The sequence below is a fragment of the Klebsiella sp. SWET4 genome (assembly GCF_024296565.1).
In the GTDB taxonomy this organism is placed as follows: domain Bacteria; phylum Pseudomonadota; class Gammaproteobacteria; order Enterobacterales; family Enterobacteriaceae; genus Klebsiella; species Klebsiella variicola.
Genome location: NZ_JANCOB010000018.1, coordinates 1 through 56,621 on the forward strand (window position 1 = coordinate 1; position 56,621 = coordinate 56,621).

Annotated in this window: 59 protein-coding genes, 7 pseudogenes and 1 riboswitch (1 of these 67 running past the window's edge); of the genes and pseudogenes, 24 read left to right on the forward strand and 42 right to left on the reverse strand. The window is 48.5% G+C overall.

Going from position 1 to position 56,621, the window contains the following annotated elements; all coding sequences use genetic code 11:
* Positions 1-289: 289 nt before the first annotated feature.
* Both NKJ21_RS25475 and sopA read right to left on the reverse strand, forming a co-directional pair.
* Positions 290-1,255, reverse strand: coding sequence for a ParB/RepB/Spo0J family plasmid partition protein (locus NKJ21_RS25475; RefSeq protein ID WP_254733275.1), 966 nt, complete (start codon positions 1,253-1,255; stop codon positions 290-292).
* Positions 1,255-2,421 carry a plasmid-partitioning protein SopA gene (gene sopA, locus NKJ21_RS25480; protein ID WP_000523813.1) on the reverse strand — a complete coding sequence of 389 codons (1,167 nt, stop codon included), beginning with the start codon at positions 2,419-2,421 and terminating at the stop codon, positions 1,255-1,257. The genes NKJ21_RS25475 and sopA overlap by 1 nt, the downstream gene beginning before the upstream one ends.
* 740 nt (positions 2,422-3,161) lie before the next feature.
* Here sopA and NKJ21_RS25485 point away from each other — a divergent pair.
* On the forward strand, positions 3,162-4,172 hold the full coding sequence (locus tag NKJ21_RS25485; RefSeq protein WP_032740675.1) for a RepB family plasmid replication initiator protein: 1,011 nt from the start codon (positions 3,162-3,164) through the stop codon (positions 4,170-4,172).
* Between the two features lie 771 nt (positions 4,173-4,943).
* On the opposite strand, the gene NKJ21_RS25490 is transcribed toward NKJ21_RS25485, so the two are convergent.
* The gene (locus NKJ21_RS25490) at positions 4,944-5,684 is read right to left on the reverse strand and encodes a tyrosine-type recombinase/integrase (RefSeq protein WP_032740674.1); all 741 of its coding nucleotides are present in this window, start codon (positions 5,682-5,684) and stop codon (positions 4,944-4,946) included.
* A gap of 732 nt (positions 5,685-6,416) precedes the next feature.
* On the opposite strand from NKJ21_RS25490, the gene NKJ21_RS25495 reads away from it, so the two are divergent.
* Positions 6,417-7,114 (forward strand): IS1 family transposase gene (locus NKJ21_RS25495; protein WP_254733276.1). Its coding sequence is split into 2 segments (ribosomal slippage): positions 6,417-6,666 and positions 6,666-7,114, totalling 699 coding nucleotides; the frame shifts between segments, so codons are not numbered across the junction.
* 132 nt (positions 7,115-7,246) lie between these two features.
* Here NKJ21_RS25495 and NKJ21_RS25500 read toward each other — a convergent pair.
* Together NKJ21_RS25500 and NKJ21_RS25505 are read right to left on the reverse strand one after the other, a co-directional pair.
* A complete protein-coding gene (locus NKJ21_RS25500) occupies positions 7,247-7,918 on the reverse strand; it encodes a DUF2290 domain-containing protein (RefSeq protein WP_254733278.1) in 672 nt (223 codons plus the stop codon).
* A complete protein-coding gene (locus tag NKJ21_RS25505; RefSeq protein ID WP_254733280.1) occupies positions 7,915-10,137 on the reverse strand; it encodes a DEAD/DEAH box helicase in 2,223 nt (740 codons plus the stop codon). Before NKJ21_RS25505 ends, NKJ21_RS25500 begins: the two co-directional genes overlap by 4 nt.
* A gap of 684 nt (positions 10,138-10,821) precedes the next feature.
* Between NKJ21_RS25505 and NKJ21_RS25510 the strand changes: the two genes are divergently transcribed.
* Entirely contained in the window at positions 10,822-11,544 is a 723-nt protein-coding gene (locus NKJ21_RS25510; protein WP_254733282.1) for a class I SAM-dependent methyltransferase, read from the forward strand.
* 175 nt (positions 11,545-11,719) lie between these two features.
* Here NKJ21_RS25510 and NKJ21_RS25515 read toward each other — a convergent pair whose 3' ends face one another.
* From NKJ21_RS25515 to NKJ21_RS25525, 3 genes and pseudogenes are all read right to left on the reverse strand, one after another.
* On the reverse strand, positions 11,720-12,091 hold the full coding sequence (locus tag NKJ21_RS25515) for a DUF1878 family protein (RefSeq protein ID WP_254733284.1): 372 nt from the start codon (positions 12,089-12,091) through the stop codon (positions 11,720-11,722).
* Entirely contained in the window at positions 12,088-12,555 is a 468-nt protein-coding gene (locus NKJ21_RS25520) for a hypothetical protein (RefSeq protein WP_254733286.1), read from the reverse strand. The genes NKJ21_RS25515 and NKJ21_RS25520 overlap by 4 nt, the downstream gene beginning before the upstream one ends.
* 195 nt (positions 12,556-12,750) lie before the next feature.
* Positions 12,751-13,348: pseudogene (locus NKJ21_RS25525) on the reverse strand (recombinase family protein).
* 194 nt (positions 13,349-13,542) lie between these two features.
* On the opposite strand from NKJ21_RS25525, the gene NKJ21_RS25530 reads away from it, so the two are divergent.
* Complete coding sequence (locus tag NKJ21_RS25530; protein ID WP_254733288.1) at positions 13,543-14,295, forward strand: alpha/beta fold hydrolase; 753 nt, start codon at positions 13,543-13,545, stop codon at positions 14,293-14,295.
* A gap of 29 nt (positions 14,296-14,324) precedes the next feature.
* On the opposite strand, the pseudogene NKJ21_RS25535 reads toward NKJ21_RS25530, so the two are convergent.
* Both NKJ21_RS25535 and NKJ21_RS25540 read right to left on the reverse strand, forming a co-directional pair.
* Positions 14,325-14,414: pseudogene (locus NKJ21_RS25535) on the reverse strand (IS1 family transposase); the annotation flags it as partial.
* A 349-nt stretch (positions 14,415-14,763) separates the two neighbouring features.
* Entirely contained in the window at positions 14,764-15,087 is a 324-nt protein-coding gene (locus tag NKJ21_RS25540) for an AAA family ATPase (protein WP_254733290.1), read from the reverse strand.
* Between the two features lie 282 nt (positions 15,088-15,369).
* Here NKJ21_RS25540 and NKJ21_RS25545 point away from each other — a divergent pair, with 282 nt between their 5' ends.
* From NKJ21_RS25545 to NKJ21_RS25605, 14 genes are all read left to right on the forward strand, one after another.
* Positions 15,370-15,633 carry a hypothetical protein gene (locus tag NKJ21_RS25545; RefSeq protein WP_009310051.1) on the forward strand — a complete coding sequence of 88 codons (264 nt, stop codon included), beginning with the start codon at positions 15,370-15,372 and terminating at the stop codon, positions 15,631-15,633.
* Positions 15,630-16,196: a hypothetical protein gene (locus NKJ21_RS25550; RefSeq protein ID WP_130997661.1), complete on the forward strand. Its 567-nt coding sequence runs from the start codon at positions 15,630-15,632 to the stop codon at positions 16,194-16,196. The genes NKJ21_RS25545 and NKJ21_RS25550 overlap by 4 nt, the downstream gene beginning before the upstream one ends.
* Before the next feature lie 30 nt (positions 16,197-16,226).
* Entirely contained in the window at positions 16,227-16,721 is a 495-nt protein-coding gene (locus tag NKJ21_RS25555) for a hypothetical protein (RefSeq protein WP_004213594.1), read from the forward strand.
* A 60-nt stretch (positions 16,722-16,781) separates the two neighbouring features.
* Positions 16,782-16,985 (forward strand): HHA domain-containing protein, encoded by a 204-nt coding sequence (locus NKJ21_RS25560; protein WP_012540085.1) that lies wholly within the window; start codon positions 16,782-16,784, stop codon positions 16,983-16,985.
* A gap of 13 nt (positions 16,986-16,998) precedes the next feature.
* Positions 16,999-17,229: a hypothetical protein gene (locus tag NKJ21_RS25565; RefSeq protein WP_086071052.1), complete on the forward strand. Its 231-nt coding sequence runs from the start codon at positions 16,999-17,001 to the stop codon at positions 17,227-17,229.
* Between the two features lie 63 nt (positions 17,230-17,292).
* Positions 17,293-17,547, forward strand: coding sequence for a hypothetical protein (locus NKJ21_RS25570; RefSeq protein ID WP_086071051.1), 255 nt, complete (start codon positions 17,293-17,295; stop codon positions 17,545-17,547).
* A 216-nt stretch (positions 17,548-17,763) separates the two neighbouring features.
* A complete protein-coding gene (locus NKJ21_RS27715) occupies positions 17,764-17,895 on the forward strand; it encodes a hypothetical protein (protein WP_302931845.1) in 132 nt (43 codons plus the stop codon).
* 77 nt (positions 17,896-17,972) lie between these two features.
* Positions 17,973-18,392, forward strand: a complete 420-nt coding sequence (locus NKJ21_RS25575) for an ASCH domain-containing protein (RefSeq protein ID WP_117046534.1) — start codon at positions 17,973-17,975, stop codon at positions 18,390-18,392.
* Between the two features lie 459 nt (positions 18,393-18,851).
* Positions 18,852-19,442, forward strand: coding sequence for a hypothetical protein (locus NKJ21_RS25580; protein WP_254733292.1), 591 nt, complete (start codon positions 18,852-18,854; stop codon positions 19,440-19,442).
* Positions 19,443-19,482: 40 nt separating this feature from the next.
* Complete coding sequence (locus NKJ21_RS25585; protein WP_191727038.1) at positions 19,483-20,622, forward strand: MFS transporter; 1,140 nt, start codon at positions 19,483-19,485, stop codon at positions 20,620-20,622.
* On the forward strand, positions 20,595-21,824 hold the full coding sequence (locus NKJ21_RS25590; RefSeq protein ID WP_191727036.1) for an aminotransferase class I/II-fold pyridoxal phosphate-dependent enzyme: 1,230 nt from the start codon (positions 20,595-20,597) through the stop codon (positions 21,822-21,824). The genes NKJ21_RS25585 and NKJ21_RS25590 overlap by 28 nt, the downstream gene beginning before the upstream one ends.
* An 89-nt stretch (positions 21,825-21,913) precedes the next feature.
* Entirely contained in the window at positions 21,914-23,074 is a 1,161-nt protein-coding gene (locus NKJ21_RS25595) for an aromatic amino acid transport family protein (protein WP_254733296.1), read from the forward strand.
* A 44-nt stretch (positions 23,075-23,118) separates the two neighbouring features.
* Complete coding sequence (locus tag NKJ21_RS25600; protein WP_254733298.1) at positions 23,119-24,915, forward strand: alpha-glucosidase; 1,797 nt, start codon at positions 23,119-23,121, stop codon at positions 24,913-24,915.
* A gap of 212 nt (positions 24,916-25,127) precedes the next feature.
* A complete protein-coding gene (locus tag NKJ21_RS25605; protein ID WP_254733300.1) occupies positions 25,128-25,382 on the forward strand; it encodes a hypothetical protein in 255 nt (84 codons plus the stop codon).
* A 135-nt stretch (positions 25,383-25,517) separates the two neighbouring features.
* Here the strand turns inward: NKJ21_RS25605 and NKJ21_RS25610 are convergent, their stop codons facing one another.
* From NKJ21_RS25610 to NKJ21_RS25630, 5 genes are all read right to left on the reverse strand, one after another.
* The gene (locus NKJ21_RS25610) at positions 25,518-25,841 is read right to left on the reverse strand and encodes a hypothetical protein (RefSeq protein ID WP_191727027.1); all 324 of its coding nucleotides are present in this window, start codon (positions 25,839-25,841) and stop codon (positions 25,518-25,520) included.
* A gap of 72 nt (positions 25,842-25,913) precedes the next feature.
* Positions 25,914-26,909 (reverse strand): hypothetical protein, encoded by a 996-nt coding sequence (locus NKJ21_RS25615; RefSeq protein WP_254733302.1) that lies wholly within the window; start codon positions 26,907-26,909, stop codon positions 25,914-25,916.
* A gap of 297 nt (positions 26,910-27,206) precedes the next feature.
* Complete coding sequence (locus NKJ21_RS25620; protein ID WP_191727023.1) at positions 27,207-27,878, reverse strand: SOS response-associated peptidase; 672 nt, start codon at positions 27,876-27,878, stop codon at positions 27,207-27,209.
* A gap of 169 nt (positions 27,879-28,047) precedes the next feature.
* On the reverse strand, positions 28,048-28,962 hold the full coding sequence (locus tag NKJ21_RS25625; RefSeq protein WP_254733304.1) for a J domain-containing protein: 915 nt from the start codon (positions 28,960-28,962) through the stop codon (positions 28,048-28,050).
* 622 nt (positions 28,963-29,584) lie between these two features.
* Positions 29,585-30,133 carry a thioredoxin fold domain-containing protein gene (locus NKJ21_RS25630; RefSeq protein WP_254733307.1) on the reverse strand — a complete coding sequence of 183 codons (549 nt, stop codon included), beginning with the start codon at positions 30,131-30,133 and terminating at the stop codon, positions 29,585-29,587.
* A 654-nt stretch (positions 30,134-30,787) separates the two neighbouring features.
* On the opposite strand from NKJ21_RS25630, the gene NKJ21_RS25635 reads away from it, so the two are divergent.
* The 3 genes from NKJ21_RS25635 (at position 30,788) to NKJ21_RS25645 (ending at position 32,539) form a co-directional block, all read left to right on the forward strand.
* On the forward strand, positions 30,788-31,057 hold the full coding sequence (locus tag NKJ21_RS25635; RefSeq protein ID WP_048264996.1) for a DUF1778 domain-containing protein: 270 nt from the start codon (positions 30,788-30,790) through the stop codon (positions 31,055-31,057).
* A 7-nt stretch (positions 31,058-31,064) separates the two neighbouring features.
* On the forward strand, positions 31,065-31,592 hold the full coding sequence (locus NKJ21_RS25640) for a GNAT family N-acetyltransferase (protein WP_254733309.1): 528 nt from the start codon (positions 31,065-31,067) through the stop codon (positions 31,590-31,592).
* An 83-nt stretch (positions 31,593-31,675) separates the two neighbouring features.
* Entirely contained in the window at positions 31,676-32,539 is an 864-nt protein-coding gene (locus tag NKJ21_RS25645; protein ID WP_254733311.1) for a hypothetical protein, read from the forward strand.
* Between the two features lie 107 nt (positions 32,540-32,646).
* Here NKJ21_RS25645 and NKJ21_RS25650 read toward each other — a convergent pair.
* The 6 genes and pseudogenes from NKJ21_RS25650 to NKJ21_RS25675 form a co-directional block, all read right to left on the reverse strand.
* Positions 32,647-32,968 (reverse strand): annotated as a pseudogene (locus NKJ21_RS25650) (transposase); the annotation flags it as partial.
* 396 nt (positions 32,969-33,364) lie between these two features.
* A pseudogene (locus NKJ21_RS25655) lies at positions 33,365-33,499 on the reverse strand (SOS response-associated peptidase); the annotation flags it as partial.
* A gap of 365 nt (positions 33,500-33,864) precedes the next feature.
* Positions 33,865-34,344: a lysis protein gene (locus NKJ21_RS25660; RefSeq protein ID WP_254733313.1), complete on the reverse strand. Its 480-nt coding sequence runs from the start codon at positions 34,342-34,344 to the stop codon at positions 33,865-33,867.
* Positions 34,341-34,757, reverse strand: a complete 417-nt coding sequence (locus tag NKJ21_RS25665) for a structural protein (protein WP_254733315.1) — start codon at positions 34,755-34,757, stop codon at positions 34,341-34,343. Before NKJ21_RS25665 ends, NKJ21_RS25660 begins: the two co-directional genes overlap by 4 nt.
* Before the next feature lie 2 nt (positions 34,758-34,759).
* Positions 34,760-35,113 (reverse strand): phage holin, lambda family, encoded by a 354-nt coding sequence (locus NKJ21_RS25670; protein ID WP_254733316.1) that lies wholly within the window; start codon positions 35,111-35,113, stop codon positions 34,760-34,762.
* Positions 35,114-35,153: 40 nt separating this feature from the next.
* Entirely contained in the window at positions 35,154-36,191 is a 1,038-nt protein-coding gene (locus NKJ21_RS25675) for a glycosyl hydrolase (protein ID WP_254733317.1), read from the reverse strand.
* A gap of 739 nt (positions 36,192-36,930) precedes the next feature.
* On the opposite strand from NKJ21_RS25675, the gene NKJ21_RS25680 reads away from it, so the two are divergent.
* Entirely contained in the window at positions 36,931-37,692 is a 762-nt protein-coding gene (locus NKJ21_RS25680; RefSeq protein WP_254733318.1) for a glycoside hydrolase family protein, read from the forward strand.
* A gap of 30 nt (positions 37,693-37,722) precedes the next feature.
* On the opposite strand, the gene NKJ21_RS25685 is transcribed toward NKJ21_RS25680, so the two are convergent.
* The 20 genes and pseudogenes from NKJ21_RS25685 to NKJ21_RS25785 form a co-directional block, all read right to left on the reverse strand.
* Positions 37,723-38,361, reverse strand: coding sequence for a hypothetical protein (locus tag NKJ21_RS25685; protein WP_254733320.1), 639 nt, complete (start codon positions 38,359-38,361; stop codon positions 37,723-37,725).
* Positions 38,362-38,859: 498 nt separating this feature from the next.
* On the reverse strand, positions 38,860-39,264 hold the full coding sequence (locus NKJ21_RS25690) for a DUF2251 domain-containing protein (RefSeq protein ID WP_254733322.1): 405 nt from the start codon (positions 39,262-39,264) through the stop codon (positions 38,860-38,862).
* A gap of 1,281 nt (positions 39,265-40,545) precedes the next feature.
* Positions 40,546-41,403, reverse strand: coding sequence for an incFII family plasmid replication initiator RepA (gene repA, locus NKJ21_RS25695; protein WP_047665800.1), 858 nt, complete (start codon positions 41,401-41,403; stop codon positions 40,546-40,548).
* Positions 41,396-41,467, reverse strand: coding sequence for a RepA leader peptide Tap (gene tap / locus NKJ21_RS27720; protein WP_071786674.1), 72 nt, complete (start codon positions 41,465-41,467; stop codon positions 41,396-41,398). Before tap ends, repA begins: the two co-directional genes overlap by 8 nt.
* A gap of 231 nt (positions 41,468-41,698) precedes the next feature.
* Positions 41,699-41,959 (reverse strand): replication regulatory protein RepA, encoded by a 261-nt coding sequence (locus tag NKJ21_RS25705; protein ID WP_047665801.1) that lies wholly within the window; start codon positions 41,957-41,959, stop codon positions 41,699-41,701.
* A 149-nt stretch (positions 41,960-42,108) separates the two neighbouring features.
* Positions 42,109-42,645: a phospholipase D family protein gene (locus tag NKJ21_RS25710; RefSeq protein ID WP_047665802.1), complete on the reverse strand. Its 537-nt coding sequence runs from the start codon at positions 42,643-42,645 to the stop codon at positions 42,109-42,111.
* 3 nt (positions 42,646-42,648) lie between these two features.
* Positions 42,649-43,437, reverse strand: coding sequence for a DsbA family protein (locus NKJ21_RS25715; RefSeq protein ID WP_047665803.1), 789 nt, complete (start codon positions 43,435-43,437; stop codon positions 42,649-42,651).
* Positions 43,438-43,557: 120 nt separating this feature from the next.
* Positions 43,558-44,142, reverse strand: a complete 585-nt coding sequence (locus NKJ21_RS25720) for a fertility inhibition protein FinO (RefSeq protein ID WP_254733324.1) — start codon at positions 44,140-44,142, stop codon at positions 43,558-43,560.
* A 99-nt stretch (positions 44,143-44,241) separates the two neighbouring features.
* Positions 44,242-44,964, reverse strand: a complete 723-nt coding sequence (traX, locus tag NKJ21_RS25725; RefSeq protein ID WP_023320111.1) for a type-F conjugative transfer system pilin acetylase TraX — start codon at positions 44,962-44,964, stop codon at positions 44,242-44,244.
* A gap of 79 nt (positions 44,965-45,043) precedes the next feature.
* A pseudogene (locus tag NKJ21_RS25730) lies at positions 45,044-48,283 on the reverse strand (conjugative transfer relaxase/helicase TraI domain-containing protein); the annotation flags it as partial.
* Positions 48,280-48,612: pseudogene (locus NKJ21_RS25735) on the reverse strand (ParB/Srx family N-terminal domain-containing protein); the annotation flags it as partial. The pseudogenes NKJ21_RS25730 and NKJ21_RS25735, both read right to left, overlap by 4 nt.
* Positions 48,613-48,680: 68 nt before the next feature.
* Complete coding sequence (locus NKJ21_RS25740; protein ID WP_042938993.1) at positions 48,681-48,929, reverse strand: DUF905 domain-containing protein; 249 nt, start codon at positions 48,927-48,929, stop codon at positions 48,681-48,683.
* Positions 48,930-48,977: 48 nt separating this feature from the next.
* The gene (gene ssb / locus NKJ21_RS25745) at positions 48,978-49,520 is read right to left on the reverse strand and encodes a single-stranded DNA-binding protein (protein WP_071080836.1); all 543 of its coding nucleotides are present in this window, start codon (positions 49,518-49,520) and stop codon (positions 48,978-48,980) included.
* A 668-nt stretch (positions 49,521-50,188) separates the two neighbouring features.
* Positions 50,189-50,509, reverse strand: coding sequence for a hypothetical protein (locus NKJ21_RS25755; RefSeq protein ID WP_110183757.1), 321 nt, complete (start codon positions 50,507-50,509; stop codon positions 50,189-50,191).
* Positions 50,510-50,543: 34 nt separating this feature from the next.
* Positions 50,544-50,798: a DNA polymerase III subunit theta gene (locus tag NKJ21_RS25760; RefSeq protein ID WP_110183756.1), complete on the reverse strand. Its 255-nt coding sequence runs from the start codon at positions 50,796-50,798 to the stop codon at positions 50,544-50,546.
* Between the two features lie 200 nt (positions 50,799-50,998).
* On the reverse strand, positions 50,999-51,190 hold the full coding sequence (locus tag NKJ21_RS25765; RefSeq protein WP_040107911.1) for a hypothetical protein: 192 nt from the start codon (positions 51,188-51,190) through the stop codon (positions 50,999-51,001).
* Between the two features lie 42 nt (positions 51,191-51,232).
* Positions 51,233-51,739, reverse strand: a complete 507-nt coding sequence (locus NKJ21_RS25770; protein ID WP_046622857.1) for an antirestriction protein ArdA — start codon at positions 51,737-51,739, stop codon at positions 51,233-51,235.
* A 44-nt stretch (positions 51,740-51,783) separates the two neighbouring features.
* Entirely contained in the window at positions 51,784-52,212 is a 429-nt protein-coding gene (locus NKJ21_RS25775) for an antirestriction protein (RefSeq protein WP_032740683.1), read from the reverse strand.
* Between the two features lie 449 nt (positions 52,213-52,661).
* Positions 52,662-52,826: pseudogene (locus tag NKJ21_RS25780) on the reverse strand (hypothetical protein); the annotation flags it as partial.
* A 15-nt stretch (positions 52,827-52,841) separates the two neighbouring features.
* Positions 52,842-54,413 (reverse strand): sensor domain-containing diguanylate cyclase, encoded by a 1,572-nt coding sequence (locus NKJ21_RS25785; RefSeq protein WP_032740682.1) that lies wholly within the window; start codon positions 54,411-54,413, stop codon positions 52,842-52,844.
* Between the two features lie 410 nt (positions 54,414-54,823).
* Here NKJ21_RS25785 and NKJ21_RS25790 point away from each other — a divergent pair, with 410 nt between their 5' ends.
* Positions 54,824-55,120, forward strand: coding sequence for a hypothetical protein (locus NKJ21_RS25790; RefSeq protein ID WP_032740681.1), 297 nt, complete (start codon positions 54,824-54,826; stop codon positions 55,118-55,120).
* 390 nt (positions 55,121-55,510) lie between these two features.
* Here the strand turns inward: NKJ21_RS25790 and NKJ21_RS25795 are convergent, their stop codons facing one another.
* On the reverse strand, positions 55,511-55,741 hold the full coding sequence (locus NKJ21_RS25795; protein WP_032740680.1) for a hypothetical protein: 231 nt from the start codon (positions 55,739-55,741) through the stop codon (positions 55,511-55,513).
* Positions 55,742-56,053: 312 nt separating this feature from the next.
* Positions 56,054-56,122: riboswitch (Fluoride riboswitch) on the forward strand.
* Between the two features lie 77 nt (positions 56,123-56,199).
* Here NKJ21_RS25795 and NKJ21_RS25800 point away from each other — a divergent pair.
* On the forward strand, positions 56,200-56,621 hold the 5' portion of the coding sequence (locus tag NKJ21_RS25800; protein WP_254733326.1) for a DHHA2 domain-containing protein. It continues 481 nt past the right edge of the window; only the first 422 of its 903 coding nucleotides appear in the window; its start codon is at positions 56,200-56,202; its stop codon lies beyond the right edge, outside the window.

The window sequence follows — 56,621 nt, forward strand, 5'->3', positions numbered from 1 at the left end:
TGGTCCCAGGCAGCATTCCGGTACTGACGGTAAAGGTGGGACCGTGGTCCCAGGCAGCATTCCGGCGCTGACCGGGAAGTTGGGACCGTGGTCCCAGGCAGCATTCCGGGGCTGACCGGGAAGTTGGGACCGTGGTCCCAGAGGCAGCATTCCGGCGCTGACGGTAAAGGTGAGACCGTGGTCCCAGACTGACAGGATGAAGGCCAGTTCTGATTTACTGGCCTGAGAAAAAAACTAAAGAGATGGGGTAAAATACAGGAAACAGGCAGAAGGATAAGGCGTGTCCATTTCAGGACTTAGGCTCTTCAAGCGCCTTGAGAATGGCTTCGATCTTCTCAATGCATTCCGCAGGAAGCCGGGACCTGTCAAGGTTCAGGACCACTTTATCGCCTCTGTATAATGCTGTTGCCCCCGGAGCAAACTGATGACGTGAGCTCAGATTCACTCTTGATGCAGGAGACTTTTTTAGTACCGATGTTAAAAGACTTATGACCTCTTCTGCTTCAAAGATTACACCCGCTTTCTTCTGATCGTGGAGAGTTGCGGCCTGCTGCTTCAGTAATTCTTCTTTATCTGCAAAAGCTTTCTGAAGGGCTTCACCTGAGCGGGCAGACAGTTCACCAGGATGAGAGAAAAGGGCAACAACGGATTTCGGGAGTCTGGCCGTATTGATACAGCGAGTAATTATCTTACGAGAGATGTTTTCCGCATCGGCAAGTGCAGAAATATTTCCGGCAAACTCATTCTGGAGACGGTTTGCATAACGCTGACCACGCTCATAAGCACTCGTAGGGCGATAATCGTTGCCCAGTCTGGACAATGCCGACATCTGCTCATCGTCCAGTTCACCGACCAGAATACGATAATCACTTTCTGTCAGGATAGCGGCCTTGCGTCGACGGCTGCCATCTGCAACTTCAATGATATCGGAAACCCGACGGCCAAAAGCCGGAGTCTGCTGACCGGTCAGTAAAAATGAAGGAATGAGATCGTCCAAGGCATCTTCGGTCAGTAGTTCCTGATCGCGCTCGTTACCTGACCATACCCGGGAAGCGGTTTCAACAATATCTCCCCGGAGCACCTCCAGGGTAAACTTCACTTCCCGACCACACACCGGTAACGTAATTGCATTGCCACGAGCCATAGCCCCTACACGAGCAATTAACGAATCCACCATCGGTGCAGCTGGCGCTGACGTGTCTTCAGCTGCCTGAGTATTTGCTGTATGTCTTGGAATGACAGGTGCACGCTTCATTATCTAATCTCCCAGCGTGGTTTAATCAGACGATCAAATATTTCATTACAAACAGGTTCCCAGATTGAAAGGGCATTTCGCCATGCACCGGTCGAAGAACGTTGATCAATAGCCTGTTCGAAAACGGTTCTCATGCGGATCTGGCCTTTACCAACTTCATCGGTTTCACGTACCACATTTTTCAGAACCATGCTTCCCCATGCATCGCGAATTTGTTCTTCCATCCACGGTGACTGCGAACCATTGTTATTACTGTATTTGGTAAGCAGAATACGGACATCCGGCTCAAAGCCTTTAAGATCCACATTCCTGAGCAGATCACGAAGCATATCGAAAAACTGCAGTGCAGAAGTGTAATCGAACAGCTCTGCCGGGGTGGGAACAATCAGCACATCAGCAGCGCATACGACATTGATCGTGCCAATACCGAGGTTCGGTGCGCTGTCGATAACAATCACGTCATAGTCATGAGCAACCGTTTCAATGGCAAGGCGGAGCATCAGGTGCGGGTCAGTGGGCAGTTTTCCTTCATCAAATTTGCCCATTAGCTCAGTTTCAATGCGATGCAATGCCAGGCAGGACGGAATGATATCAAGGCCAGGCCAGCAGGTGGGTTTTATCGCATAACTGGCGTCATCCTTTTCACCAAGATAAAAGGGCAGGAGAGTATCTTCCGCGTGTATATGAAGATCGGGCACCCATCCGTGATACATCGAAGCTGTGCCCTGAGGATCATTACCCTCGACAAGCAGAACGCGTAATCCTTTCAGGGCCAGGTCCTGAGCCAGGTGAACAGAAACGGAGGTTTTGTAAACCCCCCCTTTATGAGCGGCAACCCCGATCACCGGTGGGAAAGCATCTTCTGCACGCCGCAGTCGGGTACCGAACACGTCCCGCATATGATTGATTTGTTCGATAGTATAACCAACACGCTGTTCAACTCTGCCACGGGTTTCCATATCCGGGTGGGGTAACCGGCCGGCTTTCTCTGCATCCCTGATTGCCTGAGAAGAAACGCCAACCAGATCCGCCGCTTCACCTATTCTCCAGCGGCGTGTGATCTTCCTGGCTTCCGGACTGTCGTCATTAAACTGCGCAATGGCAATAGCCTTCGTCATCTCATGTCCAGCAGAAATGCACTGGTTAAGTGTGTCCATCAGTCCCATTCTGAGCATCCTTTAATCATCGCTTTGCATTATTTTATTAAATCTTGGAATTTTTTGCAAAGCAACAATAAAATCGCAAAGTCATCTAAAAATTGCAAAGCTGACGGTAATGAAGGCAGTAAACCAGAGAAAAGGGAGTAAATCACATACCGCAGTCAATATTTCTCACTGCCGCTCGCCGCAGTAAGCGATCTCACGTAGTGAGAACGCGGCGAGGAAGCGGAAAAGTACAGAGGCTGCACAAAGCACGAACGCTACGATGCCGGCGGCTTCTCCGGATCAGTCTCTATTCATGAAATTGACTGTAATATGTAAAAAATTGACTATGGTATGAAGCTAAAAAGCTGAAGGCTGGTTAACAGCAGAAGAAGATTCTACATATCGCAATCAAGATTTAATGTTGAATCAGGGAGCGTTACACATATGGCATTCTGGTTATCCTTGTAGGCCCCTGAAAGTAGTGTGGAAGACAGGCCGGGGATGAGCGTTATTCATTGCTTCGATCCAGTAATTGATCCCAAAGAGATCATATTGAGATCCTAAAGAGATCCCCGGATCGCTGCAGCAGGCGCAGTGACTGGCCTGAACGTCATACTGGATCGACTGTGGAATGTAAAATGTTGACTGATGTATGCAAAATCTAATACTGTGATATGCAACGGTATTTACTGAGGTATGTATATCCGTTGACTGCGATACGTATAACGACATTCTTTTGTGGATAACCGTTGAGGATCAAGATGACGAGCGAAAATAACAGCTTACCTCTCAATCTTCAGGAAGTGGACAAGACAACCGGCGAAGTTGTTAAGCTGGATGTCAACAGTACCAGTACTGTGCAGCCGGTAGCGCTCATGAGGCTCGGTCTCTTCGTTCCAACCCTGAAATCAACCTCCAGGAGTAAGGCAAACCGGAAAAACGTCACAGATGCCACTGAGGAGCTTGTACAGCTGTCCATTGCTAAAAGCGAAGGGTACACCGACGTTAAGATCACCGGTTCGCGTCTTGATATGGACACGGATTTTAAAGTGTGGCTCGGGATCATTCGCTCCATGTCAGAGTATGGGGTAAAAAGTGACACCCTGGAACTGTCGTTCGTTGAATTCGTTAAGATGTGTGGATTTGACTCCCGGCGCTCAAACAAGAAAATGCGCGATCGCATCAGTAATTCCCTGTTTAAACTCGCCTCGGTTACCCTGAAATTCCAGAGCGAGACCAAAGGATGGACCACCCATCTGGTGCAGTCAGCCTATTATGACATCAACGAGGATATCGTGGAGATCAAGGCTGAACCCAAGCTCTTTGAGCTTTACCACATGGACAGGCGGGTACTGCTTCGGCTGAAAGCGATTGACGCCCTGCAGCGGAAGGAATCGGCCCAGGCACTGTATACCTACATCGAGAGCCTTCCCCAGAACCCCGCGCCTATCTCCATGAAACGTATGCGGGACAGGCTGAATCTCACCTCAAATGTCTATACGCAGAACCACACGGTCCGAAAGGCGATGGAGCAGCTGCGGGATATCGGCTATCTGGATTACACCGAGTTTAAACGTGGCCGGGCGACTTACTTCAGTGTGCATTATCGCAATCCCAAACTCATCAGTGGGACGGTGAAGGTACCGCGCAGGGAGGAAGAGGAGCAGGCGCCGGAGCAGAATTATGACGAAGTCATTAAGGCACTGAAGGCTGCAGGCATCGATCCTCAGAAACTTGCTGAAGCGCTCTCGGCGATGAAGCCGGAAAATTGACTGCGATACGCATTACCATGACTGCCGTATGCATAAGCGATTAGTTATTGACTGTGATATGCATCACGCATACCACAGTCAATATTCGCTCTCTTTCCTGCATGTGAATAACGGACAATATTGACTGAAGTATGTTATTTCTGGCCAGAATATGCTGATATTGACTGCGGTATGTAAGTTTGACTGGGATGTTACCCGGCCAGCTGAGTACTCTCCATATGACTGCATCCCACAGTCAATATTTGAGTACATCCCCGGTCCGCACTGAATGAAACTGCTCAGCAAAGCATTGATCCCCGTATTGCCGCTAAAACCAGTCCTCCGAAGTTCGCTAATCCTGTCGTACCCGCGGTCCGCCTGCAATCGTAAAGAGAAAGCCCATGGCTGTCAGAACCGCCCCGGGACGCAGTCACTGACTATATGTTCGTACTGAATAACGACCAGGCTTGCCGGGTTTGAAAGGCCTGTCTCGTAACCTGCCCGCTCACGACTCCTGCTGATATCCGGATCACAGTAAGTTTTATTGTCTGCGGTATGAAGATGTCAGTTGATCACCTGAAGACCGGGCCTGCTTAATGCGGATGATGTCATGGTGCGATATGAAGGTGAGGGGGGACTGGATGCGGTATTAGCCCAGACCCGAACAGAAATGATGTCCGGGTCATACCGGATAAGCGTCACGCTTCTGCGTCCGGCACGTTGAGCCTCACCCGGGAGCGGAGCGAGTCCTTTCACGTAGCGGCAAAAGCTCCGGCCGCCTGCCCGACAATCTCAGCCGGCGGGTGGCAGGGAACGAAGGATCTCCGCGGCATCTCGACCGTCACCGGTAAAGGGAACGGCCAGGGTGGCTGCCATGTCCAGCGCAAATACCCGGGTATAGACTTCCATCGAGCGCGGATCCTTATGCCCGGCCAGTGCCTGGATGACCTTCCTGGGCTGCCGGTGATAAAGCATGTGCATGATATAGCTGTGCCGGAAAGTATGTGGAGTCACGGGGATCGAAAAATGCACGCCGTCAGCTTCAGCCCGCTTCACCGCCTGTTTCAGCCAGTTGCGCATTGTCTCATCCGTGACCGGCCATAACGGCTCCCGCCGGCGGGGGCGGGTGGTGACCATCCAGCTTTCCATCTGACGCACAAAACTGGCATCCGTCAGCGGTACCAGACGCACTTCATCTTTTGGCGGCCGGCCACGACGTGCCCGCACTTTTTCCGACAGCACCCGAACAAAAGGGCGCAGACCATCCAGGTCGAACGATTCCGGGGTGAGCGTCCGGGATTCGCCGATACGGATCCCGGTATTCCACATGGTGGCGAACAGCATATGGTGACGCTGGTCCGGCATGTACCAGAGGAGGGCGCTCACTTCCGGCGCCAGGAGGTAAGCTGGCGTGGCACCTGTTGAGGTGGCCATCCGCCGGAGTGCCACCGCGGTCGCAAAATCAACGCCCGGGGCGATCGGCAGCAGGGAGACGCGTTCTGGTGAATTCTGCAGGGGAATGATGCTGTTCATGAGTTATTTTTCACGTAGCGCACGCACTGTTTATGGATACAGGTATTTTGCACCTGACGGGCCGATCCTGCCATGACAATAAATCGCAGCGCGCGGATCCTTTTGTTGTCTTATTCCGCATTATTGCGGGAAAAACCAAATGCGTAAAGGATCCTTTTTCTGCTCAGATCCTCCATGAAGCCAGTCATGACGCGGGCTGAGGGCTGTTTTACGGTTTTTGGGAGAAATGGGGTAATGCCAAGGCAAACAGCTATGTTGAAAGTGGATAAAATGAGGGCGAGGAATGGCTAACTTCCAGATGCGATCGAGGAATAGCTTTAATAGGTTCCGTCTGTGCTTGAGATTGGTGGATATAGCTTATAGTATAGAAACAATCAGAATATAACCACAAGTTAAATATTAATATTGTAGATTACTATACAGTTAAACGGTCCGGTATCTAAATGAGATAATTAAAATGGAGCAATCTTCAGTAGGATTAATAAAATTAGCAACGCCATTTTTTCAAATAATAGTAACAGTAATACTAATTCCTCTTATAAAAAAAGGATATGAATCGCGGAGAACATTTTTTTCTCTTCCTCTTCAAAAAAAATGGATGCTATAGCCTGTTTAAAAAATCACCGACCGTTAGATAATAAATTGGAAAAGGCTAAACATAAGATCATAATGGGTGTGGTAATGCTGCCAACTTACTGATTTAGTGTATGATCGTGTTTTTGAGGTGCTCCCGTGGCTTCCATCTCCATCAGTTGTCCCTCCTGCTCAGCTACTGAAGGCGTGGTGCGTAACGGTAAAAGTACTGCCGGACATCAGCGCTATCTCTGCTCTCACTGCCGTAAAACATGGCAGCTACAGTTCACTTACACCGCCTCTCAGCCCGGTACACACCAGAAAATTATTGATATGGCCATGAATGGCGTCGGATGTCGCGCCAGTGCACGCATTATGGGCGTTGGCCTCAACACGATTTTACGACACTTAAAAAACTCAGGCCGCAGTCGGTAAAATCACGCATACAACCGGGCAGTGACGTCATTGTTTGCGCGGAAATGGACGAACAGTGGGGTTACGTCGGCGCTAAATCACGCCAGCGCTGGTTGTTTTGCGCGTATGACAGGATACGGAGGACGGTTGTGGCGCACGTATTCGGTGAACGCACTCTGGCCACACTGGAGCGTCTTCTGAACCTGCTGTCGGCCTTTGAGGTCGTGGTATGGATGACGGATGACTGGCCGCTGTATGAATCACGCCTGAAGGGAAAGCTGCACGTTACCAGCAAGCGATATACGCAGCGCATTGAGCGGCATAACCTGAATCTGAGGCAGCATCTGGCAAGGCTGGGCAGGAAGTCACTGTCGTTCTCAAAATCGGTGGAGCTGCATGACAAAGTAATCGGGCATTATCTGAACATAAAACACTATCAGTAAGTTGGAGTCATTACCGTAAAATGCTACAGCTAACTCATTCAGAAATGAGAGTTTAAGAAAACATTACTCGAGAATTAAAATAAAAACATCAAAATTATTCCGGCCCCTTTTAAATAAAAAGGGGCCAGCTTATCACATCGACTTCAAACTTATTATTCGATTGGAAACATTTGATTTTAAGCAATGCTTCTTAGTGAAGCTTACATGTTTTGAGTTAACCTTAGAACATCCATTAATTAGATCTGAAACCATTAAAACAAATGCATATGGTAAAGGAAAGAAATCAGCAGGAAGTCTAAGGTTGTTTAGGCTACTGAATTGCAGATGGGATTTTTCATGCGTAGTAACGCCATTATCATAATCAAACCTGACTTGTGAAGTATTAGCAGGGAAATATTTTTTTATTTCTAAAAGTTCAATCCAATTCTCTAAATGATTGTAAAGATCTTCATTGTACTCAAAAGCAAGTTCGGCTGCCTCATTAAGTTCCTCTAAAGAGTTTTTAGAATCAATTGGAGAAGGATAGAAAGCCAGTTTTGCTTTTTTTAAATCGTTAGTTTTTATATCGAAATCATAGAAAAACTGAAAAAAACTACCATCCTTCAATAATAAGGAGTATTGACTTGCATCAATTACACATTGATATTCAATAGGGTAATAAACCTCATTGTAAATCCCAGGTTTCCTATTCGTCCAGCTTATTACCCTATCTCTTTCCTTTAATTCAATCAATTTTTGTTGAGTAACCGGCCTCAAAAAATCCTCAACATGGTTAAGGCTCTGCAAAACTAGTGAGAAATTCAATTTCGATTCCCCCCATTGCTATTTAACTGCTCTTGTAGCAATCGTCTTAACTCTTCATTATTATTTACTAAATCCAAAACTTTTTGCATCTCATTAATCTCAGAGTCAGACTTGTGCAAATAACTTTTCCGAGCCTTCACATCTTCTGGATCTGGACAGATGAAGTTAAATGTTGGGAAGTCATTTTTAATTCCTGATATTTCATTCACAAGCATTTGCATTTTTTCACCATACCCAACAATATAGCACCATCCTCTTGTTCGAGTGACTGCAACGAAAAACGCATTCCTCATCCTTAATGAGAAGTCATTAACAACTAGTTGTCCATTTAATACAAAAACAATGTTAGCTTCGTTACCTTTAGCCCTGAAAGGAGTTGTAATTGTAACAAATCCCTTTGGTTTGAAAACATCTGCACTTTCCACATACCCTGGAATTACGGAGTGAATGCCATAAGTATTCAAAATAAATTGTATACGGAGCATTTCATTCTTGTTACTTGAGGAGTTTAAATTAATTATAACAATCTCCTCTGGTGAAACATTTTCATCATTAATTAATCGGCTTATATTACTGGCAATATATTCATACTGACTATCTCCATCAACCTCTACCTTTGTCTGGATAAGATTAAGTGCTCTCTTACCCTGTTCCGTCATGATCCCTTCAAGTAAATTTAAACTATTCTCATTAGGTCGTTCTATTTTAACATTATTACCTTTCGCAATAATGTTTGTTTTAGGATCTATAACTTTATAACCAATAGCTTTCCACTCATTATGATTATAAAACATCTCATTAGGCTTGTTAGTATAAAGTCCCAACGCCACGCCGTGAGCTGTCATGAGAGCAGGACGGGGAGTCCTGTAACAATTTGATAAAACGATATCCTTTTTAATATCTCCCGGATAAAGTCCTTCCAATACATCATCACTCATATTTGGCTCACCATTTTTTGCCAAACCAAAAAGTTCAGAAGGCCCTTTAATTTGAGTGTCTTTCAGTGACTGAAATTCATCATAAGCCCAAACAATTCTCTTCTCGTGAGGTTTTCCTTTAGCTAATTTAAAAACAACTTCAAAAAGTTCTTTGGGAAAATCCTGTGCTTCATCTATTAAAATAAGATCATATTCAGGCTTTATATCATTGCCAATTTTTTTTAGGAGATCGGCATAAATGCTGGCTAAAGCATCGTGAGTTCCACGTACATCTCCTAAGGTAAGCGCAGTTAAACCATATTGTTTGCAAATATGTGAGTATAATCCTGGTTTCTGCCTCCCACCCCAAGCATGAAATACATTTAAGTTAGATTCAAAATCTGGTGCTTTTTTTGCTTCTAAAGTATAGTATCTAGCAATAGAGTTCTGAACATTCTGATATAAGCTTTGAGTGTTAAATAAATATAAGATCTTATAGTTTGGGAATTTTTTATGAGTAATAGCTGCTTTCAAAGACAGTACTATTGTTTTACCTGTCCCGGCCAAGCCACGAATCCTTTGAGGACCTGGAGTCAATTGCATTGAAGCAATACGCTGAGAGTGATCTTGATTAAATGTGATATTCAGAGATTTTTGTATATAGTCATTTACGGTATTAAGAGGTGGATCTTCTTCAAGGATTTTTTTATTCTCATAAATGAAAGTACCCTCTAATAATGAGAAAATCCTCCCTAAAGTTTTAGAGTCACAATTAAATCCTTTCTCTAAACTATCTAACCAACCATCAATATCTGCATATTCAATAGGCGTGCTTTCATAGTCAGCATATTCTTGATAGAAAGTATTTATTTCATTATTGGTATTTTTACAAAAAACAACCACGCTAGATATGGGAACTGTACAGGTTTTCTTTCTTCTATTATAGAATATTGCATCATTTTTTAACCTGCTTTTAACCTCTTCCTCATACAATTCGACAATAAAGTTCCTTGCTGCACTTGAATTTCCATTTTCATAGTGCCAAACTTCATTCCCTTGAACCTCACCCGCGCCAGAAACTTTATATTCAATTATATCAATTAAAACAATGCCATGCTCCTTAGTGACAATGATGAAGTCTGGAACATCGGAATCTGACGCTCGCCCTAAGGTTGCAAGCTTATAACCTATATAACCCTCACATTGATTAAATTTATTTTTTATCAGTTCTGCGACTTGTAAATGGAAAGGTTTATTTTCAAGAGCCAAAGAACCTGCTAGAAAATCAAAAGAACCACTCATAGCACCCTCTTATATCAGCATTGATTTTATATTATTATAACATGCAAAAACAACGTTTAAAATTTTTATTTTTTATAATTATTTGAGATGTGAGTTAATTCTCTCTATCACATTGCAAATAATAAATAAATCATGATGGACTTGAATAAGCCAAAGTTTAAAATAACGAAAAAAAATATAAAACCTTCATTGAGTTTTCAGAAATGCACAGCGCCTAGTTTTTAGAGATTTAGCTAACTATTATTCTCCTTTGTACGAAGCCTAATATAGAGATTCAATTTAACACTTAATTCTACAAATTGTGAGATGAGTTGTCGGGTTACTAGTTATAGATAAGTGGTAAAATGATGCATGGTAACAATAGAGTGGTAAAAAGAGCTCATATGCTGCATAATCCCCTATAATATTAAGGTATACCTAATGTTATAGGGGATTATGCAGGCCCGCTTGGAAAACGGAAAACATCTTACGTTAAGCCTGTTTTTGCGCAGGCATGAGGAGCCGCTGTGAGCGAGGAGCAGAAGTTCACAATAACTCTCAGCACTGATGAGAGCTTGACGATCATCACTCTGCATTCTTCGAATAGGTGCATGTCATCATGAAAGTTTGACTAAGTTTATGCGAAATAGAGCCGATAACTAATCTGCAAAAAACATTATCAATTATGTAAGTAGGGAATAATTTATGAATCAGGAAGTACAGAATCAGTATGCTTTGAATTGGACGCAAGAATCTGCTCTGCTTGACGAGCATAATATTTATGAACAACTTGCAAAATCATTGCCGAGTGGGAATGTTTTAGAATTTGGATGTGGGTCAGGTAGGGGAACAGCACAAATGATCAAAGCAGATCATGCTGTGCTTTCTCTTGATAACAACCTCGCTCTAATTGAAGAAGCCAGTCGTTTTTTAAATGAATTAGGGCTCGAAGCTAATATAATAAACTCCGATTTTTTTACGCTTTCGAAGGAAAATCTGGATACGATTAATGAATTTAAGCCAACAATACTGACAGGTTGGTTCATAGGAGCGAGTCCAGATGTAATGGTATCCCGCACTCCGGAACAGCCACTCCTTCTTGAAAAGGGAAAACTTTACAGAGAAAAAATTGAAGATATTCTGGTCTCAAGTGATGTATGCCTTGCTTCCGTTGAGTGTATTCAATTGGTGAATCGTTCATATATGTCCATATCAGCAAAAAGTAAGGACATCTTTCAAAGCCAAAAAGAGGATTACGATACACATGTTTTCAGTTGCGCGGGTTTTGAGGTGGTCACCGTTGAAATTATGGACTGGCCACGTGATGAAAGCGAATTTGCTTATGGTGCTGCCCATAACCCTAATTTTATTGGGGGAGAAGCCAAGCCCGTGATTATTTCAATTACGGCTAAACGTATCGCCAATTAAATTATAATAATGAGTAACGCTCACATCTTGCATCCAGCAGTTCTCGAAGTTGGCAGCTATGAGAAATAAAATAACTTTTTTTTTAAAAAAAATTTTCAGGGATTTTATTTAAAATTCTATTAAAAAAACCAGCCAAACGAAGATTCGTGCGGCTGGATTCTGTAAACTATTCTATTTATCTACGAGTTATAGGATGAAATTCTATCGGTGTAGTAGGCTCGAAACTCATTGCATAACCATAACAAACATCTACCCACTGGTGATTGTTATAAAAAGCTAAAACAATAGATTTTACTGTTTGGTATCCAATGGAGAATTCATCCTCTAAAGCATTCTCAAACTCATACCAGTTTATTTTTTCACCTTTCTCTAACTTTTCGTCGAAAGTTTGAAATATATCATGCGCTTTATTTATTTGTTTACTATCCCAGCCAAGCGACAAGATTAATGATTGAACAGGATAACGGTCATAATCTATGCATTCAGACAATATTGTTATCTGATATTCAAGCTTTTTAATTTTCTCAAAAATCTCTTCAATATTCATGATTTACCTTCCAGTGCAAATATTCGTGAACTAGATTGTGAAATTGCATCTTGTACTAAACTCTGTAGTTCATGGGAATCTTTTGGATCAATTTTTTTATTGAGAAACGCTAGTTCATAACTATTTAGCTTGTTCTGTGCATTCGTAAGTAATGTTCGAATGTCTTTGTCAGGTCCATTATTGTCTATAGCATTTAATGCGAAATCAAACTGGGATCTTATATTATGGATGAGAACGCTAACTCTAAGTCCTCTTTGTATATTTGAGTAATCTGAAGGAAGCATTCTTATATCATCCTGAGATCTTTTTAGACGTTCTGTTGTGCCTGATAAATTAATCTTTCTTATGTCGAATTTTATCTGCTCTTTATAATTTTTTGCTTTCCTCACTTGGGAGATGGTTATTGCTGTTGAAACAATGGTTACTATAGTTCCCACTAAAGTAACAATATTATCTAATGTCAAATTAAGTCTCCGCTAAAAATAATTTAGTTTTCTTTTAACTCAATTTATTCTATTACCCAATAGCAGTCTACAATATTTAATCTTTTTTATATTAAAATTCAACTATTTTTTGATAATTTTATCAGAGCAACTATGAAATCGCTTGATATCGAGGGTCTGCTATTGGCACAAAGCGGACACAGGTAGAAAAGTAACTCATGAACGAGCATCAGCGTCTTCCATTATCGCTTTCACTCTTAGAATGGTCTGCCGAGTGATGTTGAACTCGCGGGCAATCGCGCTGATACTCCCCCCCTTCATTCAAACGCAGTAACACTGCTCTCTTCTGTTCATCAGCCAGGACCGGCGGGCGACCCAAACGCTTACCGGATGCCTTTGCCCGTGCAATGCCAGCATGTGTACGCTCAAGCAGCAGGTCCCGTTCAAATTCAGCGACCGCAGAGATAACCTGCATTGTCATCTTACCTGCCGGGCTGGTTAGGTCTACCCCTCCCAGTGCCAGGCAGTGTACACGTATTTCTGACTCAGAAAGTAGCTCAACGGTTTTTCTTATATCCATGGCGTTACGTCCGAGTCGATCCAGCTTCGTTACGATTAGAACGTCACCATTTTCCATTCTGTCAAGCAAACGCATAAATCCAGGACGCTCAGCTGCAGCAGCAGAACCGCTGATGCACTCTTCTATCAGCCGCTGCGGTCTGATGATAAAACCAGCAACTTCGATCTCCCAACTCTGGTTTTCAGTATTCTGTTCAAGGGTCGATACCCTGCAGTAGGCAAAAACTCGTGACATAGCGTTACTTTTCGTACGAAATGGATGTACTCATTATAAGAGGTGTACGTAACAAAAAAACATTAACTTTCGGACACAGGCTATATGGGGTGTCCGAAAGTGGTCGTTTCCGTACATTATGCTAAAACAGCCCTCAGAAAAATGAAAATATATTTAAGACCGGCTTTTTGCTCGAAAGAATTCCCTATATTCGCATGGGTGATCAAACTGATCCCGTGATCGTGATCAACGGTGGGCAAGGTTTTGTACGCAAACACAGCTTTGACCGGATGCTCCGAGACGCAAAGCGTGTCGCACGTATGTTGCCGCCAACACAGGGCTTCATTCTGATTGGCTACGATCAGCAGCCCGAAGCAAAGGCGACGATTGAAACGATTGTGACAGACTATGAGCGCGCCATCAGAGACATGAAGGTCTCGGCGTTTTCGCTCATAGGGATATCCTATGGCGGATTGCTGGCGACAAAGCTTGCGGCAGCGCGTGAAGGGTGGGTTAAGAAGCTGATTCTGGTGGCGAGCGCTCACAAGTTCAGCGAGAGCGGCGAAAACAGGATAAATCGACAAATCCAGTTCGCCCAACAGGAGCAGTACTACGAGCTGATTAATGACTTTGCGGCAATATTCCGCAATCCCCTGCTGAATTTGTTACTGAAGATAAAGCTCTGGGTAGACTGCAACAAACTTACAGAAAAAATGAACTCCGGTGACGTTATTGTGCGATATCTTCAATTGATAATGCAGGCTGAGCCAGTCGATCTGACCTCGATCACAGCAAGGACATTGATTATCGGAGGGGAACTGGATCAGTTTTTTGGCGACGGCATGATGGAAGCTGCCCGAAATAGTATACCAGACGCCAAGCTACATGTTCTTGAAGGACAAACTCACATGGCTCCGGTTGAATGTAGCCGACAGTTACGGAGATTCCTGACGGAATTTCTCGATTGAGTCTAATCTCGCATGGGTGATGCTTCCAATTAGTAGAACATCTGTTTTTCAATAAACGTCCCGATGACTTTTTCGTGGATCTCTACTGAACGCGAGAAGCAGATTGTTTTACGAGCCAAATACACGTTTCTCACCGGCTCCCATGGTGTGCTCAGTATAGGAGATACCATTTTTGGTAAATTTATAGAATGTGTAGCCCTTTTGGGTAGTACAGACCATCAAATCGGAGTAATTAGCCTCAAGAATCCGACACATAGAATCAAGTATTTTTTGTTTGAGGTGTGCAGGGCCGAAATCATGGCTAACGTACTTTGCATGTCGGGACGCAGCGAGATCATCAGATAAAGTGCCGAGTGTCTGAAGTCCCAAGTATAGGGATTCCTTGACCGGTCGACGTGCATAAACTGGCTGCCAGCGGGCGACTTTAGAATAAAGCTGTGTGAAGGTGTCATCCGGTGCTGGCGTAGGCTAGAACATTATTCTATTTCCCTGATTATTCAGGGTTCCTGCATAAAAATGGGCAGTAAAACCACTGTCACGCCAGTTGTTATCCTCATGAGGAGTAAAAAAATCAGAGAATCGGTTATTTTCTTTCGAAGTAACAGTACGGGGTTTGTAACAGCAGGCAAGGGCGTGGATGATCGTTGACTTCCCAGAGCCATTCATCCCCATAATAGCTGTAACTTTCTTATCTGCAGGAAAGTTGATGGTACAGTTTGATATCCCTTTCAGGCTCTGAATCTGAATTTCCTTCAAGCGTAATTGTGCTGGAATGTTTTGCCTGGCAGCCATTCTGAACGGTTCCTTCATATGTTAAAAGTCGGATTAATCTCAGGTACATTACCTCAATTCAGGCAATAAGTCTGGCATCTAAAACTGATATTTCGACATGGAGGAACTGCCAGATCTGGCTTAGCCAGAAATCGGATCTGCGCGGCGGGAAACGCGCAAAGGATATGATAATCAAACCACATAAATAAGATCATACTGAATGTGATATTTTAATTATTAGTAAGAAATCATACATGATATGATTTTTAATCTAACCGGACATGTTCAGACGGAGCGAGCAGGATGGATGAGAAAGAAGTGAATTTTTCACTCAGCTATGAGCAGCTGACCCGGATAGCGGAAGAGCGTATCCGTGAATGCAATCTGGACAGCCAGGGCGCGATTTACATCAGCGAGTCAGCCAAGGCCGGTGCCGTGCTGAGCTATTGGTATGAACTGGCCATAAATGGCTATGCCTCAGTGAATGCCATAAAGAGACAAGAGCTCATAGACGCCGATCACCTGCGCCTCAGACAACTCATCTGGCCGGAGGCGGACAAGCAATGACTCAGGCGCGCCGACCATCGCCGCTGCAGCGGCGGGTGCTGATTGTGCTGGCCGCCCTCAATGCGAAACGTCCGGGGCCGGTGGCGACGCGGGATATCGAGCGGGTGCTGGAGCAGGGCGGGGATGCCCCGGTGTACGGGCCGAACCTGCGCGCCTCCTGCCGGCGCATGGAAGCCGCGGGCTGGCTGCGCACCCTGCGCGCCCCGAACCTGCAGCTGGCCGTCGAGCTGACGGAGGCCGGTCGCGGCATTGCAGAACCGCTCTTCCAGGCAGAACGCGAGGCTGAAACGGCACGACAACGACTGACAGACGTCCGGCGTCTGCCGTTACGCCAGACGGCTGCCGGTGACGCGGTGGAGCTGCAGCTGGGTGACGGTCATTACTCCCTGCGGGAAGCGGCCTACGTGATCCGTCTGGACGGTACCACCTGCCTGCAGCTGACGGATGCCGGCGGCATACGCCGGATAAAAGAGGGCGATCCCCTTCAGGTGGCCAGCTGGTATCAGACCTGTTTTGATGCAGGCCTGCCGGTCACCGTCCAGGTGAATGAGAGCCGGGACTGATCGCCACCACACAAGGAATATGAGCATAAAATGAAAGTCACTGAACCCGGGCTGAATAAGCTGATCGATAACCTGAACACCCTGATTTGCGAGGACAGCCTGCTCACGCGCCAGGAGCGTGAAACGCTGGTACTGGCCGTCGCCGCTATCGGCGCCATGAAAGCGCGCGTCGGCTTGAAAAAAGGCGATGCGCCGACCGTTGCCAGACGGGAAAAAAGGGAGAAAAAAGACCGCCAGCCTGATCCGCGTTTTCCGCGAGCCGGTCATCCCTGGCAGGAAGACGAAAAAACCTTACTGAGTGATGCGCTCGATTCGGTACCGGACGAAGAGATTGGCAAGCATCTGTTCTGGCTTTCCGAGAAACTGGGCAGAACGCCTTTCAGTGTTGCTTTCCAGATCGCGGCAATCAGGGAGCTGCAGGACGGCTGGGAGGAGCAGTTCAGGGAGATTTCGGATAACATTCGCTTGTCCGGTCTGAGCATCAGTGATTATCTTACACAGAACGGCACGGGCCATAACGCCTGAAAGAAATTTGCGTTATTTGTAAAATTAAATACCAGGGAAGCCTCAGGATATAAAAAACTAATGACGAAACAGGAATGGATTTTACGACTACGGCGCTGTACATCGAAGGAAACCCTGGAAAGGGTTATAGAAAAAAATAAATATTCTCTATCAGATGATGAGCTTGAGCATTTCAATGCCGCGGTTGATCACCGGCTGGCGGAGATGACGATGGGAAAGTTGTATGACCGGGTACCGTCAGGTGTCTGGAAATTTGTGAAATAGAACAGGTGAATTTATGAGTTACGGCTGGCTCTTCGAAAATCCGGATGATGACATTTCGGGTGATAATCATATCAGTCTGGAACACCTCCCTCCGGAGCTAAAACAGGTTGCTATCCAGATAGTACAGAATCAGATTGATCGTGATAGTGCGGAGAAAAAACTGGCAGAATTAATCCAGCAACTCGAGTTTGATATCACCGCAGCCGAACTGTCAGCGTATCTTTTTAAACCGGGCCATGCCTGACGGCTTACCCGGTACCATTAATACAACGTGAATCTGAAACTGATATCTCCGGAGGGGAGCATCATGACGGGAACAGGAATTAACACGGTACGTATCGGCGGTGAAGTGAAGCATATCACCGGGCTCGATGCGCTAACACTCATGCATGAATGGTCCCGGCTGATAAAAGAGAATGCTCACCTGTATGACTATAACCGTCAGGTTAACCGGGGCTGGCGCGGCTTTGTCCTGCGCCTGATGGGTATCCATTTGCCTGATAACGACCGTGTTCGTCTTCAGGGCATTAATGCCAGAAAAGACTCCATCTATCCAGAATGAAGCCACGCCTGCAGCGATAATGAGCTGACTATAGCAGAAGAATAGCGAACATTTTGCATTAAGTATATGATATTTAACATAAAACGCATTAAGCGTAGTTGCGGTGTAGGGGCTCAATGATAATGTCTATTTGTGGCTCATTAGGAATGTCCAGGCTATAGTTCTCTGACCTGTATGCCTAGTCAACAACTCGCTTTTCCTGATGAGGAGTTTTCTGTGGCTATACATGACAGCGGGATGTTCACCGTGAAAGAAATCAACCGCCTCAAAATCCTTCAGGATGTCATCGACCGCAACCTGCGTCCTGGTCAGGCAGCCGAAATGTTCGCGGTAGCGCAACAAAGATGAATATTTGAATCAGATAGTTCATATTAAACGGAAATAGGTTACTTCCTCTAAACGTATCAGAGTAACAAAGGCTGAAAATGGCAAAGCTTGAAGAATTAAAAAACATTTATCCCGGTGCACTGGCATGGAAATTTGGCGACAGCCCAGAACTTGCTGACGAACTCGTACAACTGGTTTTGAGTGGGAGAAAAACAGCGACATGCTCTTCGATAGCATCTTTTCACCATGAACATGAACGAGGCGAAGCTCCCTGCGTTGGAAGTTATAATATCATTCTTAACGGAGCCGGGCAGCCAATGTGCGTGATCAGAACTCTCAGGATGCAAGTTATCCGCTTCAATGAAATGACGAGTGAACTTGCCAGTAAGGAAGGTGAAGGTGATTTAAGTCTGGAGTATTGGAATGAAGGTCATAAGCGTTATTTTGAGCGTGAAGGCACTTATTCTGAAGAAATGGAACTTATATTTGAGGAATTTGAACTTACAGAGATTTTGTAACTGTCAGCTACTGGCACTAAGCGGACTTTTCAACATCAGGACATTTCTAACGAGCCAGTGATTAGACATTTTCACTGAGCTTTGACATACAGTGTAACTGCAAAGTTGTGATGCTCGCACTTCCTCTGGGTTAAGTTAAGATGTGCGTCAGGTAGATTCACCATCAGTGGTGAATACGCCGCCAGGGCGGCGTTTAGTTTTGTAACACTTACATCCTGTCTCATCCACTCCCGGGCGGCTTCCGGTACCAGTACTGAAGTGCCAATGTCTAAAAATTAATCATATTATACGTTTCCGTACAGTAATATTCATGGTGATGAGCTTTGTTTCTGCATCACTGCATTATGACTAATTAACTGATTATAAATATAATTTTAAACTTTATATAAAAATTAGTTGAAACATTAAAAAAATTAACGTTACCATTTAGTACAGTTCGAAGCGATGCAAGGAATTAGCATGCCTTACCTGTTACTAACACCACCGGCCCTGATTTGGCGAAGGAATGATGTCTTCAGCCAGCTTCTTTTTCAGGGTGCGGACCAGGTTCTTATGAAAGAAGCGAGTTGGGCTTCAAATGTGGTAATGCTGTATCAACGGCAGATCTGCAATGTTAAGTCGCCGTTGCTCCGCCAACTGCTGATTTCCTCGCTACAAGTACAGTCCCACTCTGTTGATTTACAGCCGATTTTTGCTCCAGGCAATACAATTTATATGGCTGCGATCTCCCTCATAGTTCTTATTATCAATCGTCTCATCTCCCTTATGCGGCCATCGCTGCGTTACAACCGGGAAATGCAATCACGTACTGTACGTGAATTGCTATACCTCTCTCATCGCAACCTGAGTCGGGGCTCGTTGCTAAACCGATTTAGCTTTCAAGAGATATCGATAATGAAATCGGCAATGGTTCTGGCAGTGTATTGCTCTCTGTTGCGGAATATTCTGCTTACCGGTTCGCAACGCTGTCATTTACTGAGCTGGCTTTTTATTTTAAATGGAATCGGTGCTTGTTCATTCGCAAAAACTCAGCGGCCTGTTGATAAATAATAATTTCATGTTTCAACTAATACCAACGGAATAGTTTATTATGTACAGGATATACTTATATCTTATTCTCGCCGCATCGGTTTCCGCACTGGCTACAGATATGATCGTTCCAGCGCTTCCCCTGTTACAAAAAGCGTTTAATACCGATTATTCATCTATTCAGTTAACCATTAGTGGTTTTCTGGTGATATACGCGGCCAGTCAGTTACTGTCAGGATTTCTTGGCGAAAAGCTGGGTAAATTACGAATACTTACGGCCAGCTTTTTGCTCTTCCTGGCGGGAAGTATCATCTGTTTTATGTCCGACAGCTTAGTGATGTTGTTGGCCGGCAGGGCATTACAGGCTCTGGGTGCCGGCGCCGGGCCGGTTCTGTCCAAAGCCATCGCCAAAGAGACGTTTTCCCCGTTAACACTCAAGCGTGCGCTTTCCGATATTTCTTCCGCCAGTGCAGTCGTCCCTCTCATTGCGCCGCTGGCTGGCGCCGCAATCCTCGGCTATCTGAGCTGGAACACGATATTCCTTGTCATGGCCCTGTTCAGCGTCGTCACCCTTCTGCTCTCTCCGCGTCGCCTCGAGCATCATGACGTGGCCACAGTATCCTCTTCGTCCGGTTTTATCACCCCGGCATTTATTCAGGGAACGCTGCTGGTTTCGCTGATCCTGAGTTCGCTGTTTTGCTATATCTCACTGTCGCCGGCCATCTTTATGCAGCAGCTTGGGCTAAGCACCATACACTACTCGCTGCTGTTCTCTGCTTCCGTATTATTTTTTATTATTGGTAATCAGCTCGCAAAATTCGAGCGAATCATTAATCCGTGGTTTTTGTTTGGCATTAATGCACTGTCGGTCTTGCCATTTATTATCGGTAGCCACTCGCTGCTATTGTGCATCGCCGGATCGATGATTTTCAATCTCACCCTTGGCGCCTATTACCCGAGCGCGAACTTCATCGCCCTGCAAATCAAAGGCAAAAAAACAGGTATTGCGGCGTCCGTCACCGGATTTATTCAAACAGTGAGTGCCGGTGCCATCAGCTATTTCGCTGTAAAACTGACGGATACCGGTATGGGTTTTGACAGAACCCTCGGCATGAGCACGTTAACACTGGCAATTTTATCTCTTCTGGTAGTCACTACAATGAAGGTAACACAATGGAAAACTGGCAAAAAAGGAAAATAGACAGGTCATTAAAATATCAGACCAGGGTATTTTCCGAGCATATTAACGAACTGGTCGCAGTAAAAAGAGAGGGTAAGGTCATTACCCTCGACGATGGCAGAAAAATGGTGGAATTTGTCTCTTGCTCTTACCTTGGGCTGGAGACACATCCGGCGCTGAAAAAAGCGGTTGTCGATGCCATTGAACGTTTTGGTGTGCAGGTTTCTGTCGCCAGAACGCGGGTTAAAGTCGATCTCTTTCCGCAGCTGGAAGCGCGTCTGAACGACATCATGCACGGGGCTCATACCCTCACGTTCAACGCAGTGACTCCCTGCCACATCGCGGTGCTGCCGCTGCTGGCATCCGGGACGCTGCCGCATTTTACGTTCAGTAAAAAACCGTACTTTATTATGGAGAAGACCGCGCACGCGACGTTGCAGATCAACCGCGGACTCTTACAGCAGTTTGGCGAAGTCGTCAGAATTGATTTCCAGGACAAGGCGCGGATTGAAGAGGCTTTTCGCTATGCGGCCAGCCAGGGACTGACACCGATCTCGGTATCAGACAGCGTAGGCTCAATGGGTGGTGTCGCCCCTGTTGCACATATCGTCCGCCTGGCGCATCAGTATGACGGCTTCGCCTATATTGACGATGCACACGGCACCTCTATCTACGGAGATTACGGTTCGGGATATGTCATGTCATGCCTCAACCATCAGCTTGACGAGCGTATTATTATCGCCGGGTCGCTGTCCAAAGCTTTTGGCTCACACGGCGGATTTATCGCCTGTCGGGAAGCAGAGACCATCAACTTTATCAAAACCTACGGTACAACCTACGCCTTTGGTGGACCTCCGTCATTACCGGGGATTGCCGCCTGCGTCGCCGCAGCCGATCTCCACCTGGACGGCACCGTCACAGCCCGTCAGGAGAAGCTACAGAACGTCATTCGTTATTTTGACGAAGTGTTCGGCGGGACCGAGATAGTTAACCGGGGCACAACAATGCCGATTCGGGGGATCATGATAGGTAACGAAGACCTCGCCATTACGATGTGCAAAAAACTGCACGATCGCGGCTTCGCCACGACAGTGGCGATGTATCCAACCGTTGAGGAAGGACACGCCATTCTGCGTTGCGCATTGTCTGCGCTTCATGAGAGCGGCCAAATCGACGACTTCCATAAAAACTTCAGTGAATCACTGGCTGAAGCCACAAAATAAATAGCTACTGCCGGCCTGCTTCGTCAGGCCGCTTACGGACATTCGCTCATATGAAAGGAACAAATTTCCCGCTACGGGGAACGTCTCTTATGGTGGCGACCATTATCGGTGGAGGCATGTTCGCGTTGCCGGTTGCTTTCGTCAACGTGTGGTTTATAAAGGGCCTTCTGGTCCTGTCGGTAACAGGCATATTGATGCTGATTACAGGGTTGATCCTCGTCGACATTACGATGCGCTTTCCTCCTGGCGCCAGTTTTCATACCTTCACCCATGCCCTGCTCGGACCCGCTGCCAGCGTAATCATCGGCGTGGCTTTCTGTTTCGTACTTTATTTACTGACCTACGCGTACATATCAGGCGCAGCATCGATAGTGTGGGATCTCCTTCCTCCCGATATTGCTGGCCGCAGCTGGCTGCCGATCATTTTGCTGTCGCTGACGACCTCGCTGATTCTGTGGGCCGGCGGCAAATTGCCCGGTTTTCTCCTCTCCGGCCTTATCGCCGCCAAATTCACCCTTTTTCTCCTGCTGTTCGCCGGTGCCGCAGGAGGCGTAAAAGCACTCAGATTACTCGACTTCGCCGGCAGCACGCCGCTCCAGTATTACCTGCCGATCGTACCGGTCTGCGTTATCGCTTTTGGATTTCATGGCAGCGTCCCCTCTCTGACAAGAATGTACCGGGGGGATAATCATCGTGCGGTCCTCCGCTCTCTCTATTACGGTTTCGCCGTTTCATTAACTGTCTACGCCTTCTGGCTGACGCTCACGATGGGCGCGCTCACGCCTCAGGCTATCCGGCATGTCAGCGATGAAGGCGGGAATATGGGCGCCTTTATCACGGCCCTCAATATCCACAGGACCGCCTCAGCTACCAGTCTGATACTGGTCGCCTTTGGGTGTATTGCCGTTTTAGCTTCACTGATGTCGGCTTCAATCGGCTTAAGTGATTATCTTGAAGATACACTGAACAAAATTAACTGTCAGTGCTCACGCCCGCTCGCAATATTTCTGACTTATTTCCCTCCTGCACTGGCCTGTATTATTGCTCCGCAAGGTTTTTTGTCTGCCTTGTCCTTTGCAGGGATATCACTGGTATTATGGAGTATTATACTCCCCCCTTATTTACTCATCAAAGCCAGGCGTTCCACTCTGCCTCCGGTATATAACTTTCCGGGAAACAATTCCTTCCTGAAAATAATTATTGTTACCGGAGTCATACTCTGGCTATTGATGATTTACGCTTTTCTTTAATAACAATCCGTCTCATTCACAACTGACTTTGCAAGGAAATTATTATGTCTTTTGTTACGCTACGTACCGGGGTGGCTGTCGCGCTGTCATCTTTGATAATAAGTCTGGCCTGCCCGGCTGTCAGTGCTGCACCATCCTTGAATCAGGATATTCACGTTCAAAAGGAAAGTGAATATCCTGCATGGTGGAAAGAAGCTGTTTTTTATCAGATCTATCCTCGCTCATTTAAAGACACCAATGATGATGGCATTGGCGATATTCGCGGTATTATTGAAAAGCTGGACTATCTGAAATCGCTCGGTATTGACGCTATCTGGATCAATCCCCATTACGACTCTCCGAACACCGATAACGGCTATGATATCAGTAATTACCGTCAGATAATGAAAGAGTATGGCACAATGGAGGATTTTGATAATCTTGTTGCCGAAATGAAAAAACGAAATATGCGCTTAATGATCGACGTGGTCATTAACCATACCAGTGATCAACACCCGTGGTTTATTCAAAGTAAAAGCGATAAAAATAGTCCTTATCGTAACTATTATTTCTGGCGTGACGGAAAAGATAATCAGCCACCTAATAATTACCCCTCATTTTTCGGCGGTTCGGCATGGCAAAAAGACGTGAAGTCGGGACAGTACTATTTACACTATTTTGCCAGGCAGCAGCCTGATCTCAACTGGGATAACCCGAAAGTACGCGAGGATCTTTACGCAATGCTCCGCTTCTGGCTGGATAAAGGCGTATCAGGCATGCGATTTGATACGGTGGCAACCTACTCAAAAATTCCCGGATTTCCCAATCTGACACCTGAACAACAGAAAAATTTTGCTCAGCAATACACCATGGGCCCTAATATTCATCGATACATTCAGGAAATGAACCGGGAGGTACTGTCCCGGTATGATGTGGCCACCGCGGGTGAAATTTTTGGCGTCCCGCTGGATCGTTCTTCCCAGTTTTTTGATCGGCGCCGGCATGAGCTGAATATGGCGTTTATGTTTGACCTCATTCGTCTCGATCGTGACAGCAATGAGCGCTGGCGTCACAAGCCGTGGTCGCTCTCTCAGTTCCGCCAGATCATCAGCAAAATGGATGTCACGGTCGGAAAGTATGGCTGGAACACGTTTTTCCTGGATAACCATGACAACCCCCGCGCTGTATCCCATTTCGGGGATGACAGGCCGCAATGGCGGGAAGCTTCGGCTAAGGCACTGGCGACGATCACCCTCACCCAGCGGGCAACGCCGTTTATTTTTCAGGGCTCAGAGCTGGGAATGACTAATTATCCCTTCAGACAACTCAACGAATTTGACGACCTCGAGGTCAAAGGTTTCTGGCAGGATTATGTCCAGAGTGGAAAAGTCACGGCCACCGAGTTTCTCGATAACGTGCGTCTGACGAGCCGCGATAACAGCAGAACACCTTTCCAGTGGGATGACAGCCTGAATGCCGGTTTTACTCACGGAAAGCCGTGGTTTCACATCAACCCAAACTATGTGGAGATCAACGCCGTACGTGAAGAAGCCCGCGAAGATTCAGTGCTGAATTATTATAAAAAAATGATTCAGCTACGCCATCATATCCCGGCTCTGGTATATGGCGCCTATCAGGACCTTAACCCACAGGACAATACCGTTTATGCCTATACGCGAACGCTGGGTAACGAGCGTTATCTGGTCGTGGTGAACTTTAAGGAGTACCCGGTTCGCTATACTCTCCCGGCTAATGATGCGATCGGAGAAGTGGTCATTGAAACTCAGCACCAGGCGACCGCGCCACAGGGTACATCCCTGTCATTGAGTCCCTGGCAGGCAGGTGTATATAAACTGCAGTAATCACCTGGCAGGTAACATGACCAGACACAGGGGCAGTAGCGTTCCCCAGGTCTTTAGCACAACCATAATCAGTGTCGGTACGTCGGCCTACCGGGACGGCTATAACGGTAAACCATAAAATCATATCATATGTGAGATTATTGATAATAAGACGTTCATCACCTGCAGATGACCCTTCGAAAAATCATCATTAAATATGACAGGAGCGCAGTATGGCCAGCACAGAGAAGATATTTACCCTCTCCTATGACGAACTGCTTGAGCACACCAAAAAAGTGGTCACCGATTTCAGGCATCTCAGCACGCCGCCGGACATCCTGGATATCTGGAGCAACAATGGAGTCATCGTGCTCTGGCATTCATTTGTCGAGGCTATGGGGGTGCCCGGGAAGGACTATCTCAGTGACTTAAGACAACTCAAAAGTCTGGGCGGTCTGAACTTCTACGATCAGGACTCCACAGACTGATAAACGACGTCTCTCGGCGCCGCTGCAATGGCGGTGCCAATGACCACATGATCACGCATTGAATCAAAACCATCTGCCGGGCATAGAGCAGGCTGAGGCGTTCCGTGACGAGCTGCACCACCGTAAAGGCTTCCGTTATCTAAATCCTGGTCCCTTAAATCTCTCACACACAGCAGCAGACAGACTGCCTGTGTCATATTTATTCGTACAGTCGCTCTGATCTTTAACAAACAGAACAAAAGTCGTCATAATCAGAGATACAATCAGGCCCGGTATTACTGCCTTAAAAGCATCCTTAATTTTCCTCTCTTTTTTGTAACCCATAATGCAAAAGAAAAATAGGGGGAATGAAAACAGCGCAAAATCCATTATATTAAACAAACCGATTATCATTACCGGCAACGCAAGAATGGGACCAAAGATGAATGCAATAATGATTGTGACGATATACCCATTCATAAATCACTCCTTAATTAAATGTTGTCGCATTCATTATATGTTGTTCTTATTTAGAATGACAAACTGTATCGGTCAAAATTCCTCAATTAATGAATATAAAGCTGCAGGAGTATGTCGGTAGCTTACAAACATCACCTCCAGATTATGATGGCTGACCAGATATAAGGCACGCCTGAGAGCAGAAATTATCCAGCCAGTTTCATTACCAAATGCTCCGCCTCCGACCATAGTCACATATACTCTCGGATTGCCTGTACGCCGGTAGTTCAGAACACCTGCCAGCAACGTTGCTTCGTAACTGGCTTCCAGTACCAGCGATGCAAAAGGAGCCCAGTCTTCCCGGGGAGATGAGTTATACGCGACAGGTAAGGCAGAGCAGAGAGCCTGAGACACAAACTGATCTTCAGGTACTCCTGGTATAGTGACTTCAGTATCTGAGTGCAATCCGATGCGTAACTCCTGTCTGAGCCTGTCCCGCATTTGCTCATCCAGCGATGCAATATGATGGCTAATAGCCTGCACTGTATTAGCCGACATCAGGGCATACCCGTTTTTCATTCGTATGCCATCAATGCCAATAGCCTTTTCCATATCAGCCAGCGTGTTAAGCTGGCTGGTAATGGATTGTCCAGTCTGTGACCCTATCGGGACAAGATAGTTACGAAATACCGTGGCAGCAGCACAGGCCATAGCGCAGGCAGGTCCTTGAGTATGATCAAACTGGTAATCGGTAATCCCCTTTTCTGGCGTTGTATATTCACATGGCATTTCGAGCAAGTTGAACTGACTGGCAACCTGGATCAGCGCGCCCTTTACTTCGGATTTTCGGTGGAGGTCATATGCATCAGCCTCAAGTATGTCAAATCTGCACCTTCCATACGGTTCTGTCACAAGATTGCTGACCGCTTTCCTTAATTCGGCCAGACTCGGCATGGTCAGAATACCAGAACGATAAGAAACAGATGGCTGGCTTCTGGTATGAAGAAAAGGGCCTTCCTGGAAAAAACAAGCCTGAGTCTCTGCATAGTCTGATTCTTCGAATCCAAATACGTCATTAAACCAGCTCATGATAAGTTCCTTTATTGAAAAGGCAGGTATTATATTAATATCTTTGTTTATAGGTAAATTCAACAATTAACTTTACTGACTAACAATAATACATGTAAAAATGAATTATATATTTAGTACGATAATTACTTATTAGACTTGCACCGCTTTTAATGCACAGGTCTGAAGCTTTTAAGATCTCCCTGTCGTGATAGCTGTCCATATTGATGATGGAAATTAGTTACGATGCATGGCTAATTTTAAAGCTAATGTATGCGTACATTAGCTTTAAAACACGGATCAGCCTCCCACAACTCATCAGCCAACAGGCTCGATGAGCTCTGGTCCCTGATTCTTCACATTACCAACAGCGCGCGTTACAGGATGCCATTTGAAATGATCAGCTGACACAGCTCCATCAGCAGCAATTTCTGCAGCCTCCTTACCCGAAATGTCCTGTTTCATCCACTCCCGGGCGGCGTCCGGTACCAGGACAAGTGGGCGCCGGTCATGGATATCAACGAGACCTTTATCAGCCGCGGCCGTGACAATCAGAAACCCTTCCGCCTCATCACCACGCTCAAACGGAGTGCTTCCGATCGCGGCCATGAGGATTGGCTGGCCGTCTTTACGGTGGATGAAATAGGGCTGCTTCTTGTCTCCTTCACGCTTCCATTCAAACCAGCCATCGGCAAAGCAGATCGCCCTACCGTGCTGCCAAAGAGGTTTAAACATCCTGCTGCTGGCTGCTGTCTCAACCCGGGCATTAATCAATGGCGGTTTATCCCACCACCCTGGCGCGTAACCCCAGTGAACCGGATCGAGCTGCAGCTGTTCGTCGCGTTCGCTCAGCAGTAACACCCTGGTACCCGGGGCGACGTTATAGCGACCGATGGGTTCCGGGTCGTAGGCAATATTTCGATCTGCTTCATTGGCGAGGAGAGAAAGATACTCTTCCCGCGTCATTGACTGAGAAAAACGTCCGCACATACTCACCTCCTATGGCCAGGATGAAATTATAGCTGCTTCGCCCTATCCAGAGTTATTAAAGCTAATGTATGCGTACATTACGCTTTATCATATAACTCATACGATAACCTGGAAACTTCACGTAAAAATGTTGTACGTGGCGGGTAAGCAAATACCCTGCGGGGATATTTTAAAACTGTGACGCCGGCAAAGATAAGAAATGTGTATTACCATTTATTACGGGATAAAAAGTCAAAGAATTGTCACTGTACTCTGTTCCCGTTGAAGTTTGTCTTTCAATCATATTGATTGGTTCAGAAATTTGTACACATCCATTTTTAACATTTTGTGTTTTTACCCGATATATTCCTGATGGGATTTGTTCCAGAGTAATTTGGCTACCTGCTGGAACGAATACTTCACGTACAAAATCAGTTTTGATGTATGCATTTTCCAGGGTTAACCGGATTCGTAACCCTTCGTTATTTTGAGTGTTATCTAACCTAAGTGAGGACAAACCATTTCGCCTGTCTTTTTCAGATAAAACAGTTGGGATAGTAGGCCACAGTAGTTGTTGCACAGATGAATCACAAATTCCGTTATTGTTATTTACACGTTCTGGTTTTAATGGGGATGAGTTGCTTCCTGTATCTGTTTTATCTAAAGAAGCATCTCTTTCATTAATATTATCAATAATAGCGTACGCAACAATCCCTATCACACACAGGCCGGCAACAGTTTTCAGCATAGAAAACAAAGGGTAAAAAACAACACCTAATATTGTCATTAATGATTTCTTTTTTCTTTCTGGTGTTGTTTTAACTGATGCCTGAACATTAACATTCGCTTCTGAATTTCGTGCTATTGTGGCTTCAGCCTTTTCTCTCCAGGTTTCTTTAATAATCCAGCGATCATGTTCTTTTCTTTTCAAAGGGTCAATTAATACTTCGTATGAGGCATTAATTATTTGCATTATCCTTACAGCTTCGGGATTATTTTTGTTTATATCCGGGTGATATTTCTTTGCCAGCGTCCGGTAAGCAGCTTGTATTACCTCCACAGGAGCATCTTTCGACACTTTGAGGTTATCATAGTGTGTTCTCATCTTCTTCCCGTAGTGATAAAAGTCCCTGCCATGTGTATATCAAAGTTGCTGAATGTTGTAAAACCCTGGAGTGTGCAGCTGAACTCCGCCCCTGATTTGAAAGGTTCAGCCTCCCCACTTCCCTGCAAAGCCATACCCGCTTAACACGCCACAGACGCCTCTGTATGCGGTCGGACGGGTCCCGATTAGCTACCTCAGAAACTGGTGAGAAGGTTCTTCCCATATACCATAAAGTATCCCCTTCCCGGGTTGTTAGCGCAGTTCCCGGATGTCTCGCTGTACCTTCTGTTCCAGGATATGGATAGCGGTTCTGGCGCCCTGGTTGATTATGCCCTGCTCTTCAATCCTGAGGAGTCTGTCCTCCTGCTGCAGCGATGTACGCAGCGCCGCTGTATGTGTTTGCTTCTCTCCGGAACAGGTGGAGTGTTCGCATCCGCGGGACATCATTTTCGCCGCATCCTGAGCCTGTGATACCGTGATGAGCCTTACCGCTGCAGCTGCAGGACCCGCTATCTCGATCGTCATGGCCAGTAAACATAGCGGTAGTATGCGGGTTTGTACCTTCAGACAGACTTTCATTTTTTACGGTTTGATTTATTTTCAGCAATCCCTGCCCGTCTCTTTACTGGAGCTCTGCGAGAATTTTTTCCGGAGAAACACTACCGAGGAAAGTATGTACAGACGGCTCCAGCACAACCATCGCAGGCGTGGCGGTAACCCCGAGTCGGTCTGCAAGCTCGGACTGTTTAATCACCAGATTTTTACATTTTTCTGAACTGGTGTTATCTGGCAAAAAACCGGCCATCGCATTTTTAAAACTTTTCTGGCGATCGGGTGCACACCATACTCTCCCCATATCTTCTATGACAGAGTCTTTGATGGATGACGGCACCACAGTCACAAATGACATAGTGAGCCCTGCATCCGTGTACTTTTTGATATTTTTCACAACATAGCTGCAATAAACACACTGATTTTCAACAAAAACTAATAATTTATGTTTTTCAGCTTTAGCCTGGAAGGTAACGGGCTCCAGCTCAGCTAAGGAGCGGGATATATCTTCATAGGCCATCTGTGGCGTTACATCTGAGGCCGGAGCCGCTGAAGCCCCGCTGCTGAAGCCGGCTACCGTAAAAATGCCTGCAGTTAATGCTTTAATACAAAAGTGCATGATTTTCTTTTCCTCATCCCTGATTACCTTCAGGTTGTCGACGTCTGGTTCATGTCACAGTTAACGCCTTTTTTTTCATCTGGAAAAGAAAATCGTTTCTGGGGAGCTTCTTAATGCCGCGTCAGCGGCATAGAGGCGCCAGCTGAAGTTAAATGGAGTGCCGCGGGCAAATGGCGCCGTCGCCCGGCGCAGCCGGCTGCTGTTTTGACAGGTTCTGCCTATCCCCCCCCCTTCCCTTGTATCTGACAGTTTGTGGTGATTAGCTACCACCACTGAAGCAGAGTGAGCCGCCCCCTTCACTTAAGGTCAGAAAAGCAAGCACCGCTGAACCTTGATTTGCAGCATATGGCCCTCCGCCAGCACATCAGGTTTCTAGATTGATGGCTGTGAGGATCGTGGTCCGGCCTGCATGCTGCTAGTTTGTGCTTATGCTGTAAGCAACTTCTCTCTCGAAAAACAGTGAAAAAAGTTGGTTGCACATGTTGAGTATGCAACTCACAACCGCTATATTGTGTGTACGGAAAGGCTCCGTACACAATCTAGAACGTTTTGAATAGGTGATTAACCTAAGTATATACCGGTCGAGTGACCAACATAATGTAGTAATTAACTGTTTTTACAGAAGCCTGTGAGAACAGCTTGGAGAACAAATGTATGTCCGCACTGAGAAAGCAGCGCATAGATCTAAGATTAACTGATGACGACAAAAGCTTAATCGAAGAAGCCGCGGCAATGTCAAACCAGACTATTACACAGTTTGTAGTTGCCAGTGCCTCAGAACGTGCAGCGGAAGTGATTGAACAACATCGCAGAATGGTTCTAAACGAGGAGTCTTGGAACCTTGTCATGGATGCGATCGCAAACCCTGCTGCGCCGAATGAGCGGCTGAAGCGAGCAGCGAAGCGTCTACAAAAAATGAGGTAGCTTATACGTGATGCAAGAGCTGGCGATAGAGATGATCAACGACGAATTTGACTATGACATAGGCGAATTCGATTGTGGAGAGGAAACCTTAAATACATTTTTGAAAGACCATCTCAAGCGGCAGCATGATGGGCAAATTTTAAAAGGTTATGTATTAGTAACCAAAGAACAGAAGCCTAAGCTGTTAGGCTATTACACATTATCCGGGAGCTGTTTCGAGAGAAAAATGCTCCCGTCAAAAACACAGCAAAGAAAAATCCCTTATCAGAATGCGCCAAGCATTACTTTGGGACGCTTGGCTATTGACAAATCAATTCAAGGTCAGGGATGGGGTGAATTGCTAGTAACTCACGCAATGAATGTCGTCTGGGATGCATCTAAGGCCGTAGGAATATATGGTCTCTTCGTGGAAGCTCTGAACGATAAAGCTAAGCACTTCTATACCAGATTAGATTTCATACAGCTCGTTGGTGAGAATAGTAATCTGCTATTTTACCCGACAAAATCTATTGAAAAAATCTTTACCGAAGAGTAACTAGAGAAAGCCTCTGAATCTTCAGAGGCAGTTTTATATGCAACAACAATTAAATAACAACAGCTAAGATTAAGGTGGCTGAAATGTTAGAGTTTTTTAAAGAAATTTATGCTTCAGTAAAATCCAACTCTAGTGAAAGAGTTAAAAATTACTATATTGGAGCATTTATATTCTCGTGGCTCACTATTAACTGGAAATTTGTTTTAACGATACTTTTTAGTGAAAGTAAGATTGAAGAGAGAATAGATAAAGCAGGTTTTTATCTAACCACTGACAAGTGTCTGACTCTCCCCTTTATTGTATCTGTTTCCATTTGTTTATTGCTGCCCATTATTAATATGATTATTGCTTACGCTCAAAGAAACCCTAATAAGTATTTGCGCGGCGATAGTCATTCAATAAAGGTTAATAGACTGCAAAATGAAATTGAAACCGAAACACTGAGAGCTGAACGTGACATTGCATACCATAAAAAGAGCGTCAGTGAATCCCTTGAAGTTCAGACTCTTCAAGCTCAAATCCAAGAGTCAAAGGACATAAGCTCTAAACTGAGTGAAGAAAACTCAGCATTAACTGAGCAATTAAGCAATGTTAATAACCAACTTAGTGTATATACGCAGGAAGTTGAAAATTTAAAAAGACAGCTTGTAAAATCAGAAGCGGCCAATGAAACTTTAGAGAGGAACACAAGAAAACTGCAGGCTGAAACGATTAATTTAAGGACAATGCTCGATGATACCAAAGTTATTTTAGAGGAAAAGAGAAAAGAACTTGAAGAAAATGAGAATAGATCCAAAATAGCGCGTGATAGTTTTTCTGCCGAATTATCACAATGGAGAAATAAAAATGAGGAATTACTAAAGGAAATGGATAAATTAAAAAGTGAGCATAAAAAAGGTGCTGCAGGAATAGGTTTAGGCGAAAGAGTTCAGACTAAAAAAAACTGATAGGAACAGCCATGCATCTGACTACGAAATTAATCAATTAAAAACAACACTCGCGAAAAATGGGACGTCAAGCAAGACTAATGTCCGCCTGTGGGGGCCTGGCAGCACCCTGATAAATGCGCATCATCCGCCGGACGCTGGGCCTCGTAGTGGCAGATCGACAGTAGTTTCACCCCAGAGCCACCTGAAGTGCCCCCTTATCCAGCATTGCTTTGGCGGGCAGCTTCTTGAGTCTGACGTTCTCCTCTTCAAGTGACTTAAGCCACTTTACCTCAGGGACTTCTTTGCCGCCAAACTTCTTGCACCAGGTTTAGAAAGTAGCGTTTGAAATAGCATGCTTGCGGATCGTTCCCGGGCAGAAACCCCGACGTCGACCTCGCGGAAGATACTGATGATCTGCTCTTCGGAAAAACGCTTCTTCTTGGGGATGCCCTCACGTTGCTGAGGAAAACATTACTAACATCGTGGAGTGTTAATCAACGGGGTGCTGGTAAAAGTAATTGGTACTTAACATGAAAGCATTAAACGCACTTATGCGGTAACAGTAAAGTTGTAATATTTGCCTATGGTGAAGTTAAGATATACGGCGTGTCCAAGAGACGTACCGGGCGTGCGTTATCTAAATCCTGGTCCCTTAAGTGTCTCACACATTGCAGCTGGCAGATCGCCAGATTCATATTTATTCGAACAGTCGTTTTCATCCTTAATAAATAGAACCACAGCCATCAGTATCAGAGATACAATTAGGTTACGATGAACGGCTAATTTTAAGGCTAATGTATGTGTACATTAGCCTTAAAACATGGCTCAGCCTCCCACATCTCATCAGCCAACAGGCTCGATGAGCTCTGGTCCCTGATTCTTCACATTACCAACAGCGCGCGTGACAGGATGCCATATGAAATGAGCAGCTGACACAGCTTCATCAGCAGCAATGTCTTCAGCCTCCTTACCCGAAACGACCTAATTGAGATGTCCACTCTCTCTCTGGGCTAAGTTAAGATCTGCGTCACGTAGATTCACCATCGAGGGATTCTGATGATTACTTAGACTGTTAACCCCACTAAGGGATAAAATCAACAATATCCCCAGAAAAGGATAAAACATGACTCCATTCGTTCCTACCGCAGAGCAAATTAAAGCTCTGGTACGCTTCGCTGGGCTGGACAGCTGACCCGCTTACACGATCATTCAGGCCAGTATCTCCGAATTTTAAGCTGATGACGGTAGCATTGTACCGGCTTACGAGGAGCTTATCGTCTACTCAGAATCAGAAGATTCAGGCACAAAAAACGATCAGCCTCTCCTGTAAGGGGGGAGAGACTCTACCTCATACACTGTGTGCTGATGTAGGCCTGCAGATAGCTCACCTGCCCGCTAACGGCGCTGATCCGCTCCCTGAGGGTGTAATAATCCCGTTCAGCGGTGTCTGTAAGTGGGGGGGTTGCATTGCTCATGCGGCCGACGCCGGCCGTGTCAACGACCGGGCAGGTGGCGTTGACCTGCAACCCACACTGGCCAGTGCGCACACAAAACTGCAAATCGCCAAGCTTCTTTTTCGCATCGGTTAACTCATGTGTATACCGGGTATCCAGGGACGCCACGGCGCGGGCCCGGGTCTGCATGTCGGTAATGGTGATGTTTGCCACCTGAAGGTTATGTTCCGCCCTGTCTGCCCTGAGGGTCTCCTTACGGGCCTGTTCCCGGTAATGCCCGGCTGCCAGCAGTACGGCCACCATGACAAGCAACACCACTCCCGGCAGGACGGTCTTTTTCAGCAGCGCCAGGGCTGCGCCGGTGATCACTGGTCACCTGCCAGTGCCAGGGCGCGGGCAAACACGTCGTCACCATAAGGCTGTTCGCCATTCTCATGCCGGACGATGGCTTTCAGGAGTGTTGTCATAAAGCCACTGTCGCCGGTATCAGCCAGCTGATCTGCCGGCATGCCGGTCGCCTGCACCACACTGTCGATACAGGCCCGGGTGTCGTTTTTATCCGGATGGGCACGGCGCCGGATTATCTCACTGATCCTGTTCAGGTTATGCTTCTGCCGGTTGCGCCGGAGTATAATGACCATCGCCCTGATGCCGTATTCCGGCGCAATAAGCCGGCAGAAGGCTTTATCCGTATCCTGCCCGTCCCGGACCAGCCCCTTCCAGTCTTCACCCCGGAGAATATTGTCGGGGTTGTTGTTGCGGATGCCACGTGATAACGCCATTGTTACACCTTCTCCTTTCCGTTACCGGAACCAAACCGCTTCGCAAGATAATTCATTGCCAGCGCTCTGATGGTGTCCACACCCGTGAGCCCAACCCCCCCGCCAAACGCCACCGACAGAGTTTTCGGTAACCCAAGGTATTCCAGCGCCGACGAGAACGTCAGCGTCAGCGCGCCACAGAGCAGCATCTCCAGTATTTTTTTCTTCCAGCCCCCGCCGCCACCAAAGTAAGCCATGCGCAGGGCAGCCATCACCACGGAGAACAACACGGCCCCGGTCGGCGAATCTCCCCGCCACCACCGATGGAACAGGTCCAGCATCTCCGGCCAGGAAATGGTTTCAGTGTTCATCTTCATGCTCCCGGCCCCCGACAACACCGGGGGCTCACTGGGGGGATTACCAGCTGATGCTGATGTCGCCCAGGTTAATGACACTGCCGTTATTGAACGCTGCGGAGGCATTCTGGTTCTTCACCGGGCTCCAACCGTCATTCCAGGGCACAAACATAATGGTTTTCGGTAAGTTCTGCAGAATGGTGTTCACCAGGCTGGCATAGTCGTACTGGCCATTGGTCGTTGACGGCCCCACTTCCACCAGGCCAAACGGTTTGTTCAGGCCCAGCATTTCGTCGTACCCGGCCAGGGCGGCCGGGTTATCGGCATAAAAGTCCAGACCGGCAATATCCACATAACCGGCTCCCGGGTAGTACGCAGTTTTGTGGTCACGGTTCGCGTCCGGCGAAAACACCCACAGCAGGTTGGTCAGTCCTTTCGTGTTCACGAAATAGCTGAACACGTCCTGGTAAAGGCGGCGGTACAGGTCTTGGCGTGTGGAGTCATCCGTGTTGTACCCCGTCGCTCCCCACCAGAACCATTCGCCGTTCATTTCATGCAGGGGACGGTACAGCACCGGCACGCCGTTATCCCGCAGTTCCTGCAGACCCTGAGCCACTTTATCGAGCAGTGACAGCCAGCGCTGACGGGCGGCACTGCCGTCCTGCAGGATGGTCGCATACTCATCGTTGCTGATAGCGTGTTTCAGGCCACCTTCGCCGTTACCAGGGTTGTTTCCTGCATAGATCGGGTTAGGCAGGTGATGGCTGATGGCAACCAGGCCACCGTTTTTCCAGTGGCTGATTAAGTCACTGTTGCAGCTGTGGTCAATCAGGCTGGCCTCATCGCTCGGGGAACTGACATCCCAGCCGCGGGCGTAGTCTGCCCCGTAAATTGCCGGGAATTTCCCAGTGGCGTTTTTGATGGCGTTACCCTGGGCCAGGGAGAAACCGCTGTCTCCGCCGACGTTGCTATAGCCACCGAAGACACCGGAGATGAGCTTCTTACCGTTGCTGTCCGGCAGCGTGCTTAACCACTGATAAACCTTTTTCGCGCTGTTGTCGGCAGACGGATTCGCTGGTACTGCAGTTGAAGAAGTCATTCTGTTTTTCCTGATGATAAATGTTGTGTCTGATCCTGATGGCCCCTGGTGTGTTGCGGGGGAAACTTCCGGAGTGTACTCCGTTGGCGATAAGCCTCTCCCGCGAAAAAAAACTGTATAAATACACATGTGTTTTTATACAGTTTTTTGATGGTAGTTTCGGAGTGAGATAGTTGTCAACATGTGACGGTCAAAAAAATCATTCTCCATATCAATTAAATAAAACTGTCTTGTGAGAGAAACAATCTGGACAAAAGAATGGTGACGGGCGTGAGAGAACGGACCGTGTCAGCGGGTATACCCTCCTCTGCCTGAAATTAGGTAGTCCTGGCCTGCGCAGCCGGGCGCGAACTGAAAAGATGAGACGGGCCGGATTCACGGAGAAAGAGGGGATATTCTGCTGCATGATAAACCGGAACCAGTGGGTACTGGCACAGTGATGTGCGAACGGGTGGTATCAGCCTGACCGCACCTGGCTGGCAAAAACTCAGGATAAAGTCCACTGTAGTAAGCAATCGTAGCCCGCGATGCACGGGAAATGGAAGCCAGCCCTTTTAAGGCTCTCTGTTAAGCCCCGTTGATGCAGCAATCAGACCTTTAAGTCACTCCTTCGCAACTTAAAATCAACTTACATCATGTTGTTGACATCGGAATATTTAGAGGAGTAGGATTATTTTACTGTATATATATACAGTTATTTTCAGGTTCTGTTTTTACTAACGTCAAAGAGGATTTTTTTATGGGTATTGAAGATTCAAATCAGGGGCCAGGCTGGAATGACCATGACACCCCCTACGGCCCGATTCACAGTTATGATGGTAACAACGGCTCCTCGAGCTATGGTGGGGGTTCTGGTGGGAACGGTGGTAACCGCCATGAAGGGATCACGGACAAAACAACGATTAATATTGCCTCAACGAAAGACTATAACGGCACATATATGACTATGTGTGTGAATAACCTTAAGGCTCATGAAGGGTTTAAAAACAGCATGTACAAAGATACCGCGGGTAATATTACGGTGGGTATCGGCCATATGCTGGCGACTGCTGACATGGCAGCGAGCTTACCGTTTACTCGCACAAAAATAACTCATGCTCATGGTGACGATATGGAGCATGAAGAAGCCGTTTCGAAGGCGGATATCACTTCAGCATTTGATAGCTTTAAAAAGGACTCTAAAGCTGTTCCGAGTAGCCTGCATCTCTCAAATGATGCAGTTATCGGACAATGTATCAAAGATGTCCAGAGCACCGAAAAAGGCTTACGGGGTCTTTACTCTGGTTATGATAACTTCCCGAATGAAGGAAAAACTGCCCTGGTTGATATGGGGTTCAATCTGGGCATCGCTAAGCTAAAAAACGGGTTCCCCAATTTTAACGCTGCGGTCAATCGTGGTGACTGGAATGGTGCAGCTGATGAATCCCATCGAACTGGGATCGGGGATAAGCGTAACAGCGATACCAAAGCACAACTGCAACAGGCAGCAAAAAGTAAGTAGTTAAATAAGGCGCTCACAGAGCGCCTTTTTTCAGAGATGGCTGTTCTCATCAAGCCGGGTAACCTTCCAGATTCGTTCATGCATATCATCAATACGATAGAAGGCCTTATCAGCGGCCGTACCGCCAGTGGCGTAGCCAGTCAGGGCCACTATATTGAGTTGATTCCCTTTCTTATCAGCAAAAGTATAGTAATCATCCAGGACATACCCGGTTGATCTGGCGGCTGATTCAAGGCGATCGTCCTTAGCCTTCAGGTCAGGTGTATAATCGGCGATAGATTTACCCGCGTAGTGCATCCTTACATCCTGTTGTTCTTTATTACTTACGAGGTATGCCGCACTTGCGGGAAAGTGCTGAAGAATGTCTGCCAGCCCTGGTTTATTTGCATTTACCGGCGACATTTCGTGCTCAGTTGTGTATGCATTCAGCCAGCACGAAAACAAAGCATCTTGTGCAGTACGGAAATCAGGATCGGAGAGTTCTGGTAATTCTTTAACCGTTTCACCAGCCTTACGCAAAGAAATAAAATCGGCACAGGATGATACATGTGCCTGATTCTGGTCGCTCAAAACCAATGTCAGCGGCGAATCATTGATTACAAGTTCACCCGCTGCAAGTGCCGAAGTACTCAAAAATAACGTAGCGGCCACACATACATAACGTTTCATTAAACTACCTCCATTGGTGTTGTAGCATCTTGCCCCCTGGTAGGAACGAAAGCAAGTGAGGTAATATCGATCCTGAAGAAACGTTTTTTTCTCATCATCGTGAGCATTTCAACTTATCTATTATGGCAAGCAGGCAAACCCCTGCTGAAAAATTGCTGTGAGGTAAGTGGGTTTTGGAGATTCCTAATAAATAACGCTTTAAAACGCCACCCTGGCGACGTTTACCGGTCTTGTCGTCGGTCAGCTGCATGCCCTGAAGACAGGAACCACTTTTAATGACGAGGGCCCGAAACAAGCACTATCAAACTGACTGTACCAGGCAGGCATTAACTCAAGGTAACGCTCACAGCAGTAAGTGAGCGCAGTCCGCTATGAGCGAGGAGCGGGCATTTGGATAAATGGTTTATCATTTGAATGTCCATGAAATCGGCCGGTCTCTTCAGGGCGAAATTATCAATATGCGTAAAGAACAACGGCAGGCGTTAAGCCCACCGTAACTCACCGGAAAAAGTCATCTACCGAATCGCTCCACTCATGTCCGGACACAGACCAAACCTTGTTAATCGGGGGGGGATATCCGCTTCTGCAGTACCCATTTTTTCCCACGAAATCGAATACTGCATGCGGATATCCGTTGATAAGGAGCACGCACTTCCGACTGTCTTCAGACCAGCCGATTTTAACGTCAGAAGGTATGTGGCCGTCTGAAATATCCTCGACATTGTAGATATGCACTGCATCAAGAATCGGGTTTCCTTCTACGGACTCATCGAGCGCATAGAAATACCCGGTCCGGCCGTCGTCTTCAAATACGGCCGCCAGCATCCCCTCAGGTGCCAAGCTTTTTATCACCTGTGCTTCTCCCACAATGAGCTGAGCCTGTAGCGTCACTAAAATTGTCATACAGATGACTCTCCTTTCCCTGATTGTTTGGTAAGCCTACTTTCAAACTGACAAGCAATCTACCATAACATCCCTGCGATGAATTTCCCCCTGACCTGCAGGCATTTTGTTGAAAAATGACTATTTTAGAAAAGTCTGCATCTGGCACAAAGCAGACGTTAAGACTTACAGCATTGGGAAGCTTCTGAATGCCGCGTCAGCGGCATGGAGGCGCCAGATGAGGTTACATGTGTCTGTGGAGTCAAATGGCGCCGAAAGCCCGGCGTAGCCGGTTACGGGTTCATAAATTCTGCCATCCTACCCCCTGCCCTGATTAACCTTAACCTGCTAACAGCAATGAAGAAGTTAAAGTAATCCCTTTTAACCCCGGTGAGCGGGCTTTACGGCGTTTACGACGTAAAGGGCGTGATTTCCGGGGCCTTAGCGGCGGCAGCTTGCTGCTGACGCTTAGGGGGATGTTCTTCAATTAATTCAGCGACACCAGGGAACTTAACGCGGTAGCTGCAAAGCCATACCCGCTCAAAACATCTCAGACGTCTCTGTACGCGGTCGGAGTGGTCACGACAAGGCGATAGCCGCAGTCGGGGCGTATCTCCGCGTTAGCGGGCCGCAGGGCCGCTTACGAGCGTGTACCAGACAACTGACCGCAGCTCCACCTACAGCGATGAAGAAGAATAGTTACAACACCCATCATTAAAAGCGACATCATTCCCGGCCTTCGGCCGGGGGCGGGGGCGCTTTTCAGTGGTGGGGAGGGGCACCTGGCCGGCAAACCGGCGCCGGTTTTATGAAGAACGTCCTTTTGAATGCTGTAACTAATGTGGTTCTCCGGTCGGGGCCCGTCGCGCAGCGATGGGAGCTCTCTCTGATGTTGCCGAACCGGCGCGACCGTCAGGTCGCTGCAAGGGCGGGCATTCTCCCGAGCCTGTCCACAGGGCAGGCGATGAACAGGTTATGTGTTTACAGGATTTATTAAAGGATCTTTAAAAGAGGTACAGAACTGGTGTTTAAAAGGAACCACGCGCCTTGAAAGTCCGACGGCATGTGCTTTGTGCGTATCACGGTTGTAGCCTAATGAAATACTCCCTTGCACTTATATGTGGATAACAGAAATCGGCCGTCAGAAGTGACGCCGGCGATAACATTTAAGGCCACGTTGACGCCAGGAAGACCGGAATTATGGTGAGGAAAGCAGGCCTGAAGATAAGATAATACGTAGTAGCCGGCCAACAGGCGTGCGAAAGCCTCCGGCGCCGGCCGGATTTTTTAAGGAAGGTAATGTTATATGGGGACAGTGGCCAGTCGCGTGTAGTTGTTCCCGCGCGACAGCAGCATGCGCTCCTGCACACGACGCTCAACCTCACGCTTGAGCGCTTCATGATCGCCCCTGAAGCGGCCGGTGGCATACTCCCGGGTCAGTTGCTGACGCACGCGCGTCTCGATATCCTTACGCTGCCGTGAAGCATCCCGCCTGGCGGTTGCCCGCTTCCGGCCGTGACTTTTGCGTTCAGACTGGTAGCTGCGAAAACGCTCACGCACGAACCGCCACGCTTTAGCGATCAGTTCGTCCATCTCCAGCGGTTTCAGTTTCTGCTTTTTGCGCTGCAGGTTTTCCCATTCCACACGGCTGCGGCGCGCGGCCACCACAGCAACTTCAGAAACGTCGAGCGCGGAAAACAGGGCCGGGGTGAACGTGATATCGGTCGGGATGTTACAACCAATCTGCGGGTCATATTCCGTCTGATAGGTGATCAGCCCCAGCTCGGCCAGAAACTTCAGCGCCCGGGTAGCACGACTGACTGACAGGTTGCCGATCCTGGACTCGGTGGCCAGTCCACACTCGATGGCCATATTGGTAATCGAGCGCTGCACGCGATTGGCCAGCGGATCATAGTGAAAACACATTGCCTGCAGTAGCGCGTCAATTGCACGCCGGCGCAACAATGGTGGCATCCGGTGACGCTTACCCAGCGAACGCAAAAACGCCACATGGATGGAAAAATCAAAACGAGACGTGAAGCCTTCGGCTTTCGCCATCAGCTTACGGCAGAACGGCAGAGTCTTTTTCCCTTCACGCGGCGTGAATGCCGGATTCGGGTTTTTAACCTGTGAATAGTGGTTTTGAAGGAGATCAGTCACCGCTTCCTGCGCTTATGTTGCGCGGAAGGAGTGAGCACAGAAGGTCTTGAACTTTTCTGAGCATAAATCTATACTCCCTGCATAGAGCAACAATCTCTATGCAGTTTTAAGTGAGCCCCGGTAATCTTCTCCAGTCGCCAAACTTAGTGAGGATTATCGGGGTTTTTGCTTTCTGATTCCGGGGTTATACCTCAGCAGAACCACTTCCCTGCCACTTTAAGGCGTGGCCAACCAGCAATGTCTAAACGATCAGTAATCTAGCACTCATAGCCAACCGGATCAAGAATGTGAATTTTTACACATCGATTCCACGGCGCTCTGCTTCAAGTTTAATCAGTTTTTCAATCATTTGAGCCTGCGTAATTCCTTCCTCCTCAGCAAACTGAGCCAGTTTCTCTTTTAACGGAATCTGAATGAGCGCATGTATAGATTTATGGGTATTACTACGCCTCGCCAGGGAAGCCTTCTGGCGTTCGTTCGCTGATACCGGGTTTCCTTTCCGATATGGACGTTTAGGTTTTTGTGAGGAAGTAATTACGTTTACGACCTGTGACATCTCTGCCTCCTCAAGCATCTGACTGAATACTTGAACAAAGATACTACAGGAACCGTAGGTCGGCGAAGACTAAATTACAAAATGAAAGATAACGTTGTTGGCGCAGCGGTATCTTTCAGTAGATTGAAATGTTGATTTAGAAGAAAAACTTAATATGATCCCGACCAGTCCCTCCCCATCTCCCACCGGGACTGCCAGTGCTTCAGGTAGGTCTCAGCCAGCGCAGGGTAATCCCGGATGACCAGGGCATTTTCGGAGTTGCTGTTCGCCGCAGCGCGGGAATAGTTGAACGACCCCGTTTCCACGTTTCGGCCGTCAGTGATGATCACCTTGTCGTGCATGATTTTAAACTGGCTGACGGTTCGTACAGGAATACCGGCATTGGCCAGCAGATTCATCGCCGCCACACCTGCACTCCCTTTCGCGCTGTTGGCTTTCCAGTCAAGTACCACTCTGACATCGATACCCCGCTGTTTCGCCTGGATCAGTGCTCGCGTTACTTCCGGTGAAGTGAAGCTGTAGCCCATCAAGCGAATACTTTGCTGCGCAGTAACGATCGTATTCAGTACCAGCTGCAGCGCCGACCCTTCAGGAGAAAACCCCGCCTGTACAGTTGGCTGAGCCATCACCCCACCGGAAGCGAACAAAGTCACTGCCAGAAAACCAGACAATACTGAGTATTTCATTATTTATTTCCCCTGTGCTTTATTGATTGCCTGCTGAATATTCTCTGCTTCTGTCATCCCGGAAAAGACGGTGGTGTTATCCTCTGTCGCTCCATTGAGCGGCATAATAATTACACCCGGCGTGCCGGTTAAGCCTGTTGTTGTGGCGATCTGATTTATATTCTTCAACGTATTATTGATTGCTTCAATGGTGTGTTGATTAAAATTTATTTTCCCGGATTGTTTTTCAATAATCTCCTGCGTGAGTCTGCCTTCATTCAGCCCGGTACCATAGATATTATTATGATACGTTAAATATGCTTCTGCCCCCTTCTCTTTCCAGACCTGCAGACCAGTCTTCGCAGCGAGCAGTGATTCCGGCCAGCGGCTGCCAAACACTGGCCACTCCATGAAGTAATACCGCACGTTCGTGTTAGCCTTCATGACTTTTTCCAGTTCTGGTGCCAGTCTGCTGCACCAGATGCACTGATAGTCGAAGAACTCGACGACCATGACCGTCCCTTCAGCGGGTCCCCATGATGGGATGTTTTTATCAGACAGAATTCTGGCTTGTTGTGCCAGCGCAGCTGATTTCAACTCGCGACTTTCCCTTTCCTGCTGTTCTGCCTGCAGCTTTTCGCTCATCTGAATAAGAATATCAGGATGCGCACGCATATAATCTGCTGCAATTTCACCAATTCTTTTTTCCTGCTCCGGGGTGAATACAGAAGAATGTTCACTGGCCTGGCCCAGGGTAGAGGTTAACATATAAGAGGAGACAGCCACCGCAATTAAAGCAGTTTTGATATTCATAGATATCCTTGTTAAATAATAAAGGAAGAAATACAAATATTATCACCCTGCCAGCATTATTAAATAACACTGGCAGTGTTGAAGGGGATAAACAGATAAAGTAAGAGGCTTTAAATAAAATTAAACCATATCGCTCTGAATTCTTGCCTGCTGCCGGCGCTGCTTTTCCATTCTCAGCTTCGCATACTGCTCTTCATCCGGAGTCACGACACTCACCGGAGTACCATTTAAGTCAACGCGTTCAGCACCGGCGATCATCGATGACAGGTATTGTTCAGAGCGAGTAATCCGTTTCAGACATTTAATGACCTGCTTATGGGACAGCGGTATCCCGCGGGAAGCTATATCGTTAAATATGGTTTCGCGGATCCCCGTCGCAAGCAGACGTGGTTTATCACCATCAAAAAGTGCGGGCCACCAGGGTTGCAAGGTATCAATGGCCACCTGCAACGCCGGCAAGCGAAGGTAACGAATTTTCCTGTTGGTTTTTTCTAGGTTAGCGGGTTCAGGCGGAACAGGTTTAGCCGAAGCGATCTGCTCCGCTTTCCTGGCCAGCTTCTCTTTTTTGACTTTCCATGCCGGCGGCGTGGTGACATTAACCACTTGCTTGCGCCTGACAATGCGTGGGCTTTCAGGCTCAGTACCAGTCGACTGTTCTGCTGGCTTTTTTTTCAGACTGAGCGTGGGTCGTTTTTCTTCCGTCATAGGTTGAGGTATTCCTGCAGTTAACACAAGGCCAGTAAGATACGCCAGGTTGCCGGCCGGATCATCCTCCCTGCAGGCAACCGGCTAATCTCTGGCTCGTTATGCAGCCACAATCCCCAGCACTGCCAGATGAACAGCATAGAACAATACAAAAAAATGGGGTGGCCAGAACCGTTTAACCTGTTTCCCGATATCAGAGCACACACTCACGACAAGAAGGGCGATCGCCAGACCAGCAACAGACTGCCCGGCATCATGAAGATTCAACAGCAGGACCATTACCGCCCACAGTAAAGCATAGCCCGTTCTTTCCACCGCTTCCGTGGCGCGGCACAGCCGGTAACTGTTGATCAGCATAAAGACGCCAGCCAGGCCATAGCTGTCCGCGGACAACGGCACCCAGGCGATCACAATAGCGATAGCCAGAAGCATATCGTTACGGGTCCGTAAGCTGAACCAGCGCATCGCCTGCCCCGTGACAGCGAATGAAAAAAGGATATTGCCCATGTACCAGGGATAGCCCACCAGGATAAACGCCCCCTGAGCGATCATCGCCCAGCACCAGAGATGATTCAGCTGCGACTGGCGGATTTCCTGGTGCCTGGCCAGGTTCATTCCCCACACCAGTCCGAACAGTGGAAAACAACCGCGTCCCAGCAGGCGCATCACTTCATTGTTTCCGGCCAGCAGTAAGCCAGTGTGGTCTATCACCATCAGTACCAGTGCGACCGTTTTAATCATATCCGTTTGTCCCGGTGTCCAGGTCAGCAGGCGCTGAAGCCAGCTGTCTGTCGCGCCAAGAAATGTGTGTTGTGCTCTCATGTTTTTTTCCTTTTAGCGCTCTGGCAGACTGCCCGATTTTAATCGGGGAGGCTGCCGGAGCAGACAAGCCACAGGCGCGTCAGTCGCCCCCGAGGGTTTTCTCGCGGTTCAGGTCACGAACCATGTCCCGCTCCACAGCCTGCAGACGATCACGCTGCAGAGTTTCTGAGGCCACCTGCTGAATCGCCGCCTCCTGGCGCCGGAACTGAGGATCATCCGGTAGCGTCGTTTTCTCCGTGCCCGGCCGGTCACGCTCCAGTCCGCGGATGACGTCCCCGATAACCTCTTTCACCCGCTCCACCGGCTCGCCGGCTTTACGCGCCTTCCCGGCCACTTCCCGGGCAGTCTGTTCCGCCTGTTTTTCCATTTCGCGGCGCTGCTGTTCTTCTGCCGCCCGCTGCGCCATAACCTCTGGCGGGAGGATAATGTCAGCCCCGGCCTGCGGTACCGGAGCCACCGGCGCCTGTTCAGCCCATACCCGCCCGCCGGTAATGGCCCCGGGGTTCCAGGGACGGTCATCACCGGCCAGCCGCACCACCACCCCGGTATCGGGATTGTCGCGGGCCATTCTGACCCCCTCTCCTATATTCCCGGCCAGCAGGCTTTCACCATTGCGGCTGTTCTGCAGCGCCACGAACCGGGCGTCTTCATTGCCCATAATCCTTCCCTCTCCGCCGATAGCCTCCAGCCGTCCGTCCCGATCGGTCAGCGGGCTGAGCCAGATACCGGCGGCTTTCCCGTTCTTATCGAATGCCGGCAGCGCCACATGCGGCTGAGGGTACTTTTTCCCCGGAGAAATGAATTTTCCCGGTGAACTTCCCTGTGCCAGACCGGACTGCTGCAGGGCTGCCCGGCCAGCGGCGGTTTCATCCAGTGGCCTTGCCCGCCCGAACAACAGATCTGCGGTTTTCACCGCCCGGTCGTTACGGGGTTCAAGAATATCGTGCGCCGTCGCCTTCTCAGGTGAATGCTGGATGGCCTTTATCCAGCCCTCACGCCTGTCGGTATAGACCTGCACATGCTGTTTCATGCGGGACAATCCCACGTAAGCAGACTCGAAGCTGGCCATTAGTTTTCGCGCCCCCACCATACCCTCCAGCGCGATGGCATACGGTTCGCTGGCCCCCTGGGCGCCGTGAGCCGTGATAGCGTAGGCGAGGTCGATATGCTGCTGTGCTTCATCCGCCTTCGGAGTCAGCGTGCGGGTGGTTTTGCCATCAGAAAGCGTGACACTGTCACCCGAAACAGACTGCACCTCCCAGACGCTGTTGGCCACATAGCCGCGTTCCGGGTCACTCTTGCTGAAACGCATTCTGTCCCCCTGAGACACGGTGATCTCTTCCTGGCGATAAAGCGTCACACCTTCAGCAGAGGCTTCACGGGGAGAGATATATCGCTCCTTTCCTTCACTGTCAGTCAGGGTGATCAGCTGATTATCCTTATCCACATTGTCGATACGGTGGTATACGTTATCAACCAGCGCCACCGCCCCCTTGTGAGCTGTCCAGGTCGACAGTTTGCGCAGTTCACCATCACGGATGTTGCTCGTGACCAGCACCGGCAGGGTGACTTCCTCCCTGCCAGTTTCCCCGTTCTCCCGCCTCGCTTCATGAATCAGACCGTTCAGTGCCCGCCGGTCATTATTCAGATGGGTGATAATCAGCGTCTGCGACTGTGCCTCCGGGGTCCGTCCGGTATAGTCCTTCACCAGTGCCTCGTAGAGCGTCGCGGGCTGGCCTGCCGGCAGGCTTTCCCCCTTGCTCAGCGCCTTACGTATCTCCTCTTCCTGCGTCGGCGTGAATTCCACCACTGAACTGCCCGGCACCCAGGCGCCTTCTTTCCTCGGTACTCGCTCCGGCGTGACCTGCTCGATGGTGGCCAGAGCACGATCTATATCCCGGTCAATCAGGCTGTAGACCGCTGGTCTCAGCTCAGGCACCTGGCGCACAATCTCTTTCATGATGGCAACGTCGGCGGCGCTGCGCTGCTGCATCAGCCTGAACGGCTGGCCCGGCGAAATGGACTGCAGCTGGTCGGTATCTCCGCTGAGTACTGCGCGACCTCCCCCGGCCGCAATCAGGCTCAGGGCTTTCGCCGTGTCTGACAACCCCACCATCGAACTCTCATCGAGCAGAAACAGCGTGTTGCTGAAATCGGGTGTCTGGCCATTGCGCTGCAGCAGCTGCGTGTCGTGGAGGAACGACGCCGTCGTGCGCGCGTCCACGCCGGCACTCTGCATTTCCCCGACCGCACGATGCGTCGGCCCCAGACCGATGACATGCGGGCGGGTCTCTTCCGGCAGCAGACTGATGGCACTCATGACTGCCCGGAACTGGGTGGTTTTCCCCACCCCGGCATACCCCTGAACCACCGTGAACCGGTCCGGGGTTTCCAGAATCATCCGGGTCGCCGCCCGCTGTCCGGCGGTCAGGTCCGTCATCAGACTGGCCGGCACGCGGTCCATCAGGGGGGCCACCGCGTCTTTGCCTTCCAGCACCCGGGTCAGGATGCTTTTCTCGGCATCCCAGGTCTGACGGGATATCAGCAGGTCGTTACCGTGGCCCGGGGAGACACCGACATTCAGCAACTGTCCGGACTTGATTTGTTTCTTAATGGTCATCTCAATAGACCACATCGGGACCTTATCACCCCCGGTTTCCAGTGCCGTCGTCAGCAGCTGGGGGCGGGTGAAGGTCAGGTCCTGGCTCTCTAGCAGCGGGATGGACAGGTGAATGGCCTGTTCTGCCGGGGTATGCAGTCCGGCCTTCTGCTGCGCAATGGCCGCATCCAGGTCCGTCTCTCCGGATCGGGTCTTCAGCTGCTCTGAGACCACGCTGAAGGCGGTATGCCGCGACAGCTTCTCAGTCGTGCGCGCAGCATCCTGCGCCGAGTACAGCCGGAGATGACTTCCGCTCTGCGCCAGCTGGTTGAGGGTGGCGTTATCCAGCTCACGCTGCGTCACCGACGCAAAGACCGTTGCCGTCTCGCTAACCGACCTGCCGGGACTTTCCACCCAGCCGTGGCCGATTTTAATACCGTCAAACACGCCCGCGCCCACGGCCAGGGTCTGCGTGGTTTTCTGCCCCGGCCGCTGTACCGTCAGCTGCCCGTCCTCCACTTTCATCACCGTGATGCTTTCCCCGCCCTTCAGGCGTGTGTCCGGTATCTTCCCGAGCACCGCCAGACGTTCCCCCTCTGCCACCGGCAGTGTATCTGCCCGGAACAGCGTCCACTGGCTGTCGACCGCGGAAACCTTCAGATCCAGACGGACCCCTTCCCGGTCTTTCAGGGTCAGCATATTGCTGCTCGCGGTCACCCGGCATCGATGCGCTGCTCGCTGAGCAACTGTTGCAGGGCGGCAAGACGGCGGCCACCTGCAGCCACACCTGACATACCGTCCGGCAGCGAGTGAACCACCAGATTCTGGATCAGGCCGATCGCCATGATGGAGTCAGCCATCTCCCGGACACTGTCAGCCGGATAGGGGATCGTGCGAACGTTCAGCGGGGATTTGACCAGCCCCGACAGCGGCACCATCTCAACCTGAGCAGCCTCAAGCGCGGCTTTCAGGGCGGCGGATTCGGCAGGGTTCACCGATTTTTTGCTGGTTTTAACCGGTGCTTTTGCTTTAGACTCGGTCACTGACATAATTGATTTCTCTCCGATATTGGTTAATGTCTGCCGGGCAGACCCATCTGCCCGGCACCTATTACGGCTTATTGCGTTTTGCGTACTCCGTAGTCCCGGATATAGCGGTTCATCAGGTCCTCGCCGCCCGGTTCAAAATTCCAGACGCGCCAGATCATGCTGCCGTCATCCTGATGACGGACGACAAGACGAAAATGGGTCCCCTGGTCATCTTCAATCGCCACATTCTGATACTGCGCGGCGACAATCTGAGCCTGCTCGCGGGTAAACGTGCCATCCGGCAGAGATTCAAGCGGGGACAAAACGTTATGGTCCATATGTTTCTCCTTCTCTGCCCCGCCTGAACGGGGCGTCTTCATCATGGTTTAAAAGGGCGCGTCGTCATCCATTGGTGGGAAATCATCCGGGAGTGGCTGAGGCGGTTGCTGAGACGGAGCCGCATCCTGACGGCCTTTCTTACCGCCCTTCGCTTTCGGGGATTTAGCCGGGGCCTGAGCAGGTTGTGCCGGGGCGGCAGGACTCTGTGGCTGCGCGGCGCTCTCAGGCACACCGGATTCACGGCGGCCGCCGAGCATCTGCAGGGTGCCGTTCTGGCCGACCAGCACCTCGGTGACGTAGCGCGTGACTCCGGCATCGTCCTGCCAGTTGCGGGTGCGCAGCTGGCCCTCGATGTAGACCTGTGCGCCTTTACGCAGGTATTCGCCCGCCACTTCCGCGAGCTTGCCGAAGATCACCACACGGTGCCATTCGGTGTTTTCGCGCATCTCTCCCGTCTGCTTGTCACGCCATGTTTCAGACGTGGCCAGCGTCAGATTGGCCACTGCGCCCCCGTTGGGCATGTAACGCACATCCGGTTCCTGTCCCAGATATCCGACCAGAATGACTTTGTTAACGCCACGTGCTGCCATGATGGATCTCCTTACGCTGTTGTTTTGTCTTTAAAAACCATCACCCGTTGAGTTGCCGGGGCCGCGGTTTTGACTTTGTGCGGGGACCTGCTGAACCTGCCCCCTGGTTGTTACCTTCACCCGTTTGAGAGCCGTTCGCCGCAAGGGCAAAGACGCCACGGCCTGACGCATCTGTCCGGGGCAGGACACAAAAGTTTTTGCGGTTCCATGCAAAAAGTTTTGTGGACTGTTCATTACACCCTGGACAGCCAATGCGACAGGTTGTGGCTATGTCAGCCCGGGCGAATGGACTCAAAAGGGTGATACGGGTACCAGGGGAAAGGAGCAGGCACCCGCCGCAACGACGGAACGCGCGGGCGCGAAACGGCGTTGCCCTGCAGAGTGCCGGCAGTCCTTCGCCGGCACGGTGAAAGCGGCGCGACCGGTACGGTCGCAGCAAGCGCTGCCGTTGACCTCAGACATCAGACACTAGCCGGCAGGCCCGAAACCGCCTGGCGGGTTCGGCGGAGCTTACCGCGTCTTTTCGCGGTTAGCGGAGTGTGGCTCGACGACTGAACCGCGCCAGCGGGTCAGGAGCCGAAGGTGGCCCCGGGGCAGATTGTGTGAAAAGAAAGTTAAACAGAGGAAGAGCTGCAGCAAGGTGGAGAGTACCGGTAGGTCTGGTCAGGTCAGGACTGAGATTCTCCCTTCTCTTTTCTGTACTGAACAACGCAGTACCAGGCAGAAGCCAGGAAAGCGAAAACGGTGATCAGGACACGAAATTCGTCACCCGGCTCTTTCCCCTGCAGCATCAGCGTTATGATGATGCCGGCAACGATAATCCACGCCATGCCACTCCAGAGGCGCAGCTTATCCGCCACGACATGAATCAGAACAAAAGCAACGACCAGGATAGCCCCCCACAGAGCCGATACCGGCTGAAACGGAATAAAAAACAGGTTAATACCGGTTAAAAGCGTCACGGCTGCAAACATCAGAGACATACGCACAGATTACCCTCTCTGGACACACTGAGAAAGAAAATCAATTCTGCTGATCATCGCCCGGTTTATTATATTCGGGTGCATTTGCGCGCGGCAGCTGCTGACTGTTCAGTCGATGTACGCGGAGCCGTTCATGGAAATATTCGCGCAGGTGTTCAGGCTGTTCCCGTTCAACAAGTTCCGGCACGACGGGCTTGCTCATCCTTTCCTGCCAGGCGACAGTAGCGGCCACCTTATCGACGGCAACGTTGTCCTGCTCCTCTTTTGGAAAAGAGGCGATATTCCACTTTGACATATGAATCACCGGTCTGCTTTACAGGAATATATCCCTGATAATACGCGTATTCCCGGGCAACGGCGACTGACAACGGAGAGGAGAGTGCGCGGCGCCGGAGGCGCGGCGATGTATCTCTCCGGCACGCGCAGCCTGCCAGGGTTTTGCGCGCGGGCTGACAGGTGCCCTCCGGCCCGGACGCCTGTCATCGAGCTTACTGATTACTGCCCTTTACCGCCCTGTAAGATGAAGTGCCCGCCGATGTAGACGGCACACTGGCAGGTCATGTAATAGCAGATTTCATCCATCACCTGGGCGGTGGTCAGTTCCCGCTGACCGGCATCGCGGCGGCGGGCATTCATCAGGGCTTTGTACTGTCGCAGGATATCGCGGCTTTGTGGTGCAAGTTTCATGTGCTTTCTCCTTAACCGGCGGGCTTCCCCGCCGGATAGTAATCAGTTGCTGAATACATAGCCTTCATGGAAGACATAGCCGCTGCTGAACAGATCCCGCGCGTAAGCCTCATAATCGAAATAGACGCGCAGGAATTCAGGCACCTCGTTTAACAGGCCGTGATCCTCCACAAAGCCATAAGCAAAATCCTCCTCGCTTTCAGCCTCGCCACAATACGCATCATCAAAGGCGTCATAGTCGCACTCGCCGGTATATTCCGCCCAGGCCACAAACGCGGCGGCGCGTCCTTCGTCCTGCGCCTGCCGGAATGCCTCGATAAACGCCCACTTAACAGAGGATTCAGAGGCAAACTGAGACGGGATCCCTTCCCAGTCCTGAAACATAAACTCGGGGTCATCCTCTGCGGCATGCAACGCCCGGCAGGCGTCATAAAATTCGTCTTCGTCGTCGAAATCGGTTAAATCAAACCATTTGCCAAAAATACTGCCGCCGTTGTACTGGTGATATGTGCCCACGTAGACGGCCGGAACGGTTACTGATGAATTCATTTTTTCGTCTCCCTGCGGGGCGGCATGGCCGCCCCGGTCGTTAATCAGTCCAGCGCGGCGTAAATGGCACTGCATTCCGGGTGAAAGGTAATGTGATTCCAGAGCTGGGCATCACGCAGCATATAAAGGCGGGTCAGGGCCGGATTACTGCTGTCATGATTTGCCGCCAGACGACGGTTAACGGCCAGCGATGTCAGAATAATGCCCGCTGCGTCGGCGCTCACAATGCGGTCAAACCAGTTTTCACTGTTGACCAGATGAACCCGGCCACAATCCGGCATCATGTAACCGCCGCCCTCTGGCAGCCGGATAAAGTGCCAGAACTCACTGCTGTATTCAGGCATCCATTGTTTCGCCAGCGCATACACCTGCAATTCTGCGAGCATGAAATCCGTGCCGAACAGGTACGGCATAAAAGACAGGCGGCCACACTCTTCAACATTCAGGACGGGGCGTGTTGTCACATACTGCATGGTAAAACCTCCGTAATGACATGGACTGCGGCACCGGGTTGTGCCGTGCCGATACGTCAGCCCGGCGGAAAGCGGAAGATGCAGGGGCGACACCGGAGGCCGCAGCGCAGATAAAGCGCGAAGCGGGTCTGGACGGTTTTCGAGCGAAACCTGAGCGAGAAAACGACGGGAAGAACGGCGAGCATCATATAAAAAACTGCGACCGGGTGAGGATGGCGGCGTCAGCGCACCCTTGCATCTGCAGCGGCCGGGCTATAGTGAAGGCACGGCACAGGCCGCACACGGTACAGCGATAACTGAGGGTTGTTTTCACTCAAAAGGCCCGGAAACCGGGCCGGGTAGATGCTGAGCCGACAAGGTGACATCCTTATCGCACCGGACCTCCTGCGCCAGCTGGCTGACAAGGGAGAGGTCCCCTCCTCCCCTGACATTCTGGCCCGTAACATCAGAGATCTGAAGGCTCGGGCCTCTCTGACCACGTCACTTAAAGCCCGGCGATCAAACCGACGGCGGACCGGATCGTCTCTGAAACGCAGCAGACCAGTGATAACCCCTGCGCCCTCAATGGTTTCCTGCCGCTCGTTAACCAGGATGAGCAGAACCAGGCAGAATCGTCTACCTGGATGGGGTCAGTTAAATTGATACTTGTTTTGTACAGAGACTACTGCATTGCGGCCTGACCGCTTTGCTACGTAGAGAAATTCATCTGCGCGTCTGAGTAACTCATTAATATCTTCACCGAAATATTGGGAAGACGCCACTCCTGCTGATAATGTCAAATGTCCCACAAAGGGAAAAATAGTGGTTTCAGTTTGCTTTCGGATACGCTCTGCAATATCAATTACTTCATCAGATTTTTTTTCAGGTATAACGATTACAAACTCTTCACCGCCAAATCGACAGATAAAGTCGTTTTCCCGGCATATTTCCTTCAAAAGAGTCGCAAGCTCTTGCAGCACCTTATCTCCAGCATCATGCCCGAATCGGTCATTTACTTGTTTAAAGTGATCTATATCAATTGCAATAATGTTTACTTGCTTTCCTGAGGAAATGGACTCATACATTTTCTCAAAACCGCGTCTGTTGTAGAGCCCTGTAAGTGGATCTTTTATCGCCTGCTCGCTGAAGGCTTTGAGTTTCGTCTGTGTAGATATTAAATTTTGTTTTACCGCCTCTTTGAGTTCCTGAGCTTCATAGTACCAACCCTTGATATTTTGTAGTACAGAAGGATCGCTCCGCTGGCTACTACCAGCCTTTACAGCATTTGCCAGCCGCTCCAAGGGGGTAGCGACTAGTGTACCAAGATATATCATTAAAATAGCGACAAAAAATACGACGAGGGTAATGAATCCAACGATCTTTTTTACCGAAAGGTTGACTAACGCATCGACCTCCTTTTCACTTCCGGAAATCCAGATACTCCAGTCAGTTTGTCTTAGTCGTGCAAACCCAGCGACATAATCCCTATTATTATTAGCTAAACTGAGCTTACCACTTTGCGAGGAGTTAAGTTGATAATGAATTTCAGGGGAAATATTTTCAACAGTACCCACTGTATCAGGATCATGACTAAACACCACCATACCATTGCCATCAACTATTTTTATGTCAGTATCTGGGGGATAAAAATGCTGACTTAAAATATCACTTAATATACTATGTTTTTTTAAATAAATTGTCCCCCCCATATACCCAAGATAAACCCCATGTTCAGAAAAAATAGGTTGTGAAAGAAAAACAACATAATTTCCGGAAGCCGAAATAAACGGCTCAGAAATGGAAGCTACCTGATTTTTTACAGCTCTGATACTGGCATCTGAAGTCAGTATCTTTCCAACTAAACCCAGACTTTCAGGCGAGGTTGCTCTTACAACCCTCTCGCTGTTAACAATGACAACTGAATTAAAAAAGCCAGACTGTAGCCTCAAACGATCCGCCTCACGTACTAGTTCGTCGGAAGCTGAAAGATCGTGGATCTGCCCAGAACTCCACCTCAGCTCACTTTGCGCAATCGTCAGGTACCGATCTGTAGTGTCGGCCAGCTTACGAGCGTATGCGATGTTATTCTGAACCGTACTTTCTTCTATGCTGTCTCTCTGAAACACAATCATTATGCATAACAGCATGGTTCCGGTAAGCACTACAGCGCCTGTAGAAAGGGCTGTAATGAGAGTACGAAGACGAATTTTGTAGTTATTCATGTGTTAAGATGATTGTTGTCAGCCTTTAACCGTCTACCACCTTTGCATGACCAGTATCTTTTTTCAATAACGGTATAAATTAAAAGTCTGGTTGTTTTCTGATTCTCATTGCCCAGCCTCAGTCTTAGCTATGAAAGGAGGCCTCAACATTACAAGTGGAAGCTAAGAGAATTCTCCCATAGCCACAAGCACATAGGGCAGCATTGTGCTTGTGGGGAGTCATATTTTCTGCTTATTTGATACTCTGTAGAGCTGGCGTAACACTGATACTTATCCAGTATGTTATTAATACAGTACAGCTGCACAAAGCCGCTACGTGCGAAAAGTGGTCTTTTGCTAATTTAAAAAAAAAGATAATTGGTATGCTTTGACTGGCCGTCCTACGAAAACCTCACAACAGGAAAGATAAGATGAAACAGGTCAGGATTTATACACTCAAAGATACACAGTCAGCAGAAATTTATTTTCACAGACACTGGCCCCGGCACATGGTCTCCCTTCCCGCTTTTAATATATATGTAAATCATGTCTATCTGGGGAATGAATGTCAGGTTATTGCAACAGTGACTTATCAGAAAGACGCTGATATACAGGCTATAAATCAGAAGTACATGAAAAGCGATGCGTTCATGTCTGACATGGAAGGTTTCGACATGTCTTCTATCCTCCGGGTGGATGAAATCAGCATTAAAGAAGCACTTTTCTGACACTACGACTTTCTTAGCCTGATGCAGGGAGATTCTTCACAATCAGTGAAATGAATAAACAAGAATTAACCTGCAATAAACGCGGGCGTAAGGCAAAACATCCACCAGTTCCGCTATTCGCTTTGAGTTCAATTTATGGATGTAATATACTTATTGGACCGCTCTGCGGATGATTCATAATCTGGCGTTTTTCTGAGCCTTTCGTTGAGCTGTCGGGTAACACAGATAAGTCTTTGCTGGCTGTGAGAAACAGAGATCGTAACGCGATTGTCGCGATTAAAGGTCCAGACCAAAGGGAGGGCACGTGTAAAGCAAAGCCTGCGTCCTCTACATCGTCGCTTTAACAGCAGTCCGTCATATGGCAGGCCGTTAGATATCTCGTTCTGAGCATTACCGACGCTCAGGTTTGTCACTCGCCACAGAAATACCAACATACATACCGATACCCCACATAAGCTGTGAAAGCACAAATATACACTGAGATATATCAACAATCAGCAAAGGAAGAAGAGCAACCGTCACGATCAATATCAGGCGGCTACCGAACTTCCGGCGCACAGGCTCAGCGGCGTCAACCGGGACTCCTGTATATCGCAGAACATGCCTTAAACTCGCGTTCATAACCACTCCACTCAAAACAAATACTCTGTACTTCAGTATATTACACTTTGCTAGATAACGGTTCTCCTGACATGACAAGATCCTTATGGATTTTAGTGACAGTATCAACGGTACTCTTTTGTCATGTGTAGGATTTCTGTGTTGTTGTAGCTTATGAGCGAAAGCAGAAGTCCAGGTTGACAGCCCCAGCCAGTGCCCATGGTGAAATCTGATATATCTCACCAGTCAAAGGTGATTCATGCCAGTAAAAAACACTGAACGCACGTAGACACCCCAAATGTAAGCTGACATCTCTTTATTTCTGACTTATAATTTTTAGAAGGTGATGGCGTTCCACCTTTCCCAACCGCCCCGTCCGGGGCTGATGACGCCTGATATGACTCTTGATTTTCAGGAGGTATGTCAGGTCGTCCCTAAATCCCATCGACCTGTCTGCTTCCCTTAACGGGGATATTCTTTTGATTAATGTATTTGGTCACCTTAATCCTGACAGCGACGCTGTCTGCACCGCTACCGTGACGGCGGGCTGGCTCAACCGGTGTAACCGTCCTGCCCGAGCCTGGCGGCCTGGTGAAGTGAACCCTGAGACACACTATATTTTTGAAGCTGCCACGCTAACCCTACCGCCCTTGCTTGATATCTCACTGAAAGATGAACCTGTATGGCTGGTCGATTTTACCGAACCGGCTCAGGGGCCTGCTGACCTTTTTCAGAGCAATATCATCGGAATTATCGATCATCACCGGCTGGGCGGTCTGATCACCCAATTGCCGCCAGAGGTCTGGATAAAACCGGCAGGCAGCAGCGCGACAGTACTCTGGCTACTGATGGATACAGAAATGCGCCGTACGATGCCCCCGGCCCACGCTATCCTGCTTCT

Excerpts from the sequence above, each read along its gene's own strand:
- NKJ21_RS25475 (WP_254733275.1), bottom strand. The coding sequence starts at position 1,255 with ATGAAGCGTGCACCTGTCATTCCAAGACATACAGCAAATACTCAGGCA.
- sopA (WP_000523813.1), bottom strand. The coding sequence starts at position 2,421 with ATGGGACTGATGGACACACTTAACCAGTGCATTTCTGCTGGACATGAG.
- NKJ21_RS25485 (WP_032740675.1), top strand. The coding sequence starts at position 3,162 with ATGACGAGCGAAAATAACAGCTTACCTCTCAATCTTCAGGAAGTGGAC.
- NKJ21_RS25490 (WP_032740674.1), bottom strand. The coding sequence starts at position 5,684 with ATGAACAGCATCATTCCCCTGCAGAATTCACCAGAACGCGTCTCCCTG.
- NKJ21_RS25505 (WP_254733280.1), bottom strand. The coding sequence starts at position 10,137 with ATGAGTGGTTCTTTTGATTTTCTAGCAGGTTCTTTGGCTCTTGAAAAT.
- NKJ21_RS25510 (WP_254733282.1), top strand. The coding sequence starts at position 10,822 with ATGAATCAGGAAGTACAGAATCAGTATGCTTTGAATTGGACGCAAGAA.
- NKJ21_RS25515 (WP_254733284.1), bottom strand. The coding sequence starts at position 12,091 with ATGAATATTGAAGAGATTTTTGAGAAAATTAAAAAGCTTGAATATCAG.
- NKJ21_RS25530 (WP_254733288.1), top strand. The coding sequence starts at position 13,543 with ATGGGTGATCAAACTGATCCCGTGATCGTGATCAACGGTGGGCAAGGT.
- NKJ21_RS25540 (WP_254733290.1), bottom strand. The coding sequence starts at position 15,087 with ATGGCTGCCAGGCAAAACATTCCAGCACAATTACGCTTGAAGGAAATT.
- NKJ21_RS25545 (WP_009310051.1), top strand. The coding sequence starts at position 15,370 with ATGGATGAGAAAGAAGTGAATTTTTCACTCAGCTATGAGCAGCTGACC.
- NKJ21_RS25550 (WP_130997661.1), top strand. The coding sequence starts at position 15,630 with ATGACTCAGGCGCGCCGACCATCGCCGCTGCAGCGGCGGGTGCTGATT.
- NKJ21_RS25555 (WP_004213594.1), top strand. The coding sequence starts at position 16,227 with ATGAAAGTCACTGAACCCGGGCTGAATAAGCTGATCGATAACCTGAAC.
- NKJ21_RS25560 (WP_012540085.1), top strand. The coding sequence starts at position 16,782 with ATGACGAAACAGGAATGGATTTTACGACTACGGCGCTGTACATCGAAG.
- NKJ21_RS25565 (WP_086071052.1), top strand. The coding sequence starts at position 16,999 with ATGAGTTACGGCTGGCTCTTCGAAAATCCGGATGATGACATTTCGGGT.
- NKJ21_RS25570 (WP_086071051.1), top strand. The coding sequence starts at position 17,293 with ATGACGGGAACAGGAATTAACACGGTACGTATCGGCGGTGAAGTGAAG.
- NKJ21_RS25575 (WP_117046534.1), top strand. The coding sequence starts at position 17,973 with ATGGCAAAGCTTGAAGAATTAAAAAACATTTATCCCGGTGCACTGGCA.
- NKJ21_RS25580 (WP_254733292.1), top strand. The coding sequence starts at position 18,852 with ATGCCTTACCTGTTACTAACACCACCGGCCCTGATTTGGCGAAGGAAT.
- NKJ21_RS25585 (WP_191727038.1), top strand. The coding sequence starts at position 19,483 with ATGTACAGGATATACTTATATCTTATTCTCGCCGCATCGGTTTCCGCA.
- NKJ21_RS25590 (WP_191727036.1), top strand. The coding sequence starts at position 20,595 with ATGGAAAACTGGCAAAAAAGGAAAATAGACAGGTCATTAAAATATCAG.
- NKJ21_RS25595 (WP_254733296.1), top strand. The coding sequence starts at position 21,914 with ATGGTGGCGACCATTATCGGTGGAGGCATGTTCGCGTTGCCGGTTGCT.
- NKJ21_RS25600 (WP_254733298.1), top strand. The coding sequence starts at position 23,119 with ATGTCTTTTGTTACGCTACGTACCGGGGTGGCTGTCGCGCTGTCATCT.
- NKJ21_RS25605 (WP_254733300.1), top strand. The coding sequence starts at position 25,128 with ATGGCCAGCACAGAGAAGATATTTACCCTCTCCTATGACGAACTGCTT.
- NKJ21_RS25610 (WP_191727027.1), bottom strand. The coding sequence starts at position 25,841 with ATGAATGGGTATATCGTCACAATCATTATTGCATTCATCTTTGGTCCC.
- NKJ21_RS25615 (WP_254733302.1), bottom strand. The coding sequence starts at position 26,909 with ATGAGCTGGTTTAATGACGTATTTGGATTCGAAGAATCAGACTATGCA.
- NKJ21_RS25620 (WP_191727023.1), bottom strand. The coding sequence starts at position 27,878 with ATGTGCGGACGTTTTTCTCAGTCAATGACGCGGGAAGAGTATCTTTCT.
- NKJ21_RS25625 (WP_254733304.1), bottom strand. The coding sequence starts at position 28,962 with ATGAGAACACACTATGATAACCTCAAAGTGTCGAAAGATGCTCCTGTG.
- NKJ21_RS25630 (WP_254733307.1), bottom strand. The coding sequence starts at position 30,133 with ATGCACTTTTGTATTAAAGCATTAACTGCAGGCATTTTTACGGTAGCC.
- NKJ21_RS25635 (WP_048264996.1), top strand. The coding sequence starts at position 30,788 with ATGTCCGCACTGAGAAAGCAGCGCATAGATCTAAGATTAACTGATGAC.
- NKJ21_RS25645 (WP_254733311.1), top strand. The coding sequence starts at position 31,676 with ATGTTAGAGTTTTTTAAAGAAATTTATGCTTCAGTAAAATCCAACTCT.
- NKJ21_RS25665 (WP_254733315.1), bottom strand. The coding sequence starts at position 34,757 with ATGGCGTTATCACGTGGCATCCGCAACAACAACCCCGACAATATTCTC.
- NKJ21_RS25670 (WP_254733316.1), bottom strand. The coding sequence starts at position 35,113 with ATGAAGATGAACACTGAAACCATTTCCTGGCCGGAGATGCTGGACCTG.
- NKJ21_RS25675 (WP_254733317.1), bottom strand. The coding sequence starts at position 36,191 with ATGACTTCTTCAACTGCAGTACCAGCGAATCCGTCTGCCGACAACAGC.
- NKJ21_RS25680 (WP_254733318.1), top strand. The coding sequence starts at position 36,931 with ATGGGTATTGAAGATTCAAATCAGGGGCCAGGCTGGAATGACCATGAC.
- NKJ21_RS25685 (WP_254733320.1), bottom strand. The coding sequence starts at position 38,361 with ATGAAACGTTATGTATGTGTGGCCGCTACGTTATTTTTGAGTACTTCG.
- NKJ21_RS25690 (WP_254733322.1), bottom strand. The coding sequence starts at position 39,264 with ATGACAATTTTAGTGACGCTACAGGCTCAGCTCATTGTGGGAGAAGCA.
- NKJ21_RS25705 (WP_047665801.1), bottom strand. The coding sequence starts at position 41,959 with ATGTCACAGGTCGTAAACGTAATTACTTCCTCACAAAAACCTAAACGT.
- NKJ21_RS25710 (WP_047665802.1), bottom strand. The coding sequence starts at position 42,645 with ATGAAATACTCAGTATTGTCTGGTTTTCTGGCAGTGACTTTGTTCGCT.
- NKJ21_RS25715 (WP_047665803.1), bottom strand. The coding sequence starts at position 43,437 with ATGAATATCAAAACTGCTTTAATTGCGGTGGCTGTCTCCTCTTATATG.
- NKJ21_RS25720 (WP_254733324.1), bottom strand. The coding sequence starts at position 44,142 with ATGACGGAAGAAAAACGACCCACGCTCAGTCTGAAAAAAAAGCCAGCA.
- traX (WP_023320111.1), bottom strand. The coding sequence starts at position 44,964 with ATGAGAGCACAACACACATTTCTTGGCGCGACAGACAGCTGGCTTCAG.
- NKJ21_RS25740 (WP_042938993.1), bottom strand. The coding sequence starts at position 48,929 with ATGGACCATAACGTTTTGTCCCCGCTTGAATCTCTGCCGGATGGCACG.
- ssb (WP_071080836.1), bottom strand. The coding sequence starts at position 49,520 with ATGGCAGCACGTGGCGTTAACAAAGTCATTCTGGTCGGATATCTGGGA.
- NKJ21_RS25760 (WP_110183756.1), bottom strand. The coding sequence starts at position 50,798 with ATGTCAAAGTGGAATATCGCCTCTTTTCCAAAAGAGGAGCAGGACAAC.
- NKJ21_RS25765 (WP_040107911.1), bottom strand. The coding sequence starts at position 51,190 with ATGAAACTTGCACCACAAAGCCGCGATATCCTGCGACAGTACAAAGCC.
- NKJ21_RS25770 (WP_046622857.1), bottom strand. The coding sequence starts at position 51,739 with ATGAATTCATCAGTAACCGTTCCGGCCGTCTACGTGGGCACATATCAC.
- NKJ21_RS25775 (WP_032740683.1), bottom strand. The coding sequence starts at position 52,212 with ATGCAGTATGTGACAACACGCCCCGTCCTGAATGTTGAAGAGTGTGGC.
- NKJ21_RS25785 (WP_032740682.1), bottom strand. The coding sequence starts at position 54,413 with ATGAATAACTACAAAATTCGTCTTCGTACTCTCATTACAGCCCTTTCT.
- NKJ21_RS25790 (WP_032740681.1), top strand. The coding sequence starts at position 54,824 with ATGAAACAGGTCAGGATTTATACACTCAAAGATACACAGTCAGCAGAA.
- NKJ21_RS25795 (WP_032740680.1), bottom strand. The coding sequence starts at position 55,741 with ATGAACGCGAGTTTAAGGCATGTTCTGCGATATACAGGAGTCCCGGTT.